This is a genomic window from Klebsiella sp. HMSC16A12 (genome assembly GCF_001808265.1).
Taxonomy (GTDB): Bacteria; Pseudomonadota; Gammaproteobacteria; order Enterobacterales; family Enterobacteriaceae; genus Klebsiella; species Klebsiella pneumoniae.
In genome coordinates this window covers 57,672-108,433 of record NZ_KV792604.1, presented here as the reverse complement: position 1 = coordinate 108,433, position 50,762 = coordinate 57,672, and the positions used below count along the sequence as shown (strand labels likewise).

Sequence of the window (50,762 nt, the reverse complement as noted above, 5' to 3'; positions counted from 1 at the left end):
GCGCGAGCGGAACCACCGTAGGTTTTAGCCAGAACGGTAGTGATGGCAGCAGTCAGGGTAGTTTTACCATGGTCAACGTGGCCGATAGTACCAACGTTGACGTGCGGTTTTGTACGTTCAAATTTTTCTTTAGACACGGCTATATTCCTTACTATAGTGCTCTCCCCTTCGGAGAGAGCACGGGACTTAGGTTTTAATCCTGTGGATTATTTACCACGGGCTTCAATAACGGCCTGAGCAACGTTGTTCGGCGCATCATCATACTTCAGGAATTCCATGGTGTATGATGCACGACCTTTGGTCAGAGAACGCAGCTGAGTTGCATAACCGAACATTTCGGACAGCGGTACTTCAGCGTGGATCTTAACGCCGGTTACTTCGGATTCCTGACCGCGCAGCATACCGCGACGACGGCTCAAGTCACCGATAACGTCACCAGTGTTCTCTTCCGGAGTTTCTACTTCAACCTTCATGATCGGCTCAAGCAGAACTGGTTTTGCTTTCTTAAAGCCTTCTTTAAAGGCAATAGACGCAGCCAGTTTAAACGCCAGCTCAGAGGAGTCAACGTCGTGGTAAGAACCGAAGTGCAGACGGATACCCATATCAACTACCGGGTAACCTGCCAGCGGACCAGCTTTCAGCTGTTCCTGGATGCCTTTATCAACGGCCGGGATGTATTCGCCAGGAATTACACCACCTTTGATGTCGTTGATGAACTCGTAACCTTTCGGGTTAGAGCCCGGCTCCAGCGGGTACATGTCGATCACAACGTGACCGTACTGACCACGACCACCAGACTGCTTGGCGTGTTTACCTTCGATATCGGTAACTTTCGCGCGAATCGCTTCACGGTAAGCAACCTGAGGTTTACCGACGTTCGCTTCAACGTTGAATTCACGCTTCATACGGTCAACGATGATGTCGAGGTGCAGCTCACCCATACCGGCGATAATGGTCTGGTTAGACTCTTCGTCAGTCCATACGCGGAAAGACGGGTCTTCTTTAGCCAGACGACCCAGAGCCAGACCCATTTTTTCCTGGTCAGCTTTGGTTTTCGGCTCAACGGCGATGGAGATTACCGGCTCAGGGAATTCCATACGCTCCAGAATGATCGGCGCATCCGGGTCACACAGGGTGTCACCAGTGGTTACGTCTTTCAGACCGATAGCAGCAGCGATGTCGCCCGCGCGAACTTCTTTGATCTCTTCACGTTTGTTAGCGTGCATCTGAACGATACGACCGAAACGCTCACGTGCAGCTTTCACGGAGTTCAGTACGGTATCACCAGAGTTAACCACACCGGAGTACACGCGGAAGAAGGTCAGGTTACCCACGAACGGGTCAGTAGCGATTTTGAACGCCAGTGCAGAGAACGGCTCGTCGTCGCTTGCGTGACGCTCAGCCGGGGTATCTTTACCGTCGTCCAGGATACCGTTGATCGCAGGTACGTCAACCGGGGATGGCAGGTAATCAATTACCGCATCCAGCATCGCCTGAACGCCTTTGTTCTTGAACGCAGAACCACAGGTTACCAGGATGATTTCGTTGTTCAGAACGCGCTGACGCAGAGCTTTTTTGATCTCTTCTTCAGTCAGTTCTTCACCACCCAGGTATTTTTCCATCAGCTCTTCAGAAGCTTCAGCTGCGGATTCGATCAGGTTCTGGTGCCATTCATCAGCCAGGTCCTGCATGTCAGCCGGGATATCTTCGTATTCGAAGGTTACGCCCTGGTCTGCATCGTTCCAGTTGATGGCTTTCATTTTCACCAGGTCAACAACGCCGGTGAAACCTTCTTCAGCACCAATTGCCAGCTGCAGCGGAACCGGGTTCGCGCCCAGACGGGTTTTGATCTGACCAACAACTTTCAGGAAGTTAGCGCCCATGCGGTCCATTTTGTTAACGAACGCGATGCGCGGAACTTTATATTTGTTTGCCTGACGCCATACGGTTTCAGACTGCGGCTGAACACCACCAACTGCGCAGTAAACCATTACCGCACCATCAAGAACACGCATGGAACGTTCTACTTCGATAGTGAAGTCAACGTGCCCCGGGGTGTCGATGATGTTTACGCGGTGCGGTTCATACTGTTTGGCCATACCAGACCAGAATGCAGTAGTCGCAGCGGAAGTGATGGTGATACCACGTTCCTGCTCCTGCTCCATCCAGTCCATGGTAGCGGCGCCGTCATGAACTTCACCGATTTTGTGGTTTACACCGGTGTAGAACAGAATACGTTCGGTAGTAGTGGTTTTACCGGCGTCGATGTGCGCACTGATACCGATGTTACGGTAGCGTGCGATGGGTGTTGTACGAGCCATTTGATTCCTCGTTTATTTCTTTAGGCGTTCAGTTAAGTTATCCAGAGCGGGCGACTCATCTGAAGCGCCCGCCTGGTGACTATGACTCCGAAGGGATTACCAACGGTAGTGAGCGAACGCCTTGTTGGCTTCGGCCATACGGTGAACGTCTTCACGTTTCTTAACTGCAGTACCTTTGTTGTCTGCAGCATCAGTGAGTTCGTTCGCCAGGCGCAGAGCCATGGATTTATCACCGCGTTTACGAGCAGCTTCAACGATCCAACGCATTGCCAGGGCATTACGACGGACCGGACGAACTTCAACTGGAACCTGATAAGTAGAACCACCTACGCGGCGGGACTTAACTTCGACAGTCGGGCGCACGTTTTCGAGCGCAACTTCGAAGGCTTCCAGTTCAGATTTACCAGAACGCTGAGCCAGGGTCTCCAGCGCGCTGTATACGATAGTTTCTGCAGTAGATTTTTTACCATCTACCATCAGGATATTGACAAATTTAGCCAGCAGTTCTGATCCGAACTTCGGATCCGGCAGAATTTTACGCTGACCAATGACGCGACGACGTGGCATGGAAATACTCCGTTGTTAATTCAGGATTGTCCAAAACTCTAAGAGTTTAGTATGACATTAAGATAAATCAGTTTGGCCTTACTTAACGGAGAACCATTAAGCCTTAGGACGCTTCACGCCGTACTTGGAGCGAGCCTGCTTACGGTCTTTAACGCCGGAGCAGTCAAGCGCACCACGAACGGTGTGGTAACGAACACCCGGAAGGTCTTTAACACGACCGCCACGGATCAGGATCACGGAGTGCTCCTGCAGGTTGTGACCTTCACCACCGATGTAGGAGGTGACTTCGAAACCGTTAGTCAGACGCACACGGCAAACTTTACGCAGTGCGGAGTTCGGTTTCTTAGGAGTGGTGGTATATACGCGAGTACATACGCCACGTTTCTGCGGGCAGGCTTCCAGCGCTGGCACGTTGCTCTTTGCAACTTTGCGCGCGCGTGGTTTGCGTACCAGCTGGTTAATTGTTGCCATTAAATAGCTCCTGGTTTTAGCTTTTGCTTCGTAAACACGTAATAAATCGCCTCATATATTATGAGGACGCAGAATTTTAGGGCGGTGCCGAAAAGGTGTCAAGAAATATACAACGATCCCGCCATCACCAGGCCAACTGACCGGCATGTTTGACTGTGAGTCTGACGAAATCAGTATAGCTAACCCTGCCGACACTGTCCGCAATTTGACCAGCCAGCCCGCGGGCGTCAACGTCGTCTTGCAGCACGTATAGGGTTATGGGGGCGGATTGCAGGATCTCAAGGAAGCGACCATCGGCGATGGCCGCGGTGACGCCGTCAGACAGTAGTACCAGATCGTCGCCGTGCTCCATCAAACGAAGCATCGCTGCGATGTCGGCATGCCAGGGGGAAACACTGAGCGTATGGAGCATGGGGGCCTCAGAAACGCAAAATCACATCATATTCATGCAGACGGGCGCGCAGGGCATCCGGCGCCAGGCATTCGACATCCACCACCCACGGGGTCGCGGGATCCAGGCCGCGCTCTCGCGCTGAGTCGGCGCACAGCCAGCACTGGTCGATATCATATAGCGACAGCAATTTAAAGGTAGCGATGTAGTCGCGGGCCAGCACAGCGCCAGGCCGCTGTTCGGGTAAGAGCTGAAACACGCCGTCGCCCACAAAAAACACGCCAATATCGTCGGTGAGCGCGGAGGTTGCTAATAAGGCATCGAGGCCTTCCCTGCCGGCGGCGCTGCCGTGCGGCGCAGAGGAAAATACAAAAGCCACACGTTTCATCAGAACTGCACCATCCGATCGCAAGTAAGCGCCGCTTCCGCTAGCGCGCCGAGCCCGCTCAAGGTAAAACCCGGCTGCAAATTGTGGCCAGGCAGAGCGAGCTGTTGCGCTTCGCGTTCGTCCGTTACGCCACGACGCAGGGCGGCCGCCACGCAGATATGCAGCGCGACGCCGTGCTCATCGTGGAGGGATTGCCACCCGCGCACCAGATCGAACTCATCGCTGGCGGGCGCCGTCAACTGGTTAGCGTTAAGCACGCCTTCGCGATAGAAAAAAACGCACGCCAGCTCATGGCCTTCCTGCAGCACGGCCTGGGCAAATTGCCAGGCGCTGCTCGCCTGCTGCGTGCCATAGGCTGGGCCGGTCACCGTGAGGGCAAAACGCATTACTTATCCAGCCCCTGGAAATCGCCGCTTTTGAACTGGCGAATATAGAGGTAGACGGTGTGCTTGGAGATGTTCAGACGATCGGCTACCTGGTTAATGGCGTCTTTAATATCGAAGATCCCTTTCTCGTAGAGATTCAGCACGATTTGACGGTTTTTCGCATTGTTAGACACGCTGCGATCGGCATTCACCTCTTCAATGGTGAACTCCAGCGTCTGGGCGACCAGATCGTCTACCGAAGAAGCAAAGTTCACCGGCGAGTTCACTTCAGGCGTTTCTGGCGGAATAAAGGTGCTCATGATCTGGGAAAACGGCACATCCAGATTCATGTTGATACACAGCAGACCAATCACCCGGTGATCGCGGTTGCGAATGGCAATCGTCACCGACTTCATCAGTACGCCGCTTTTAGCACGGGTAAAGTAGCATTTGGAAACGCTGCTATCGGCGCCCGTCATATCGTGCAGCATGCGCAGCGCAAGATCGGTAATCGGTGAACCAATTTGGCGGCCGGTATGTTCACCATTGGCGATACGGATGGCAGAGCATTTCAGATCCTGCAAAGAATGCAGCACGATTTCACAGTGCGAACCGATGAGCATCGCCAACCCGTCCACTACCGCTTCATAAGATTTGAGAATATCGAAATCGGTCTGGTCAAAGGGACGTTGATCCAGCAGGTCAAGCTCGCTGGTTTCATTGGTTAAAAGCGACCTGGACATGAAAAAAAGCACTCCTTTTCAGGAGCCTGTCGTTATTGTCAGGGCAGGCTCATCATCATTATTAAGCTATCTAAAGTAATACAGCGCCTGAGGATCTTTCCAGTTTTAATTATATCTGCGCTCAATAAAAAAGCCGCCGCCTCTGACGAGACGGCGGCCTGAACCTGATTACTTCTTAGCGTCAGCTTTCGTGTCCGCGGCTTTCGCATCGCCTGCGGCTTCCGGCTGTGCATCTGCCTTCGGCGCCGGTTTGATATCCAGCAGTTCTACATCAAAGACCAGCGTAGAGTTGGCCGGGATGCCCGGGACGCCAGTTTTACCGTAGGCCAGGTCCGGCGGAATAACCAGCTTGATTTTGCCGCCTTTCTTGATGTTCTTCAGGCCTTCAGTCCAGCCCGGGATCACGCCGTCGAGACGGAAAGAGAGCGGCTCGCCGCGAGTATAAGAGTTATCAAACTCTTTACCGTCGATCAGGGTACCTTTGTAGTTTACCACCACGGTATCGCTGTCTTTCGGCGCATCGCCAGCGCCTTCTTTCTCGACTTTATACAGCAGGCCAGTTTTTGAGGTTTTCACGCCCTTCTCTTTGGCAAAGTTGTCACGGAAAGCTTTGCCTTTGGCTTCGTTCTCAGTGGCGTCTTTTTCCATTTTCTGCTGAGCCGCGGTCTTCACGCGCGTTTCAAAGGCCTGCAGAGTCTGTTCGATCTCCTGGTCGGACAGTTTGCTCTTATCGGCAAACGCGTCCTGTACGCCGGCGATCAGCTGGGCTTTATCCAGCTTAATGCCCAGCTTCTCTTGTTCTTTCAGGGAGTTTTCCATGTAACGCCCCAGGGACGCGCCCAGCGCATAGGCCGATTTCTGATCGTCATTTTTAAATGCCGATTTACTCTCAGCCGCCGGGGCTGCCTTCGTTGCCGTATCTGCAGCGAAGGTCAGCGGTGCATTCAGGGCGACGGCCATTGTGGTCGCCAGCAGCGTTACTTTAAACAGTGATTTCATCCATTTCTCCAGGGCCGGGGCCTCTCGCCCCAGGGTTATCGTAAAAAGCAAAAAACGTACTATAGAACGTTGCCGTTAAAATCTACATACGGACGTTCCTGAATATCGCCTCTTTTAGGACTATTTTTGTATGAATAAGTTTCCTGTACGGCGCAGCGATGCTGCGCGCCAGGGGAAACTTAAGTAGAATCCGCCCGCAGGATCAGACTAAAGAGGTTACCCATGCACGATAGCACATTAGAAACGCGCCTTGCGGAGCTGGAAAGCCGGCTGGCGTTTCAGGAAATCACCATCGAAGACCTCAACAAAACCGTGACCGCCCACGAGATCGAGATGGCGAAGATGCGGGAGCATATGCGTCTGATGATCGAGAAGCTGAAGGCGACCCAACCCTCCCATATCGCCTCCCAGGCGGAAGAAACGCCACCGCCGCACTATTGAGGCGTAAAAAAAGCGGGTTTCCCCGCTTTTTTGTCGTCTTCGTGCCGAAGCGCAAAGATTAGTGGCAGCCGCAGCCACCGTGGCCGCCGCAGCCGCCTTTACCATGGTCGTGACCATGATCGTGGCCGTGGCCGCCGCAGCAACCGTCATGACCATGGTCATGATCGTGATCGTGGCCATGCGCGCCATGCACGTGACCGTGCTCCAGCTCTTCCGCAGTCGCTTCGCGGATGGCGACGACTTCCACATTAAACTTCAGGTTCTGGCCAGCCAGCATGTGGTTGCCATCAACCACAACGTGGTCGTCTTCAACTTCAGTGATTTCTACTGGTACCGGACCCTGATCGGTTTCCGCCAGGAAGCGCATGCCAACCTGCAGTTCATCAACGCCCATGAAGACGTCTTTCGGTACACGCTGCACCAGGTTTTCGTCATACTGACCGTAAGCGTCGTTAGCGCCGACGGCAACGTCAAATTTGTCGCCCACTTCGTGGCCATCCAGCGCGTTTTCCAGGCCGGAAATCAGGGAGCCGTGACCGTGCAGGTAATCCAGCGGCGCGCTTACCGGAGACTCATCAACCAACACACCGTCTTCTGTACGTACCTGATAGGCCAGGCTGACCACCAGGTCTTTTGCTACTTTCATGATATCTCCTGAGATGGGAAGAATAGTGGCGCAGATTGTAGCGGAATTCTGCTGCCGTGTACCCTTTAGCTTAAAAAAAGCCGACGGATAACGCTAGTCGGGATGAAAAATGCCAATCACCTGCTCCTCTTTGCGTACATGCTCACGGGCCTCTTTATCTGCCTCACGCATCTGATGACCGCACTTAACGCACTCAACAACATCGACATTATTCTCACGCCACATTGCCAGCGAATCCTGCGCCTGGCACGCCGGACATTTCGCCCCGGCAATAAAACGTTTACGCACTGCCATAAGATTTACCTTTATTCAAACTCGTCCCAGCCGTCCAGCTGCCGGCTCTCTTTCTGCATTTCGCGCTGGAAAATCTCTTCCAGTTCGCGCCGGGCCTCCCGCACGCGTGATATCTGTACCGTATCAGTATGCACTGGCATTAGCTCGCGCAGCATTCGCATATCGAGGCGTCGGAAGTGCAGCTGCGCGCGCTGGGCCTGGTGAGGATGCATTCCGAGGGTGATGAGCGCTTTGCGCCCCAGCTCCAACGCACTGGAGAAAGTTTCACGAGAAAACTGCGTCACGCCGGCCTGCAGCAGCTCATGCGCCTCAACGCGCCCGCGAGCGCGGGCCAGAATATGCAGATGTGGAAAGTGTTGTTGACACATTTCCACCAGCCGCATGGTATCTTCTGGCTCATTACAGGTGATGACGATCGACTGCGCCTCTTCCGCTCCCGCCGAGCGCAGCAGCTCCAGCTGGGTGGCATCGCCAAAATAGACTTTATAGCCATAGTTGCGCATCAGATTTACCGCGCTGATGTCCCGCTCCAGTACCGTAATACGCATCTTATTGGCCATCAGCAGGCGACCAATGACCTGACCAAAGCGACCAAACCCGACAATAATCACCTGTGGCTTGTCATCTTCCACCCACGGCGCCTCACCGGTATCGTCCGCCGGGTTCAGCCGTCGCGACAATAGCTTATCTATCCCCTTCATCAGCAGCGGCGTCGTCATCATCGACAACGTTACCGCCACCAGCAGCAGCGCCATCTGGTCGTGCTGAAACAACCGCTGAGAGGCGGGCAGCGAAAAGAGGACAAACGCGAACTCGCCGCCCTGGCTTAATACGCCCGCGAACTGCATCCGCTCGGAACTTCGCAGGCCATAGAGACGGGCCAGCAGATAGAGCACCAGCATTTTTACCGCCACCAGCACCGCCACGCTCACCGCCACCCACAGCAGATGGGTATACAGTACGCCAAGGTTCAGCGCCATGCCGACGGAAATAAAGAACAACCCGAGCAGCAGCCCCTTGAACGGATCGATAGCGATCTCCAGTTCGTGGCGATACTCACTTTCCGCCAGCAGCACGCCGGCAATAAAGGTGCCCAGCGCCATCGACAGCCCCAGCGCCTCCATAAACAGGGCTGATCCGAGGACCAACAGCAGCGTGGCGGCAGTGAACACCTCCCTGACCCCCGAGCTGGCGATAAAACGGAACACCGGCCGCAGCAGATAGCGTCCGCCAATCAGCATCCCGGCAAAGGCCAGGACCTTCATGCCGACCGTCAACCAGTTCACATGCTCATCCGCTGAACCGGCCAGCAGGGGCACCAGCGCCAGCGCCGGGATCACCGCCAGATCCTGAAACAGCAGCACCGAAAAGCCTAGCTGTCCCGCTTCGCTGCGGCTCATTCCCTTCTCACGCATCAGCTGCAGCGCCATGGCGGTGGAAGACATCGCCAGGCCGATCCCGCCGACCACCGCCGCCTGCCATGAAAACCCGGTCGTCATCAGCAACCCACCGAGGATCGCCGCGCTGAGCATCACCTGCGCCGCGCCAACGCCGAAGATGGAGCTCCGCAGTCGCCATAGCTTGGCGGGATTGAGCTCCAGGCCGATGATAAACATCAGAAACACTACGCCGAGCTCAGAGAAATGGAGAATTTCATCCACATCGCTGATAAACCCGAGCCCCCACGGACCAATGGCGATCCCGGCCAGCAGATAGCCCAGCACCGCGCCAATCCCCAGTCTTGAAGCCAGAGGGACGGCGATGACGGCCGCGAACAAAAACAACACCCCCGCCAGCAGCAAATCAGATCCCGCCATGGACACCTCCGGCGGCGATGGGGTTGGCCAACCAGTCCCGGTAGGCCAGGGCGCGGCTGCGCAGCTCCTCTGGCTGCTGCCTCCGGGCCCAGTAGACGATAATGGGGCTCATCCAGTGCATACGGCACATGCCGGCGGTCAGTTCAAAAGGACGTAAAATATCGTTCATCGGATAGCGATTAGCATCGCGACGGTAGGCGCTCTCAGGCTCGCCGGTAGTGATCACGCTGCGCCAGTACTTTCCCGCCAGTTCGTTCCCTCCGGCGCCGCTGGCGAAGCCGCGGCTTAACACACGATCCAGCCACTCCTTAAGCAGCGCCGGACAGCTCCAGGTATATAAAGGGTGCTGGAAAACAATCACCTCATGCTGGCGCAGCAGGTCCTGTTCGTAAGCAATATCGATAAAAAAATCCGGATAGTGCGCGTAGAGATCGTGCACGGTGACGTTCGGCAACTGTAAGGCCGGCTCTAATAAAACCCGGTTGGCCACGGAATCCTGAGATTCTGGGTGGGCATACAGCAGCAACACTTTCGCTGTCTGAGACATCATTCCCCTCCCGTAGGTCTTCTGGCGGCCTGCACAGCCCCGGCGTTTTGACACAGCCAGAATGACTTTGTGTATCGTCTTCGTTTTGGGCTACCATGGCGGCCCGGTGAAGCGATTCGCTTCCACACTACATTATCATAATGACAAATTAACATAGTCTGAACATACGGCGCCTTATGATTGTTTTCTCCTCGTTACAAATTCGTCGCGGCGTACGCGTCCTGCTGGACAACGCCACCGCTACCATCAATCCTGGCCAAAAGGTCGGTCTGGTGGGGAAAAACGGCTGCGGGAAATCGACGCTGCTATCGCTTTTGAAAAACGAGATAAGCGCTGACGGCGGCAGTATGACCTATCCCGGCAACTGGCAGCTGGCCTGGGTGAATCAGGAAACCCCGGCGCTACCGCAGCCGGCAATCGATTATGTCATTGACGGCGATCGAGAGTATCGCCAGCTGGAGGCCGCGCTCCAGCAGGCTAACGAACGCAACGACGGTCATGCTATCGCCACCGTCCACAGTAAGCTGGACGCCATCGACGCCTGGACGATCCGTTCGCGCGCCGCCAGCCTGCTGCACGGTCTGGGTTTCAGCAATGAACAGCTTGAGCGGCCGGTCAGCGATTTTTCCGGCGGCTGGCGTATGCGCCTTAACCTCGCCCAGGCGCTGATCTGCCGCTCCGATCTGCTGCTGCTCGATGAACCGACTAACCACCTCGATCTCGATGCGGTGATCTGGCTGGAGAAGTGGCTGAAGGGCTATACGGGAACGCTGATCCTCATCTCCCACGATCGCGATTTTCTCGATCCTATCGTCGACAAAATTATCCATATCGAACAGCAGACAATGTTTGAGTACACCGGCAACTACAGTTCGTTTGAAGTGCAGCGCGCCACCCGCCTCGCTCAGCAGCAGGCGATGTACGAAAGCCAGCAGCAGCGCGTCGCGCACCTGCAAAGCTATATCGATCGCTTCCGTGCCAAAGCCACCAAGGCCAAGCAGGCGCAAAGCCGGATCAAAATGCTGGAGAGGATGGAGCTTATCGCTCCGGCGCACGTGGATAACCCGTTCCACTTCAGCTTCCGCCAGCCGGAGAGCTTGCCTAACCCGCTGCTGAAGATGGAGAAAGTCAGCGCCGGCTACGGCGAGCGTATTATTCTCGACTCCATCAAGCTTAACCTGGTGCCGGGCTCGCGTATCGGCCTGCTGGGCCGCAACGGCGCCGGGAAGTCGACGCTGATTAAGCTCCTGGCAGGCGAGCTCCAGCCCGTAAGCGGCGAGATCGGCCTCGCGAAAGGCATCAAGCTCGGCTACTTCGCCCAGCATCAGCTGGAATTCCTGCGCGCCGATGAGTCGCCGCTGCAGCACCTGGCGCGTCTGGCGCCGCAGGAGCTGGAGCAGAAGCTGCGTGATTATCTCGGCGGCTTTGGTTTCCAGGGCGATAAGGTGAGCGAAGAAACCCGCCGCTTCTCCGGTGGAGAAAAGGCGCGCCTGGTACTGGCCCTGATCGTCTGGCAGCGCCCTAACCTGCTGCTGCTCGATGAACCGACCAACCACCTTGACCTCGATATGCGTCAGGCCTTAACCGAAGCGCTGATCGACTTTGAAGGGGCGCTGGTGGTCGTATCGCACGATCGGCACCTGATCCGTTCCACCACTGACGATCTGTACCTCGTCCACGATGGTAAAGTCGAGCCGTTCGACGGCGATCTGGAAGATTATCAGCAGTGGCTCAGCGACTCGCAAAAACAGGAGTCCCAGAGCGGCGAGGCGCCAAAAGAGAGCGGCAATAGCGCCCAGGCGCGCAAAGACCAGAAGCGTCGGGAAGCGGAGCTGCGCAGCCAGACCCAACCGCTGCGCAAAGAGATCGCCCGTCTGGAAAAAGAGATGGACAAGCTCAACGCGCAGTTGGCCAGTGCGGAAGAAAAACTTGGCGACAGTGAGCTTTATGACGCCTCACGTAAAGCCGAGCTGACCGAATGCCTGCAGCAACAGGCCAGCGCGAAGTCCGGGCTGGAGGAGTGCGAGATGGCCTGGCTGGAGGCCCAGGAGCAGCTGGAGCGCATGCTTCAGGAAGGCTAAACTCTTCCTCTTCATCCTGCCTGCGCGTACGCTGCCGCTGGCAGGGTGGGTTTCTGCCCTCTTCATGGCCTGGCCATCAGCGACATCAATGATTTGTTTTTGCTGTAAGCTGGCGTCACTGGCCGCAAGACCACATATTGGCTAACCCCCTGCATGCCCTGCGCGGTATAGTCATCATCACGTTTATTAATTGTTCTGGTGCTATGGTTGAAATCATCCCCACAGACATGACGCCCCCCGAAAACGATTCGCGTGAGTTCCATCCGATGCGCGGCGTGGGCAATCGTCATCTGCAAACCATGCTGCCGCGGCTGATTCGCCGTAAATTGCGCTTTACCCCGCACTGGCAGCGCCTCGAGCTGCCGGACGGCGATTTTGTCGATCTGGCCTGGAGCGAAGACCCGCACCAGGCGCGCCATAAGCCGCGCCTCGTCGTTTTTCACGGCCTGGAAGGCAGTCTGCACAGCCCGTACGCCCATGGTCTGATCCACGCGGCGATGCAGCGCGGCTGGCTGGGCGTGGTGATGCATTTCCGCGGCTGCAGCGGCGAACCTAACCGCAATCACCGCATCTATCACTCCGGCGAAACGGAAGATGGCACCTGGTTTTTGCACTGGCTGAAGCGCGAGTTTGGTCCCGCGCCGACCGCGGCCGTCGGCTATTCGCTGGGCGGCAATATGCTGGGCTGCCTGCTGGCAGAAGAAGGCGACCGCTGCCCGCTGGATGCGGCGGTGATCGTCTCCGCGCCTTTCATGCTCGAAGCCTGCAGCTATCATATGGATAAGGGCTTCTCGCGGGTTTATCAGCGCTATCTGCTCAATCTGTTAAAAGCCAACGCTTCACGCAAGCTGAAAGCGTACCCGGGCTCGCTGCCCGTCGATTTACGCCAGCTCAAAGGGATGCGCCGCATCCGGGAATTTGACGATATGATCACCGCCAAAATCCATGGCTTTGCCGATGCGCTGGATTATTACCGGCAATGCAGCGCCATGCCGCGGCTCAGCGATATCACTAAGCCGACGCTCATCATTCACGCGAAAGACGATCCGTTTATGGATCACCACTCTATTCCGCCGCAGGAGCAACTGCCCGCGAACGTAGAGTATCAATTGACCGAGCAAGGCGGCCACGTTGGTTTTGTCAGCGGCACTCTGCGTAAACCGGAGATGTGGCTGGAAAGACGCATTCCCGACTGGTTAAACCGCTGGCTGGAGGTTCCCGCATGATTATTCCCTGGCAGGATCTGGATCCCGAAACGCTGGATAACCTGATTGAAAGCTTTGTGTTACGTGAAGGCACCGATTATGGTGAACATGAACGTTCACTTGCCGATAAAGTCGCCGATGTAAAACAGCAGCTGAAACGCGGAGAGGCGGTCCTTGTGTGGTCGGAACTGCATGAGACAGTCAATATTATGCCGCGCGCGCTGTTTAACGGCTAAGGCGACGCCACTACATCGTTTAACCAGGGAGTTGTTATGTCTGCCAAACATCCGGTGATCGCCGTCACGGGCTCCAGCGGCGCGGGCACTACCACCACCAGCCTTGCCTTTCGCAAAATCTTCGCGCAGCTAAACCTGCACGCCGCGGAGGTGGAAGGCGATAGCTTTCATCGCTACACCCGCCCGGAAATGGACATGGCGATCCGTAAGGCGCGGGATCAGGGCAAACATATCAGCTACTTTGGCCCGGAGGCGAACGACTTCGGCCTGCTGGAGCAGACCTTTGTCGACTATGGTCGCCACGGCAAAGGTCAGTCGCGGAAATACCTCCACACCTATGACGAAGCCGTGCCGTGGAATCAGGTGCCGGGGACCTTTACCCCCTGGCAGCCGCTGCCGGAGCCGACAGACGTGCTGTTCTATGAGGGGCTGCACGGCGGGGTTGTCACGCCGCAGCATGATGTCGCCAGCCATGTCGACCTGCTGGTCGGGGTGGTGCCTATCGTTAACCTCGAGTGGATCCAAAAGCTTATTCGCGACACCAGCGAACGCGGCCACTCCCGGGAGGCGGTGATGGACTCGGTCGTCCGCTCGATGGAAGATTACATCAACTTCATTACGCCGCAATTTTCCCGCACCCATATCAACTTTCAGCGCGTGCCGACGGTGGACACCTCCAACCCGTTTGCCGCCAAAGCGATCCCCTCGCTGGACGAGAGCTTTGTGGTGATCCATTTCCGCAATCTGCAGAATATCGATTTCCCCTGGCTGTTGGCGATGCTGCAGGGCTCGTTTATCTCGCACATGAACACCCTGGTGGTGCCGGGCGGTAAAATGGGGCTGGCGATGGAGCTTATCATGACGCCGCTGGTCGAGCGCCTGATGGAAGGCCGTAAGATAGGCTAACCAAAAAACCCCGGCCTGGCCGGGGTTGAGATTCGATACAACGGCAGGCGAAGACTACGCCTCGATCACTTCATAGGAGTGAGTGATGTTCACCGCTTTTTCCAGCATCAGCGCCACCGAGCAGTATTTCTCTGCCGACAGGTCCACCGCCCGGGAGACCGCGGCATCTTTCAGCGCCTTGCCGGTGACGATAAAATGCAGATTAATATGCGTGAACAGACGCGGAGCCTCTTCGCGACGCTCGGAGGTCAGCTTCACTTCGCAATTGGTCACGTCGTGACGACCTTTTTGCAGAATGGAGACCACATCGATCGCACTGCAACCGCCCGCCGCCATCAGCACCATCTCCATCGGGCTGGGAGCCTTATCCCCGGAGTTGCCATCCATCAGAATCTGGTGTCCCGATGCGGACTCCCCGATAAAGGTTAACCCTTCTACCCATTTCACACGCGCTTGCATAAAATTTAACTCCAGTATCGCAATATTCCTGTCAGATTACGCGCACATAACAATTCTCGCAACGGAAGGCGACCTGCGTCATGCTGAAGCGAGACACCAGGAGACATGCGGCGAAAGCTATGCTAAAACAGTCTGGATGCTACAGTAATACATTGATGTACTGCATGTATGCAGAGGAGTTCACATTACGGGCTGTCGAAAAATCATCAGCCAGCTTCCCAGGTATAGGGAAACAATACGATTGCATGCCCGGACGCCGTGTAGTGTCGGCGCCCGGAGATAGCTTATAACAGAGGATAACCGCGCATGGTGCTTGGCAAACCGCAAACAGACCCTACCCTTGAATGGTTCTTGTCTCATTGCCACATTCATAAGTACCCATCAAAGAGCACGCTGATCCACCAGGGTGAAAAAGCAGAAACGCTGTACTACATCGTTAAAGGCTCCGTGGCTGTACTCATCAAGGATGAAGAAGGTAAAGAGATGATCCTCTCCTACCTCAACCAGGGCGATTTCATCGGTGAATTAGGCCTGTTTGAAGAGGGTCAGGAGCGTAGCGCCTGGGTACGGGCGAAAACCGCATGTGAAGTGGCCGAAATCTCTTATAAGAAATTCCGTCAGCTGATCCAGGTGAACCCGGACATTCTGATGCGTCTCTCTTCGCAAATGGCTCGCCGTCTGCAGGTCACGTCTGAGAAAGTGGGCAACCTGGCCTTCCTCGACGTGACGGGCCGTATCGCCCAGACGCTGCTGAACCTGGCGAAGCAACCGGATGCCATGACCCACCCGGACGGTATGCAAATTAAAATTACCCGCCAGGAAATTGGTCAGATCGTCGGCTGCTCTCGTGAAACCGTTGGTCGTATTTTGAAAATGCTGGAAGATCAGAACCTGATTTCCGCGCACGGTAAAACCATCGTCGTCTACGGCACCCGTTAAGTTGCTAAGCGGCGTATTGCTCCCGCAGTACGCCGTTTTTGTTTTTCCCTCATGTGGCGCAGGCTGATTTACCACCCGGAAGTCAACTATGCACTGCGGCAAACGCTGGTGCTGTGTCTGCCCGTGGCCATCGGTCTTCTGCTCGGCCATCTCCAGCAGGGGCTGTTATTTTCCTTAGTCCCCGCCTGCTGCAACATTGCCGGTCTTGATACCCCGCATAAGCGCTTTTTCAAACGCCTGATTATCGGCGGCTGCCTGTTTGCCGGATGCAGTCTGGTGGTGCAGTTGCTGCTTGCCCAGTCGATACCCCTGCCGTTTATTCTCAGCGGCCTGGCGCTCTTGCTCGGCGTTACCGCGGAGATCAGTTCGCTGCACGCGCGGCTGCTGCCCGCGTCGCTGATCGCCGCCATCTTTACCCTGAGCCTGGCGGGCAATATGCCCATCTGGGAGCCGCTGCTGATCTACGCCTTCGGCACGCTGTGGTACGGCGTGTTTAACTGGTTCTGGTTCTGGCTGTGGCGCGAACAGCCGCTACGGGAGTCGCTTAGCCTGCTTTACCGGGAGCTGGCGGACTACTGTGAAGCCAAATACAGCCTGCTGACCCAGCATACCGATCCCTCGACCGCCCTGCCGCCGCTGCTCACCCGCCAGCAGAAAGTGGTCGATCTGATTACCCAGTGCTATCAGCAGATGCATATGCTGGCCGCTAACCAACGCAACGATCATAAGCGCCTGCTGCGGGCGTTTCAGATGGGGCTGGATCTGCAGGAGCATATTTCGGTCAGCCTGCATCAGCCGGAAGAGGTGCAAAAGCTGGTGGAACGCAGCCATGCCGAAGCGGTGATCCGCTGGAACGCGCAGACCGTCGCCGCCCGCCTGCGCGTGCTGGCGGATGACATGCTCTATCATCGCTTTCCAAAGCGCTTTCAGATGGATAAACAGATCGAGGCTCTGGAAAAGATCGCCAGACAACATCCGGATAACCCGGTCGGCCACTTCTGCGCCTGGCACTTCAGCCGCATCGCCCGGGTGCTGCATACCCAGCGCCCGCTGTATGCCCGGGACCTGATGGCCGACAAAGAGCGTCGTTTACCGCTATTGCCCGCGCTAAAGAACTACCTGTCGCTAAAATCGCCCGCGCTGCGCAATGCCGCCCGCATCAGCGTGATGCTGAGCGTCGCCAGCCTGATGGGCAACGCCCTGCACTTGCCTAAGCCCTACTGGATCCTGATGACGGTGCTTTTCGTCACCCAGAACGGCTATGGCGCCACCCGGGTGCGTATTGTTCACCGGGCGGCAGGGACGCTCGCCGGCCTGACGATCGCCGGGCTGACCTTGCATTTTCACGTTCCGGAGAGCTACACCCTGAGCGGGATGCTGCTGATTACCCTGCTCAGCTATCTGATCATTCGCAAACACTATGGCTGGGCGATGGTTGGGTTTACGGTGACGGCGGTATATACCCTGCAGCTGCTGACGCTTAACGGCGAACAGTTTATTATCGCCCGGCTGATCGACACCCTTATCGGCTGCCTGATCGCCTTCGGCGGGATGGTCTGGCTGTGGCCGCAGTGGCAGAGCGGCCTGCTGAAAAAAAACGCCCACGATGCGCTGGAGGCCGACCAGCAGGCAATTCGCCTGATCCTCAGCGCCGATCCAAAAGCCCCCGCGCTGGCCTATCAACGCATGCGCGTCAACCAGGCGCACAACGCGCTCTACAACTCCCTGAATCAGGCGATGCAGGAACCCGGGTTTAATACCCACTATCTGGAAGATATGAAGCTGTGGGTGACGCACAGCCAGTTTATCGTCGAACACATCAACGCTATGACCACCCTGGCCCGGGAGCATACGATGCTGACCCCGGATCTTGCCCAGCGCTATCTCGAATCCTGTGAGATTGCGCTGCAGCGCTGCCAGCAGCGGCTGGACAGCGATGGTCCCGGCAGCGCAGGGGATGCCAATATTATGGAGTCGCCGGAAAGCGAGGCGCCGATCGGTCCGTTAAGCACCATGGAGCAGCATCTGCAACGCATTCTGGGCCATCTGAACACCATGCACACCATTTCGTCAGTGGCATGGCGTCAGCGGCCGCACCATGGCATCTGGCTGCGGAAGATCAACCGTTAATCACCTTTGCCACCGCCTGGGCAAAGCGCGCCATCCCTTCAGTAATATCCTGCTCGTCGATGATCAGCGAGGGAACAAAACGCATCACGTCCGGCCCGGCGTTGAGCACCATGACGCCGGCGTCGGCCGCGGCATAGAGGAAATCACGCGCGCGGCCTTTGTGCTGCGGCTTGAGTTCCGCGCCGATCAGCAGGCCCATCCCGCGTATATCACTGAACAGATCAAACTCGGCATCCAGCCGCTGCAGGTGTTTGACGAATAGTTCGCGCTTCGCGCTCACGCCATCCAGCACCGCCGGGGTATTGATCAGATCGAAGGCGGCGTTGGCGACCGCGCAGGCCAGCGGGTTGCCGCCGTAGGTTGAGCCATGGGAGCCCGCATGGAAGGCGCTGGCGATCTCGTGGGTGGTCAGCATGGCGCTGACCGGGAAGCCGCCGCCCAGCGCTTTGGCGCTGGTCAGAATATCCGGGGTCACGCCGTAGTGCATATAGGCGAACAGCGATCCGGTACGCCCCATACCACACTGTACTTCATCAAAGACGAGCAGCGCCTGGTGCTGATCGCACAGCTCGCGCAGTCCCTGCAGAAAAGCCGGCGTGGCCGCCGTCACGCCGCCTTCGCCCTGAATCGGCTCCACCACCACCGCGCAGGTGTGGTCATCCATCACCGCTTTTACCGCCTGCAGATCGTTGAAGGGAACATGGACAATATCCGCCGGTTTTGGGCCGAAACCATCGGAATACTTCGGCTGACCGCCGACGGAAACGGTAAACAGGGAGCGGCCATGAAAGGCATTATGGAAGGCGATGATTTTGGTTTTATACGGGCTATGGCGGGTCACCGCATAGTGACGCGCCAGCTTAAAGGCCGTTTCATTGGCTTCGGTGCCGGAGTTCATAAACACCGCGCGCTCGGCGAAGGTAGCCTCGACAAGTTTACGTCCCAGACGCAGCGCCGGCTCATTGGTAAAGACGTTGCTGGTGTGCCACAGCATTTCGCCCTGCTGATGCAGCGCCGCCACCAGCGCCGGATGGCAATGGCCAAGCGCCGTCACCGCGATACCGCCGGCGAAATCGATATACTCTTTCCCCTGCTGATCCCAGACGCGGCTGCCTTTCCCCTTCACCGGGATGAATTCTGCCGGTGCATAAATTGGCAAAATAACTTCATCGAATGTGGCGCGGGTGATTGCCGGTTGTTCAGTTGCCATGTCTTGCCCATCCCTCTTCGTTACGCAGATGCGATTATGATAATCTAATCACAAAATATGCATAAAAAATCAGTCAATAGCAACTGAAAATCACCGTTTCAAAAAGTTGGCCAGCAATTGATGGCCCTGCTCGCTGAGGATACTTTCCGGATGAAACTGCACGCCCTCGAGATCCCATTCGCGGTGACGGATCCCCATAATCTCACCGCTGGCGCTGCGGGCAGTGACGTTAAACTCGGACGGGAGCGTCGGCGGGTCAATCACCAGCGAGTGATAGCGGGTCACCGTCAGGGGATTATTCAGCCCCTGAAACACCCCTTCGCCGTTATGCTCGATAAGCGAGGTTTTGCCATGCATGACCTGGGCCGCCCGCACGATAGTCGCGCCAAACGCCTGGGCGATCGCCTGATGCCCGAGACAGACGCCCAGCAGCGGCGTTTTTCCGGCATAGTGGCGGATAACCGCGAGGGAAATCCCCGCCTCATCCGGCGTGCAGGGGCCTGGCGAGATCACGATTTTCTCCGGCGCCAGCGCCGCTATCTCCTCCAGCGTCAACGCATCGTTGCGTCTGACCAGTACTTCCGCCCCCAGTTCGCAGAAGTACTGATACAGATTCCAGGTGAAAGAGTCATAGTTATCGATAAGCAGGATCATAGCGGCTCCGGAACAATCAAAACCGGGCTATTCTACTCAGATTCCCGCGCTTCGCTTACCACTTTGCGAAAGATCGCCACCAGCGGGGCCAGATCGCCCATCGCGCTCTGCTGGCAGGCCGCACTCCAGCCGGCGGGGTCAACGTCACGCCAGTTAAGAAGGTAGCCGGCATGTATCGCCAGCTGTTCAAAGAAAATGCGCTGGGTCAGGCCATTGCCAAGACGAAAAGGGTGCAGCACATTAATTTCACCATAGAACCAGCTCAGGCGTTCGATGAAGGTATCGCGCGGCAGGCCATTGAGATAATCCTCCTGCTCAAGGGCCTGCATCAGGGCATTCCCCTCCTCCTCGATCCGGGCAAAGTGGCAGAACGGCGTATCGCCCAGGTAGAGGTTCACTTCACGCAAGCGGCCCGCCCAGTCAAACAGATCCTGATACAACTGGTGATGAATAGCGCACAGATAGGGTAAGCCGCGCACCCGCGGGCCCAGCGGCAGAGTGGCCGCCCGCAGCGCTGTCATCTCAAAGGCGGCCTGCTGCAGATTTTTAGCCTGGCGGATGCCGAGACGGTTGCGCAGCACGTTCAGCGCCGGATAGAGATAAGGATCGCGTTCATCGCCGAATTTATCGCTCATACTCCCTCCGCAACGTCGCCAGACGCGCCAGCGCCTCTTCGGCAGTCAGCGTAACCAGCGGCACCGTCACGCCTTCAAGGCGACGGCTGGCCTGAAAATTGGTATTGCGTGTCTGTTCCCAGAGTCGGGATTTTTGCTTATCGGTGAGTGGACGCATCGTCGCCCCCCTTATCGTCCCCTGTGTGCCACAAGTATAAGCAGCAATTTCAGGTTATGCCGGGAGGCGACCGGGCGCGGCGATAGACCACCGCGCCGCGGGAGGATTAGGGCAGCACTTTCGCAGAGAGGATAACGACCGGTTTGGTCGGCACATTCTGGTACGGACCAACGTTATGGGTCTGGACCTGGGAGATCTTATCCGCAACATCCATCCCCTTCACCACTTTGCCGAATACCGCATAGCCAAAGTCGCGCTGGCCATGGTCGAGGAAGGCGTTATCCGCCACGTTGATGAAGAACTGACTGGTGGCGCTATCCTGATCGGCGGTACGCGCCATCGCGATGGTGCCGCGGGTGTTGCGCAGGCCGTTGTCTGCTTCATTCTTGATCGGCGGGTTAGGCTGCTTCTGCTGCATCTGTTCGTTAAAGCCGCCGCCCTGCACCATGAATCCCGGGATCACGCGGTGAAAGGTGGTGTTGTTGTAGAAGCCGCTGTTGACGTACTTCAGGAAGTTATCCACGGAAATCGGGGCTTTCTGGCTGTTTAACTCAAGCTCAATGTTACCTGCCGAAGTGGTCAGCAGCACATGCGGATCGCCCTTTGCCGCCATGGCCGGGGAGAACGCTGAAATAGCGAAAACGGCAGCCATCGCCGCCAGTGTTGATTTGAGCATGGAAATTCCTTAACGGAGCAGAATAAAAGCGAGTGCCTTGATTCTAAAGAGCCTTTGCATCCTGGGCCAGCCTTTTACCAAATTTTACTTAGCTGTAATAATTGTAACCGCGCAAACGATCTCCTTTGCAGCGAACAAGCGTGATGCAGATCACATTAAAACATGCAAAAGATAACCCATTTCACAATAAACATTTAATTACATCACCTGAACGAATAAAATCTGTCCGCCCGGCGCAGCGTCAACGCGCTTTACCTTTCTATTCACAGGCCAGTCATGACTAACAGCAACCGTATTAAGCTCACATGGATCAGCTTCTTCTCCTACGCCCTGACCGGCGCGTTGGTGATCGTCACCGGGATGGTGATGGGTAACATTGCGGATTATTTCCATCTGCCCGTTTCCAGTATGAGCAACACCTTTACCTTTCTGAACGCCGGTATTCTTATCTCCATCTTCCTCAATGCCTGGCTGATGGAAATCGTGCCGCTGAAAACTCAGCTGCGCTTTGGCTTTATTTTGATGGTGCTGGCGGTGGCCGGCCTGATGCTCAGCCACAGCCTGGCGCTGTTCTCCGCGTCAATGTTCGTTCTTGGCCTGGTGAGCGGGATCACCATGTCGATCGGGACCTTCCTGATCACCCATATGTATGAAGGCCGTCAGCGCGGGGCGCGTCTGCTGTTTACCGACTCCTTCTTTAGCATGGCGGGCATGATTTTCCCGATGGTCGCCGCCGTCCTGCTGGCGCGCAGCATCGAGTGGTACTGGGTCTACGCCTGTATTGGTCTGGTGTATGTCGCTATTTTCGTCCTGACTTTCGGCTGTGATTTCCCGGTGCTGGGCAAAAAAGCCCAGAGTGAAAACAGCCAGCCGGTGGTGAAAGAGAAGTGGGGCATTGGCGTACTGTTCCTCTCCGTTGCGGCGCTGTGCTACATCCTCGGTCAGCTGGGCTTTATCTCCTGGGTACCGGAATATGCGAAGAGCCTGGGCATGAGCCTCGGCGACGCCGGTAAACTGGTGAGCGATTTCTGGATGTCCTACATGATCGGCATGTGGTCATTCAGCTTCATCCTGCGCTTCTTCGACCTGCAGCGTATCTTAACCGTCCTCGCCGGGCTCGCGACGGTGCTGATGTACCTGTTTATCAATGGTTCGCCGGAGCATATGCCGTGGTTTATTCTGACCCTGGGCTTCTTCTCCAGCGCCATTTACACCTCGATCATTACGCTCGGTTCGCAGCAGACGCGGGTCGCTTCGCCGAAGCTGGTGAACTTTATCCTCACCTGCGGCACCATCGGCACTATGCTCACTTTCGTGGTCACCGGCCCGATTGTGGCGGCCAGCGGTCCCCTGGCCGCGCTGCACACCGCTAACGGCCTCTACGCCGTGGTATTCGTAATGTGCTTTATCCTCGGCTTCGTCTCCCGTCATCGCCAGAACAACGCTCAGGCGGCGTCTCACTAAGCCTTCGGCCCCTTTGCATCCGCAAGGGGGCTGTTCCTCATAAAAGAAAGCTCCTCGCCACCGCGGTCAGTTTGGATCCAGCTTTGCGCCGGCTGGGTGGTCGCGATCACCCTTCCCTGGCGAATTGACCAGCGCACCGGCACCTGGCAGCGGACGGCCTCAAAGCCATTCTCCGCCGGGAGAATGATCAGGTTAGCCGGGTTGCCGCTGACAATGCCGTAATCCTCGAGGCCAAACGTGCGGGCGCTGTTGTCGGTGATAAGCTGCAGGCCGTCGTTGATCTGCTGGTAGCCCATCAGCTGGCAAACATGGAGCCCCATATGCAGGACCTGCAGCATATTGCCGGTCCCCAGCGGGTACCACGGGTCAAAGACGTCATCATGACCAAAGCAAACGTTGATCCCCGCCGCCAACAGCTCCTTCACCCGGGTAATGCCCCGTCGCTTCGGGTAGTCGTCAAACCGGCCCTGCAGATGAATATTCACCAGCGGATTGGCGACAAAGTTGATGCCGGAGAGCTTAAGCAAGCGGAACAGACGCGAGGTATAAGCGCCATTATAGGAGTGCATAGCGGTGGTATGGCTGGCCGTTACCCGCGGCCCTATCCCCGCTTTCAGCGCCAGCGCGGCAACGGTTTCAACAAAGCGCGACTGCTCATCGTCAATTTCATCGCAGTGAATATCCAGTGGGCGGTCATATTGCTGCGCCAGACGGAAGGCGATATGCAGCGATTCCACACCATATTCACGGGTGAACTCAAAATGCGGGATCGCCCCGACGACGTCCGCCCCCAGCTTGAGGGCCTCCTCCAGCAGCGCCTCGCCGTTGGGGTAAGAGAGGATCCCCTCCTGTGGAAAAGCGACAATCTGTAACTCGACCCATGGCGCCACCTCCTGTTTGACCTCCAGCATCGCCTTCAGCGCCGTTAACGTGGGATCGGAAACATCGACATGAGTGCGGACAAACTGCACGCCATTGGCGATCTGCCACTTCAGGGTTTTCCACGCCCGGGCTTTGACGTCCTCATGGCTGAGCAGCGCTTTCCGCTCCGCCCAGCGCTCAATCCCCTCGAACAGAGTACCGGACTGATTCCAGTTCGGCTCGCCGGCCGTCTGGGTGGTATCCAGATGGATATGCGGCTCGATAAAAGGCGGGACCGCTAGCCCGCCGCGAGCGTTCAATACCTCGTAGCTTTCATCGTGCGCCTCCCCCATCGGCGTGATCTCGCCAAAGCGGCCCTTATCAATGGCTATTTGCCACAGGCCGTCGCGGTCTGCCAGGCGTACGTTCTGAATCAACCAAAGCGGCGCTGCTGTCATATCACCCTCTCTATTCAATACGGCTTGTTTTCTGTCTAACCCCAATCGCGGCTTACCCAATTCTTGTACACAAAATCAGCAAAAAGGAAAAGTCAGCGTTTTCCATGACTTATAAAAATACTGACAAATCAAACGCATACCCATTAAGTGGTAGGTGAAGTTGTCATTGATTTGCATCAATAAGCCTGATGGCTGAATCGTTAAGGTAGGCGGTAATAGAAAAGAAATCGAGGCAAAAATGAGCAAAGTCAGAATCGCTATTATCGGTAACGGCATGGTTGGCCATCGCTTTATCGAAGAGCTTCTCGATAAGGCGCCTGCCGGACAGTTCGACATTACCGTGTTCTGTGAAGAACCGCGTATCGCCTACGACCGCGTCCACCTGTCGTCTTATTTCTCCCATCACACTGCGGAAGAACTGTCGCTGGTACGCGAAGGTTTCTATGAGAAACACGGCGTCAAGGTGCTGGTCGGCGAACGGGCGATCACCATCAACCGCCAGGAGAAAGTGATCCACTCCAGCGCCGGGCGTACCGTGTTCTACGACAAGCTGATTATGGCGACCGGCTCATACCCGTGGATCCCGCCGATTAAAGGCGCGGAAACCCAGGATTGCTTCGTCTATCGCACTATTGAAGATCTTAACGCCATCGAATCCTGCGCCCGCCGCAGCAAACGCGGCGCGGTAGTCGGCGGCGGCCTGCTCGGCCTGGAAGCGGCCGGCGCGTTGAAAAACCTCGGTGTGGAAACCCATGTTATCGAATTCGCGCCGATGCTGATGGCCGAACAGCTCGACCAGATGGGCGGCGAGCAGTTGCGGCGCAAAATCGAAAGCATGGGCGTGAAAGTTCACACCAGCAAAAACACCAAAGAGATTGTTCAGCAGGGCACCGAGGCGCGCAAAACCATGCACTTCGCCGACGGTAGCGAGCTGCAGGTCGATTTCATCGTCTTCTCAACCGGGATCCGCCCGCGCGATAAGCTGGCCACCCAGTGCGGGCTGGCGGTCGCCCAGCGCGGCGGCATCATGGTCAACGATAGCTGCCAGACCTCCGATCCGGATATCTATGCCATCGGGGAATGCGCCAGCTGGAACAACCGCGTCTACGGTCTGGTCGCCCCCGGCTATAAAATGGCCCAGGTGGCCGTCGACCATCTCCTCGGCAGTGAAAATAGCTTCACCGGCGCCGACCTCAGCGCCAAGCTGAAGCTGTTGGGTGTGGACGTGGGCGGGATCGGCGATGCCCACGGCCGCACGCCGGGCGCCCGTAGCTACGTCTATCTCGACGAAAGCAAAGAAGTTTATAAGCGCCTGATCGTCAGCGCCGACAACAAAACGCTGCTCGGCGCGGTACTGGTCGGCGATACCAGCGACTACGGCAATCTGCTGCAGCTGGTGCTCAACGCCATCGAGCTGCCGGAAAACCCGGATTCGCTGATCCTCCCGGCCCACGCCGGCAGCGGCAAGCCGTCCATCGGCGTGGATAAACTGCCGGACAGCGCGCAGATCTGCTCCTGCTTTGACGTCAGCAAAGGCGACCTGATCGCCGCTATCAACAAAGGCTGCCACACCGTGGCGGCGCTGAAAGCGGAAACCAAAGCCGGGACCGGCTGCGGGGGCTGTATTCCGCTGGTCACTCAGGTGCTCAACGCCGAGCTGGCGAAACAGGGCATCGAGGTCAACAACAATCTGTGCGAACACTTCGCTTACTCCCGTCAGGAGCTGTTCCACCTGATCCGCGTGGAAGGCATTAAAACCTTCGACGAACTGCTGGAAAAACACGGTCAGGGCTACGGCTGTGAAGTCTGTAAGCCGACCGTCGGTTCCCTGCTGGCCTCCTGCTGGAATGAGTACATCCTCAAGCCGCAGCACACGCCGCTGCAGGACAGCAACGACAACTTCCTCGCCAACATTCAGAAAGATGGTACCTATTCGGTGATCCCGCGCTCAGCTGGCGGCGAAATCACGCCGGAAGGGCTGGTCGCCGTGGGCCGTATCGCGCGTGAATTCAATCTGTACACCAAAATCACCGGCTCTCAGCGCATCGGCCTGTTTGGCGCGCAGAAAGACGACCTGCCGGAGATCTGGCGGCAGCTGATTGAAGCGGGATTCGAAACCGGCCACGCCTACGCCAAAGCGCTGCGAATGGCGAAAACCTGCGTCGGCAGCACCTGGTGCCGCTACGGCGTTGGCGACAGCGTCGGCTTCGGCGTGGAACTGGAAAACCGCTACAAAGGCATCCGCACCCCGCACAAAATGAAGTTCGGCGTCTCCGGCTGCACCCGCGAATGTGCCGAGGCTCAGGGCAAAGACGTCGGGATCATCGCCACCGAGAAAGGCTGGAACCTGTACGTGTGCGGTAATGGCGGGATGAAGCCGCGTCACGCCGATCTACTGGCCGCGGACCTCGATCGCGATACGCTCATCAAATATCTCGACCGCTTTATGATGTTCTACATCCGCACCGCCGATAAGCTGACCCGCACTGCCCCGTGGCTGGACAATATGGAAGGCGGTATCGACTATCTGCGCAGCGTCATCATCGATGACAAGCTCGGTCTGAACGACCATCTGGAAGAAGAACTGGCTCGCCTGCGCGCCGCCTTCGCCTGCGAGTGGACCGAGACCGTCAACAACCCGGCGGCGCAGACCCGCTTCAAACACTTTATCAACAGCGACCAGCGCGACCCGAACGTTCAGGTGGTGCCGGAACGTGACCAGCACCGCCCGGCCACGCCGTATGAGCGTATCCCGGTTACTCTGGTGGAGGAAAAAGCATGAGCCAGTGGGTAAATATCTGCAGCATCGACGACATCCTGCCGGCCACCGGCGTCTGCGCCCTGCTCGGTCAGCAGCAGGTGGCGATCTTCCGTCCCTACCATGACGACAGAGTATTCGCCATCAGCAACATTGATCCGTTCTTCAACGCCAGCGTACTGTCTCGCGGGATTATCGCCGAGCATGACGGCGCGCTATGGGTCGCCAGCCCGCTGAAAAAACAGCGCTTCCGCCTGAGCGACGGCCTGTGCATGGAAGATGCCAGCCACTCTATCGCCCGCTTCGACGCCCGCGTGAAAGACGGACACGTTCAGCTTAAAGCGTAAGTCCTTCTCCCTCCCCCCGGCCACGGGGGGAGATATAAGTAACAGTTCTGACCGACAGCGCATGAGTGCGGGATATGTCGCATGTTTTGTATTACCTTTGCTGCTATTCTACGACCACTCGTTTTCTACCCCTTATTTTTATGAGGTTATTCTGTGGATCACTTACCCATATTCTGCCAGTTGCGCCAGCGCGATTGTTTACTGGTTGGCGGCGGGGATGTCGCCGAACGCAAAGCCCGTCTGCTGCTGGATGCTGGCGCTAACGTCACGGTCAATGCGCTCGACTTCACGCCCCAGTTTCAGGTGTGGGCTGATTCACAGATGCTAACTCTGGTGCAGGGGGAGTTTATCCCCTCGCTGCTGGATAACTGCTGGCTGGCCATCGCCGCTACTGATGATGAGACGGTCAACCAGCAGGTTAGCGAGGCGGCCGAAGCGCGGCGTATCTTCTGTAACGTGGTGGATGCCCCGCGCCAGGCCAGCTTTATCATGCCGTCGATCATCGATCGCTCGCCGCTGATGGTCGCCGTCTCCTCGGGCGGGACATCACCGGTTCTGGCGCGCCTGCTGCGCGAGAAACTGGAGTCAATTCTGCCCCTGCATCTCGGCCAGCTGGCCCGCTATGCCGGCCATCTGCGCGCGCGGGTTAAGCAGCAGTTTGCCACCGTAGGCGAGCGTCGCCGCTTCTGGGAGAAGCTGTTTGTTAACGACCGTCTGGCGCAGTCGCTGGCTAATGACGATCGGCAGGCAGTCGCGGATACCACTGAGCAGTTGCTGACGGAGCCGTTGGAGCATCGCGGCGAGGTGGTGCTGGTTGGCGCCGGCCCCGGTGACGCCGGGCTGCTCACGCTCAAAGGCCTGCAGCAGATCCAGCAGGCTGACGTGGTGGTCTATGATCGGCTGGTCTCCGATGACATCATGAATCTGGTGCGCCGCGATGCCGATCGGGTGTTCGTCGGCAAGCGCTCAGGCTACCACTGCGTCCCGCAGGAGGAGATCAACCAGATCCTGCTGCGCGAAGCGCAAAAAGGAAGACGCGTGGTCCGGCTGAAAGGCGGCGATCCCTTTATCTTTGGCCGCGGAGGGGAAGAGCTGGAGACGCTTTGCGAGGCGGGCATCCCCTTCTCCGTTGTGCCTGGCATTACCGCCGCCTCCGGCTGCTCCGCTTATTCGGGGATCCCCTTGACCCACCGCGATTTCGCGCAGGGCGTCCGCCTGGTCACTGGCCACCTGAAAACCGGCGGCGAGCTGGACTGGGCGAACCTGGCGGTGGAGAAGCAAACCCTGGTGTTCTACATGGGTCTGAACCAGGCGCCGGCGATCCGCGAGAAGCTTATCGCTCACGGCATGGCTGAAGATATGCCCGCCGCCATCGTCGAGAACGGCACCGCTGTGACGCAAAAAGTGGTCAGCGGCACCTTAGGACAACTGGATATTCTGGCGCAGCAGATGGCCAGCCCGGCGCTGATCATCGTCGGCCGTGTGGTCGGTCTGCGGGATAAACTGAACTGGTTTTCGAACCATTAACCTTGCCTCCCATAAAGCGACAGACATAAAAAAGGGCGGGATATCATCCCGCCCTTTTAGCTGTTGCGTCGCTTACGGCTTGGCGACAAAGCCAATCGCTTCGTATACCGCTTTCAGGGTTTGAGAAGCCCGCGCGCTGGCCTTTTCCGCGCCGTCTTTCATCACCTGATTGAGAAACGCTTCGTCGTTACGGAAACGGTGATAGCGCTCCTGCAGATCAATCAGCATGCCCGATACCGCTTCGGCGACTTCGCCTTTCAGGTGGCCATACATTTTGCCTTCAAAATGCTGTTCCAGCTCAGGAATAGTTTTCCCGGTAACCGCGGAGAGGATATCCAGCAGGTTGGAGACGCCCGCTTTCTCTTTCAGATCGTAACGCACTACCGGCGGCTCGTCGGAGTCGGTGACCGCACGTTTAATCTTCTTGACCACCGATTTCGGATCTTCCAGCAGGCCGATGACGTTGTTGCGGTTGTCGTCGGACTTGGACATCTTTTTCGTCGGCTCCAGCAGCGACATCACGCGCGCGCCGGATTTAGGGATAAACGGCTCAGGCACTTTAAAAATATCGCCGTAGATGGCGTTAAAACGCTGGGCGATATCGCGGCTTAGCTCAAGGTGCTGTTTCTGATCTTCGCCCACCGGAACCTGGTTGGTCTGGTACAGCAGAATGTCAGCGGCCATCAGTACCGGATAATCAAACAGACCGGCGTTGATGTTCTCCGCGTAGCGCGCTGACTTGTCTTTAAACTGAGTCATGCGGCTCAGTTCGCCGAAATAGGTGTAGCAGTTCAGCGCCCAGCCTAGCTGGGCATGTTCCGGCACGTGCGACTGCACGAAGATAGTGCTTTTCTGCGGGTCGATGCCGCAGGCCAGATACAGCGCCAGGGTGTCCAGCGTCGCCTTGCGCAGCTGCTGCGGATCCTGGCGCACGGTGATGGCGTGCTGGTCCACGATGCAATAGATGCAGTGGTAATCGTCCTGCATGTTTACCCACTGACGCAGCGCACCCATATAGTTGCCAATGGTCAGTTCACCTGAGGGCTGTGCGCCACTAAAAACGATGGGCTTAGTCATGTTTCAATTCCTGAGTTTCACTGTGCGGTAACCCGAGAGCGGGTAAGAGTTCGTTAAACTGGTCGAAGAGATAGTCCGGCTCGCTCAGCGCAAGCGGTTCACCATAGTTATAACCGTAGGTCAGACCAACAGAGCAGCAGCCTGCCGCTTTGGCCGCCTGAATATCATTGCGCGAATCGCCGACAAACAGCAGCTCGGCTGGAGCCAGAGAGAGCTTTTCCGCCACCAGCAGCAGCGGTTCCGGATGCGGCTTTTTATTCTGCACGTCATCGCCGCCAATCACCACGGTAAAATATTTCGCAATATCGAGCGCGTCCAACAGCGGGGCGACAAACGGCGTCGGCTTATTGGTAACCAGCGCCAGCGGCAGGCCTTTGGCATGCAGCGCGCCGAGCGTATCGGCCACCGCCGGGAACAGGAAACTGCCCTCTTCCGCCGCTTCGGCGTAATAGCGGTCAAACAGTTTACGCAAAATGCGCAGCTGCTCGTCTTGCGGAATATCATGATCGTCGACGGAAGGCTTGCCCATCGCCGCACGTAACGTTGCTCGCTCCTGACGAGCCCAGGTCAGCGCCCGCTCCATCAGGACATCGGCGCCGTTACCGATCCAGGTGATAACGCGTTCTTCTCCCGCCACCGGCAGCTCCAGGGCGTACAGGGCGTTATCAACCGCCGAGGTTAGACCCGGCGCGCTGTCCACCAGCGTGCCGTCGAGATCAAATGCGATGCCGCGGATCGCCTGTAATTTATCCATGACTCACCTTCGCTAATTCACTACGCATTTGATCAATGACTTGCTTGTAGTCCGGCTGACCGAAGATCGCCGAACCGGCAACAAACATATCCGCACCCGCCGCGGCGATTTCGCCGATATTGCTGGCTTTCACGCCGCCATCCACTTCGAGGCGGATGTCGTAGCCGGACGCATCGATGCGCTGGCGCACTTCACGCAGTTTATCCAGCGTCTGGGGAATAAAGGACTGGCCGCCAAAGCCCGGGTTAACCGACATCAGCAGGATCACGTCCAGCTTATCCATCACGTAATCGAGGTAGCTCAGCGGCGTCGCCGGGTTAAACACCAGGCCCGCTTTACAGCCGTGCTCTTTGATAAGCTGCAGGCTGCGCTCGACGTGTTCGGAGGCTTCCGGATGGAAGGTGATAATGCTGGCGCCGGCTTCGGCAAAATCAGGAATGATGCGGTCGACCGGCTTCACCATCAGGTGAACGTCGATTGGCGCGGTAATACCGTAATTACGCAGTGACTTCAGCACCATCGGGCCAATCGTCAGGTTTGGCACGTAGTGGTTGTCCATAACGTCGAAGTGCACGACATCCGCACCCGCCGCCAGCGCCTTCGCGGTATCCTCACCCAGACGGGCAAAATCAGCCGACAGAATCGAAGGGGCAATCAAATACTGCTTCATCCGCATCTCCTTGAAATTTATTTGGTCTTAGGCGGACGGTAGAGCGCTAATAGCTCGTCCACCTTTTTACGCGTACCACCGTTGCTGCTGATGCTGCGCCGAACCTTCACAATATGCGTTTCTGCCGCGTTTTTATACCATTCCTGCGTCAGCGGCGTGCGGTGGTTGGAAATCAGCACCGGGATGCGCTTTTTCATCAGCGATTCCGCCTTTTGCGCCAGCAGTACCTGTTGTTCCAGGTTGAAACTGTTGGTGTGGTAGGCGGTAAAGTTCGCCGTCGCCGTTAGCGGCGCATAGGGCGGATCGCAATACACCACTGTGCGGCTATCCGCACGTTGCATGCACTCTTCGTAAGATTCGCAGTAAAACTCGGCGTTTTGCGCCTTCTCGGCGAAATGATAGAGCTCAGCTTCGGGGAAATAGGGCTTTTTATAACGGCCAAACGGCACATTGAACTCGCCGCGCAGATTGTAGCGGCACAGGCCATTGTAGCCGTGACGGTTCAAATACAGGAACAGCACCGCGCGACGCAGCGGATCCTGGCTTTGGTTAAATTCATCACGATACAGGTAGTAGCGCTCAGCGACGTTATTTTCCGGGGTAAACATCTCACGGGCGGCGGCGACGTATTCGTCGGTGCGCAGTTTGACGATGTTGTACAGGCCGATTAAGTCACTGTTGATATCCGCGAGGATATAACGAGAAAAGTCGGTATTAAGAAATACCGACCCGGCGCCCACAAAGGGCTCGATCAAGCACTCGCCTTCCGGCAAATGCTTTTTAATATCGTCAAGCAGGGGGAACTTTCCCCCTGCCCACTTCAGAAAAGCGCGATTCTTTTTCATGCTGCCTAACTAATTACACGTTCTCCGGCTGTGGAGAAAGCTCCGACAGCATCCTGCGCTTAAGACTACCCCACGGCATTATTTCAGGTCAGCCTGAACCTGATGCAGCGGTTTTGCCCATGGATTTTTCGCCTGCACGTCCGCCGGCAGCGAGGTGACAGCACGTTTCGCTTCATCTTTCGATGCATAGATACCGCTCACCAGCACGTACCATGGTTGGCCGTTACGCGACGTTTCATAGACAACATATTTATCCAGCTTCTCTTTCTTCGCCCAGTTGTTGAGGTTGTCGTAGTTAGAGGAGCTGCTGAGCTGCAGAGTATAGTGACCCGACGGCGCAGTTTTCATTGAGCTGACGTCACCTGCCGTCTTCCCGGTCTTCGCTGCCGGCGCTGCCGCAGCTGCCGTTGCCGCTGGCGCTGCGGTCGTCGTGGTCGGTTTGCTCTGAGCGGTGGCCACCGGTTTGCTTTCGCTGACGGACGTTTTCGCCGGAGCGGTGGTCGCCGTGCTTTCAACATGCTTCGGCTGGACCGGCTTCGATTCTACCGGCGTTTTCGCCACGGCCTGTGGCTTCGACTGCGGCTTCGCTTCGATAACGGTATGCTTACGTTCAGCCGGACGCGGGGTCGCTGCTGTCTGACGCTCGGTCGCCTGGCGCGGCGCCGCGGTGCCATTGGCGCCATTCCGGATTGGCGCGACGGTAGCCGGTTCAGTCGGCAGCGTCGAGTTAGCCACGGCGCCGTCCAGTTGGCCCTGCTGCTGGGTCAACGCATTGTTCAGATCGCCCTGAACTTCGATACGCTGCTGGCCCTGCGGCGCAACCGCTGCCTGGCCCTGCGTCGGGTTCGCGGCAATAGGCGGTACCGTTACGTCCTGCTGTGAGGTGCTGTTAGCGGCGGCAGTCTGGTCCTGGCCGGCAGCAGGCATGCTGGCGGACTGGTCGTCAGACAGATTAATGCTCTTCTCGCCGGAAGCGGTCTGCTGGCTGGAAGATGATGGCGATTTCAGTGCGGAACCGATACCCACGATCAACAGCAGCAGCACCAGAATCCCCACACCCATCATGATGTACTGGCGGGAGGCCGGTTTGGCCGGCGCTTTTTTACGCTTGCGCGGACGACGCTCTACAGGCTGCTCTTCGAGCATCTCCTCGTCTTGCGCATCCAGTTCTTCTTCGAACTCTTCCTCTTCACGCTCGCGACGGGCCTTACCAGCGCGCGTCGGACGGCCTTCATCGGCATCAAGATCAACATCGTCAAAATTGATCTGCGGATCGGCATCACGCTCGGAAGACTGACGGGAACGACCAGCACGACGATCGTTGCGATCGGCTTTCATATCGTCTTCTGGTTTGAAATCATCCATTTAACACCCCACTAAAAGGCTTATGCTCACGATTATTGCACATCACCCGAAATGATAACGCCGCGCGAACGCGGCCAGACCTTCTTATTGTTGCGCCTGCTGAGTATTAGCAATCGCGCCAAGAACCACATCGTGCGGCACTCCGCCGCGCAGCTCGCTGCTTCCTATTGCGAGCGGGAGCACCAGCCGCATTTCGCCAGCCAGTACCTTTTTATCGCGCATCATATGGGGCAAATACGCCTGCGCACTCATTTCCTGCGGGCCGCGTACCGGTAAGCCTGCACGCTTGAGCAGCTCGATAATGCGCTGAGTATCCTGCGCGCGGAACTGCCCCAGCCGTTCGGACGTGCGTGCCGCCATCACCATACCTGCCGCCACCGCTTCGCCATGCAGCCAGTTACCGTAGCCCATTTCCGCTTCGATAGCATGGCCGAAGGTATGTCCAAGATTGAGTAAAGCACGTAACCCGGTTTCACGCTCGTCGGCTGCCACAACCTCCGCTTTCAGTTCACAGCAGCGGCGAATGCAGTACGCCATGGCGGTATCGTCCAGCGCCAGCAGCGCATCAATGTTGTTTTCCAGCCAGCTGAAGAATTCACCATCCAGGATCACCCCGTACTTGATGACCTCAGCCAGTCCGGAAGCGAGCTCGCGCTTCGGCAGAGTTTTCAGACAGTTAAGATCAACTACCACGGAAACCGGCTGCCAGAAGGCGCCAATCATGTTTTTGCCGAGAGGGTGGTTCACTGCGGTTTTGCCGCCGACCGACGAGTCGACCTGCGACAACAGGGTGGTAGGGACCTGGATGAAACGCACGCCGCGCTGATAGCTTGCCGCGGCGAAACCGGTTAAATCACCGATCACCCCCCCGCCAAGCGCCACCAGAGTGGTGTCGCGGCCATGTGGTTTTTGCAACAGCGCAGTAAACACGGTATCCATCACCGCCAGGCTTTTGTATTGCTCGCCGTCTGGCAGAATGACGCTGTCAACGTTGACCCCTGACTGCTCCAGCGCAGAGCGGACGGTATCCAGATAAAGCGGCGCCAGCGTTTCGTTGGTGACCAGCATAGCCTGGTCGCCCGACTTGAGTGGCAGGAAGGAAGCTGGATCGTTAAACAAACCAGCCGCGATGGTAATCGGGTAACTACGTTCCCCGAGGGTAACAGTAAGCCTCTCCATAACGCGACATCCACCTCAATGACTATTACTCTGACGCACTTTTATTAAGCCAGAATCAGTTGCTTTCCAGCATATGAATAATCTGGTTCGCGACGACTTTCGCACTCTGATCGTCTGTGCGGATAGTCACATCGGCGATCTCTTCATACAGCGGGTTACGCTCGTCAGCCAGCGCTTCCAGCACTTCACGAGGCGGCGCATCGACTTGTAGCAAAGGACGCTTTTTATCGCGCTGCGTACGGGCCAACTGCTTCTCGATCGTAGTTTCCAGGTAGACCACCACGCCGCGGGCGGAGAGACGGTTACGCGTTTCACGGGATTTTACAGAGCCGCCGCCAGTCGCCAGCACAATCCCCTGTTTTTCCGTCAACTCATTGATAATTTTCTCTTCACGGTCGCGGAAGCCTTCTTCGCCTTCAACATCGAAGACCCAGCCCACATCAGCGCCAGTGCGTTTCTCAATCTCTTGATCAGAATCGTAAAATTCCATGTTGAGCTGTTGGGCTAACTGGCGCCCAATAGTGCTTTTGCCGGCACCCATAGGCCCAACCAGAAAGATATTGCGTTTCTCTGCCATTTTTTCGGTACTACTAAGACTATTCGTTAATGATAAACCCGCTTCGCAGACACCCAGCGCCGCAGGGCATGAACTGAAACCTCATATGCAATAGAGCGAGAGTCAGACTAAAAATTATCTCAATACTCCGGCTGGTTTGGCAACTGAATAAAATCGCCGGACAATAAAGGGAGGATTGATGTCGTACCCGACTCTCAAATCGGTACCCCTTGTATGCTAAATCCGTCCTCACGTCAAACACCTGAAACGTGTTTAGCATGAAAAACCTGCTTAACGTACTGCCAGAATCCGTGGCGTAATAAAGACAACCAGTTCGCGACGTTCATTATCTTTCCCGTCACGACGGAACAGACGTCCCAGTACCGGGATATCGCCAAGCAGCGGGACGCTGTCGCGGGCGGTTTTGTTTTTCTGCGAAAAGATGCCGCCCAACGCTAAAGTCTCGCCGCTGCGAACTTCCACCAGGGTCTCTATCTCCTGCTTATCGATGGCCAGCGCTTCGCCGTTTTCCTGCTTCAGCACCTGGCCTGGCGTATTCTCGCTTATTCGCAGCTTAAGCCGCACTCTTCCCTGCTGCAGCACCGTCGGCGTGACCTCCATGCCCAGCACCGCCTCTTTGAACTCCACCGAAGTGGCGCCGCTTTCGCCACTGGAAACCTGATAGGGGATCTCGCTTCCCTGCTTGATGCTGGCAGGCTGCATGTGGGAGGCCAATAAACGCGGGCTGGCAATAATTTCGACCTGCTGCTTGCGCTCCAGCGCGGATAGCTCCAGCTCAAGCAAGCGACCGTTGATCTTGCCGATGTTAAACCCTGCGCGGGTGCTGGCATCGTTTACCGATACATCGCTGCTTAGGGTGGTGATTTGCCCGGAGCCTGGCGGGCTTCCGGCTTCCGCAAGCCGCCACTTCACCCCCAGCTCACGAAGGCTGGTTTCGCTCATCGACACGATATGGGCGGCCAGCTCCACCTGGCCGACCGGCAGATCCATCTCCTGCGCCCAGGCCTTCAACGCCGGCAGGTGCCGGGCATCATCGCGGATCAGCAGCCGATTAGTCCGCTTGTCCGCCATCAGGTGTCCCCTGGCGCTGAGCAGCTTTCCGCCGCTTTTAGCCAGCTCTTCAGCGTCGGCAAAGTGCAGGGTCACGCTCTCCGCCTGCAGGGGCAGGTTCTGCAGGCGTTTCTCCTGTTCGGCTTCACGCTGCGCCTGATTTGCCTTTTGCCAGGCCTGAGTGTGCGCGTAGATGACCGTCCCCTGCTGTTGCAAAGAGAGACCCGCGCTATCCGCTACCGCCCGCAGCGCCTGGCTCCAGGGAACCTTCTGCAGACGCAGGGAGAGCGTGCCGCTGACGTCCGGCGCGACGACGAGGTTCTTATGGTTCATTTCGGCCAGGGCTTGCAGCACCTGGGCCACTGGCGCATCGTCAATCACCAGCGAAACCGGTTTATCATTGCGGGCGGCGGGGGCCACCGCCAGCGGCAGCAGCAGAAGCAGCAGGCTTATCCATCGCATCATGTTGTTTCCCTTCACGTTGCCAGCGCCACGCTGGCGGTTCACATCCCGAAGACGTGACGATGTCCAGCTCACCGGCCGTCAGCCGGCTCACCCGCCAGCCCGTGGGCAATTGCTCATCCATGCGTACCCGTCGCCACTTTCCGTTCCCATCCTGCAGAAACCCCGTCCAGCCAGCCTCATCCCCAACCGCCCCGCCATAGCGCCATTGCGAAAGCTGCGCCGTGCGGCAGGGATCCTCAACCGGCTGGAAAGGGTCACGCTCGGCCGCCAGCAGCGACAGCGGTAGCCACAGGAAGATCCAGCGTTTACCGCTCATCTTCCGCCTCCAGCAGCAGTCGCAGGCGGAGCGTCGGCGCCTCACGGCCCAGCGAAAACGAACGCGGATTCATCCCGCAGCGCGCCAGCCAGGAAAAAAGCGCGGGTACCGTTGACCAGGACAGGGTCAGCTCCATCTCGCCGCCGCTTCCCTGCGGACGCCAGGCGATAAGCTTCGCTCCGGAGAGCGGAATGGCTATGGGCGAAAATGACTGCGTGTCGATGCGCGCCCCGGGATTTTCCTCGCCGGGGATGCGCAGCGCCATGATCCGCCGCCACTGCGTTTGCAACGCCGCATCACGGGTTACCGCCGCCTGCGGCGGGCGCAGATCGCGCCAGAGCGCCACGCCGCCTCCCGACAGCCCCATTGCGAGCAGGATCGGCAGCCCCGTCCAGGCGCCCCGAAGGTTAATCCGCATCAGCGCGCGCTCCCGTCAGGGTAAAACTGAACTGCCAACGCCCCTCGGCGTCGCGCTGGGTCCCGCCGGCTTTTGCCGGCGCGAATCCCGCGACGCGAGTCAGCGCAGCCTCCACGCTGGTTAGCGCCTGCAGGTTAAGGGCCAGGCCGTCCAGCGTGAGGAGTACGCCCTGGTACTCCAGCCGCGTCAGCCACGCCTGCGCGGGCAGATCTGCCGCCAGCGCCTGCAGCCTGGGTTGCCAGGCGGCGATCGCCGATCTGCGCTGGTACTGCTGGCGCTGCCGTTGATGCTGCTGCCACGCCTCACGCATCGCCTGCTCGCGCTGCTTAAGCGAGGCGAGCAGCTGCGCGTCGGCCGTCGTGTGAAGCGTCGCCAGGAAGTCGCGCTGCAGACGCGCCGTTCGGCTCACCAGCAGGCCCATCCCGCCCAGCAGCACAATGCCGATGGTTAACAACAGGACGTAGCGCAGGCGCTGGCGGCGACGCAGGTCGCGCCAGGGAAGAAGATTAACGACATGCGTCATGCCGCCCGCCTCCCAGCGCCAGCCCAAGGGCAATGGCGTAACGATCGCCATCGGCTGGCAGCGGGGGCTGCCGACGGTGAATCACTTGCCAGACATCAAAGCGACTGGCCTCATCGCCCGCGTCAATACACAGGCGCAGCGGAACCTGAAGCTGCCCCGCCAGCTGGCTTAAGGACCCGACATCAGCGCAGGCGTCACTGCCCCAGGCCTCACGGGTCGCCCACAGCCAGCGCTTTTCATCCCGCCACGCCAGGCCCTGGTCTGCCGCAGTCATCCAGGGGAAAAAGGCGCCGAGCGCACTGGCATCCGGTACGATGGCCGCCACCCGCAGCCGCAGCCGCCCTGCCAGCTCCCGCAGAACATTGATATCCAGCCGCTGCGCCGCCGTAACCTGCCAGCCGTCATCCCGCGAGGTGGGCGCATAATCAATACATAGCGCGGAGGCAGGCATTGCCAGCTGCTGGCTCATGGCGCTGGCTACCCACGTCGCCTGTTCCCGCTCCCGCAGGGCGAACTGGGGATACGGAAGACGCTTTTGCAGTGTGCGCACCGCGGGAAAGGCGATACTAACCTGATGCTGCGCCGGTAGCTCCCGCCGCCAGGCGGCCAGCCGCGAACCGAGTGCGCTGACGTCCGCCACCATTCCCTGACGTACCAGCCCCGGCGGCAATGGGATACGCCACCAGCGGCGCAGCGCCCAGTGTGAACGTTCATGCAATAGCGCGACAATGGCAATGCTATCCTGTTGGATATGCATTCCAAGCCGCCAGTTTCTGAAAGCCATGCTTACGATCTCCTTATCCGGCAAAACTGCCCGGCTATATCAATGCACCTGGCTTGCCTTTATACTACCGCGCGTTTGTTTATAAACTGCCCAAATAAAACTAAATGGGAAAACACCGGTGAAGTTCGTAAAGTATCTATTGATCCTTGCAGTCTGTTGCGTACTGCTGGGAGCAGGCTCGATTTTTGGCCTCTACAAATACATAGAGCCGCAACTCCCCGACGTCGCAACCCTGAAGGATGTGCGTTTGCAGATCCCGATGCAGGTCTATAGCGCCGACGGTGAGCTTATTGCGCAGTACGGCGAAAAGCGCCGTATCCCTGTGACGTTGCAGCAAATTCCCCCCGAGCTGGTGAAAGCGTTTATCGCCACCGAAGACAGCCGCTTCTATGAGCACCATGGCGTCGATCCGGTAGGTATTTTCCGCGCCGCCAGCGTGGCGATGTTTTCAGGCCACGCCTCCCAGGGCGCCAGCACCATCACCCAGCAGTTAGCGCGTAACTTCTTTCTCAGCCCCGAGAAGACGTTGATGCGTAAGATTAAAGAGGCCTTTCTGGCCATCCGCATCGAGCAGTTGCTGAATAAAGATGAAATCCTTGAGCTGTATCTGAACAAGATCTACCTCGGCTACCGCGCCTATGGCGTCGGCGCCGCGGCGCAGGTCTATTTTGGCAAACCTATCGACCAACTGACCCTGAGTGAGATGGCGGTGATTGCCGGTCTGCCGAAAGCGCCTTCCACTTTTAACCCGCTCTATTCGATGGATCGCGCGACCGCCCGTCGCAACGTGGTGCTGTCGCGTATGCTGAGCGAAGGATACATCACCCAGGCGCAATACGATGAGGCGCGCAGCGAACCCATCGACGCCAGCTATCACGCGCCGAAAATCGCCTTCTCCGCCCCTTACCTGAGTGAAATGGTGCGCCAGGAGATGGTGAATCGCTACGGCGAGCAGGCCTACGAAGATGGTTATCGGGTCTACACCACCATTACCCGTAAAAACCAGCAGGCGGCCCAGCAGGCGGTACGCAATAACGTGCTGGATTACGATATGCGTCACGGCTACCGCGGCCCGGCCAGCGTACTGTGGAAAGTCGGCGAAACGCCGTGGGAGACGAAGAAGATCGTCGATTCGCTGAAGCGTCAGTCTGGCTACGGTCCGCTTTTCCCGGCGGTGGTCACCTCCGCGAATGCCCAGGAGGCTGTCGCGTTGTTGGCTAACGGCGACTCCGTTTCGCTGACGATGGAGGGCGTGCGCTGGGCCCGTCGCTTTATCTCAGATACGCAGCAAGGGGCGACCCCGCGTAAAGTCAACGACGTTGTGCAGGCCGGGCAGCAGATCTGGGTACGCAAGGTGGGTGACAGCTGGTGGCTGTCCCAGCTCCCGGACGTCAACTCAGCGCTGGTCTCCATTAACCCGCAAAACGGCGCGATTATTGCCCTTGTCGGCGGGTTTGACTTTAACCAGAGCAAATTCAACCGCGCCACCCAGGCGCTGCGCCAGGTCGGCTCCAACATTAAACCGTTCCTCTATACCGCCGCGATGGATAAAGGCTTAACGCTGGCAAGTATGCTCAACGATGTGCCGATCTCGCGCTGGGATGCGGGCGCAGGTTCCGACTGGCGGCCGAAGAACTCGCCGCCGCAGTATGCCGGTCCGATTCGTTTACGCCAGGGCCTGGGGCAGTCGAAAAACGTGGTGATGGTGCGCGCTATGCGCGCCATGGGCGTAGACTACGCCGCCGAGTATCTGCAGCGCTTTGGCTTCCCGGCGCAGAACATTGTCCACACGGAATCGTTGGCGCTGGGCTCAGCCTCCTTTACGCCCCTGCAGGTCGCTCGCGGTTATTCGGTGATGGCCAACGGCGGCTTCCTGGTCAATCCTTTCTTTATCAGTAAGATTGAGAACGATCAGGGCGGGGTCCTCTTCGAGGAGCGTCCGAAAATTGCCTGTCCGCAGTGTGATTTACCGGTAATTTACGGCGATACGCCAAAATCCAACGTGCTGGAAAACAAGGATGTGGAAGATGTCGCCACCTCCGCGGAACCGCAGAATGGCAACGTGCCGCCGCAGCCGCACCTGGAGCAGGCCAACCAGTCGCTGGTCGCGCAGAGCGGCGCGCAGGAATACGCGCCGCATGTGATTAACACACCGCTGGCCTTCCTGATCAAGAGCGCGCTGAACAGCAACATCTTTGGCGAGCCGGGCTGGATGGGCACCGGCTGGCGCGCCGGACGCGATCTGCAGCGGCATGACATCGGTGGGAAAACCGGGACCACCAACAGCTCGAAGGACGCCTGGTTCTCAGGCTACGGACCGGGCGTGGTGACCTCGGTTTGGATCGGCTTTGACGATCATCGTCGCGATCTTGGCCGGACCACCGCCTCCGGAGCGATTAAAGATCAGATCTCTGGCTATGAAGGCGGTGCCAAAAGCGCCCAGCCGGCCTGGGACAGCTTTATGAAGAGCGTGCTGGAAGGCGTTCCGGAAGAACCGTTAACTCCGCCGCCGGGTATCGTCACGGTGAATATCGACCGCAGCACTGGTCAGTTGGCGAACGGGGGCAATAGCCGGGCGGAGTACTTTATTGAAGGAACCCAGCCCACCCAGCAGGCAGTCCGTGAGGTGGGCACCACCCTGACTGACGGCGGCGGTGAAACCCACGAATTGTTCTGACAAAAAAAGCGCCTGCGGGCGCTTTTTTATTGCTGCTTAGCGTGGACGCTCGTTCAGAGTCGGCCCTGGGCCTGCAGCCATTCCCGCACTAAAAACAGCGCGCTGACGTTACGGGCCTCGTTAAAATCTTCTTCATCCAGCAGCGACATCAGCTGCGCCAGCGGCCAGCGCACCTGCGGTAGCGGCTCAGGTTCATCGCCCGGCAGTGACTCCGGATAGAGATCTTCCGCCACCATGATATTCATTTTGCTGGAGAAGTAGGAGGGGGCCATACTGAGCTTCTTCAAAAACGTCAGCTTATTGGCGCCATAGCCAACCTCTTCTTTCAGCTCGCGATTGGCCGCTTCATCCACGGTTTCACCTGGATCAATCAGCCCTTTGGAGAAGCCCAGCTCGTAGGACTCCGTCCCCACGGCATACTCACGAATCAAAATAATGTGATCATCCACAATCGGCACAATCATCACCGCTTCACGGGTGGAAGGCCGCATACGTTCATAAACGCGACGCACACCGTTGCTGAACTCCAGATCGACGCTTTCGACATTAAAGAGGCGCGAACGGGCGACAGTTTCAACATTGAGAATGGTGGGTTTTTGTAATGATTTGCTCATTGTCATCGGTCTATGCTGTGATTAAGCAGTCATTGTGCGATACGCAACACACTTTCGGCAATCCAAATTGCTACTTATTTACAGAGTTGTAACCTTTTCCCTGCAGGGGGAAAAGTAATAAAGATAAAAAAGTCAATAGCTTGAATTCGCTTTGAGAATTTACCGATTTCTGCGCTTTAACGTTTTTGGTAAGCTTGTGCGCTGCTGCATGACATATTCACTACCCTGTAAGCAGGTGCGCCGCTAACACTGCAGCTTGACGTTAGTCTTCACGTTCACCGACGATTTCGTAAGAAAAAAATAACTTTGATGGGATGGGCATGGGCACCTTTCTGATATTCCTTACAGCTCTGCTAATCTGCGTATTGCTCATCGGATGGTGGTATCGCGCTCACGCCAGACGCCGCCGACTCCCCCTACTGCACGCCTTTAGCGACGCTACCACGCGGCAGCTTCCTGCGGATGAGCGCCAGGCTATTGAGAAGTATGTTGCCGAGTTGAGCCACGCCCAGCAGGTGCCGGCGTCCGGTGCGACCAGCGCGCCTGTCGCTCTGGCGCTGAACGAACAGAGTGATACCGTCTATGCGGTGACACGCGCCATCACCCGCTACGGGATCACCACCGACGCGCCGAATAAATGGCGCTATTTCCTCGATTCGGTTGAAGTTCATCTGCCGCCGTTCTGGGAACAGCATATCAACGATGAAAACAGCGTCGAGCTGATCCCCACCGACAGCCTGCCGCTGGTTATCACCCTTAACGGTCATAGCCTGAGCGACTATCGCCAGGAAGCGCAAAGCTACGCCCTGGAACGCGCTTCGGCCACCCAGGCCTCCATTCGCGGCGAAGAGAGCGAGCAGGTAGAGTTGCGGCAGATCCGTCGGGAAACGCCTGAAGAACACGCTCTGAATCGCCCGGACGGGCTGCGCGAAGCGATCCTGATCGTCGCCTCCTTTCTGTTCTTTTATTTCAGCCTGATTGGGCCAGCTGTCTTTACCCCCTGGCTGGTCGCCGCAGGTTTGTTGCTGCTCGCCGCCGGACTGTGGGGGATTTATGCCCCGCCGCGTCGCGCCGCGCTGCGCGAAATCCATTGCCTGCGGGGCGTCCCTAAGCGCTGGGGATTGTTTGGCGAAAACGATCAGGAGCAGATCAATAACATCTCGCTGGGCATTATCGATCTCATCTATCCGCGCCACTGGCAACCCTGGATTGCCCAGGACCTGGGGCAGCAGACCGATATTGATATCTATCTCAACCGCCACGTGGCCCGTCAGGGACGCTACCTGTCGCTTCATGATGAAGTGAAAAACTTCCCGCTGCAGTACTGGCTACGCAGCGCGATTATCGCCGCCGGCGCCCTGGTGGTGGTGATTATGCTGTGGGCCAGCGTACCGTTGAATATGCCGTTTAAGTTCACCCTGTCGTGGCTGAAGGGCGCGCAAACGATTGAAGCCACTACCGTCAGCCAGCTGGAAAAAGCCCATGTGCGCATTGGCGATACGCTGCGCCTGACCGGTACCGGGATGTGTAATATCCGCACGCCGGGCAGTTGGTCCGCCAAAGAGGATTCGCCGTTCCTGCCTTTCGATTGTTCACAGATTGTGTGGAACGACGCCCCTCCTCTGCCGCTGCCGGAGTCTGACATTGTCAGCAAAGCGACCGCCCTGATGCAGTCCGTCCAGCGCCAGCTGCACCCGGAAACCGACGATGATTCCCGCGTCAGCCCTGCCCTACGCTCCGCCATTCAGAAATCAGGCATGGTGCTACTGGATGATTTCGGCGATATCGTGCAGAAAACTAACGATCTCTGCTCGGCAAAGGATGATTGCCTGCGGCTGAAGAATGCGTTGGTCAATCTTGGCAATACCCGTAACTGGGAAACGTTAACCAAGCGCGCCACCGCCGGCAAGCTGGATGGCGTGAACGTGCTGCTGCGGCCGGTCAGCGCCGAGTCGCTGGAGAATCTGGTGACCACCTCAACCGCGCCCTTTGTGATACGCGAAACCTCGCGGGCCGCGCAGGCGCTGAACAGCCCGGCTCCCGGCGGTTTTCTTATCGCCAGCGATGAGGGCAGCGTACTGGTCAATCAGCCGTGGCCGGCGGTGAGTCTGTATGATTATCCGGCCCATGAGCAGTGGGGCGAACTGCGGCGGCTGGCCGGTATGCTCATGCATACCCCCTTCCATGCCGAAGGTATCGTTACCAACCTGTTTACTGACGCCAACGGCACGCAGCATATCAACCTGCATCGCATCCCCGACCGCAGCGGCCTGTGGCGTTATCTGGGCATCACCCTGCTGCTGCTGTCAATGGTGGGGTGCATGGCTTACCACGCCGTGCAGGCCCTGCGTCGTTATCAACGCCATCGTCAGCGTATGGAAGAGATTCAGAAATATTACGAAAGCTGCCTTAATCCGGTTTTGCTCCCCTCATCTGACTCGCAAGATTAATTTTCCCGGCGACAGGGTGTGATACCCTGTCGCCCATTTTCCGCTCGCTGGAGAGTCATCATGCACTTTGATATCGCCTGGCAGGAGGTCGATACCGTTCTGCTGGATATGGACGGCACGCTCCTGGACCTCGCCTTCGACAACTACTTCTGGCAAACGCTGGTGCCTGAAACCTGGGGGGCCGCCCGCGGCCTCAATTTGCAGGAGGCGAAAGACGCCATGCGCCAGGAGTATCACGCCGTGCAGCATACGCTAAACTGGTACTGTCTGGATTACTGGAGCGAGCGCCTGGGTTTGGATATTTGTGCGATGACCAGCGAACAAGGTCCGCGCGCCACGCTGCGCGAGGATACCGTGCCGTTCCTTGATGCGCTCAAGGCCTGCGGTAAGCGACGCATTCTGTTGACCAATGCCCATCCCCACAATCTGGCGGTGAAGCTCAAACACACCGGCCTGGACGCGCACCTTGATTTATTACTTTCCACCCACACATTTGGTTATCCGAAAGAGGATCAGCGTCTGTGGCGCGCCGTGGCGGAGGAAACTGGCCTTGAGGCGCACAAAACGCTGTTTGTCGACGACAGCGAGGCGATACTGGATGCCGCGAGGGAGTTTGGCATTCGTTACTGCCTGGGTATTACCAATCCTGACTCCGGACTGGCGGAAAAGCAGTATCTGCGCCATCCGGGGCTGAATGATTACCGACGACTGATCCCTTCGCTTACCCCGAAGGAGAGGCGATGAAAGAGAAGCCCACCGAAACCGTCAGACTGGACAAATGGCTTTGGGCCGCCCGCTTTTACAAAACCCGCGCGCTGGCGCGGGAAATGATTGAAGGCGGCAAGGTTCATTACAACGGACAACGTAGCAAACCCGGAAAAATCGTCGAACTCGACGCCATGCTGACGCTGCGCCAGGGCAACGACGAGCGGACGGTGCGCATTATCGGTATTACCGAACAGCGCCGCCCGGCAAGCGAAGCCGTCAACCTGTATGAAGAGACGGCGGAGAGTATCGAGAAGCGTGAAAAAATGGCCCTGGCGCGCAAAATGAACGCCCTGACCATGCCGCACCCTGACAGACGTCCGGACAAGAAAGAGCGCCGCGACCTGATGAGATTTAAACACGGCGAGAGTGAATAACTCGCGCCAGAAAGAGAGATGATTATGACTCAACACGATCAATTACATCGTTATCTGTTTGAAAACTATGCCGTGCGCGGCGAGCTGGTGACGGTGTCGGAAACCCTGGAACAGATTCTGGCGAATCACACCTATCCCCAACCGGTCAAAACGGTGCTGGCGGAGCTGTTGGTCGCCACCAGTCTGCTGACCGCGACGCTGAAGTTTGCCGGCGACATTACCGTACAGCTGCAGGGGGATGGCCCTTTACAGCTGGCGGTGATCAACGGCAATAACCAGCAGCAGCTGCGCGGCGTCGCGCGCGTGCAAGGCGAGATTGCGGACGATGCGGATCTGAAAACGATGGTCGGCAACGGCTACCTGGTCATTACCATCTCTCCGGAAGAAGGTGAGCGCTATCAGGGCGTGGTCGGTCTGGAAGGCGATACGCTGGCCGCCTGCCTGGAAGATTATTTCCAGCGTTCAGAGCAGCTGCCGACGCGCCTTATCATCCGCACCGGCGATCATGAAGGCCAGCCGATGGCGGGCGGGATGCTGCTGCAGGTGATGCCGGCGCAGGATGCCCAGACTGCCGACTTCGAGCACCTGGCGACGCTTACCGAGACCATTAAGGCGGAAGAGCTGTTCACCCTGCCGGCAAATGATGTGCTGTGGCGTCTGTACCATGAAGAAGAAGTCACGGTCTACGACCCGCAGAGCGTGGAGTTCAAGTGCACCTGCTCCCGCGAACGCTGCGCCGGCGCGCTGAAGACGCTGCCGGATGAAGAGATTGATAGCATCCTCGCCGACGAAGGCGAAATTGATATGCACTGCGACTACTGCGGTAACCACTATATCTTCAATGCCATGGATATTGCCGAGATCCGTAATAACGCCTCTCCGGCCGATCCGCAGGTTCATTAATCCCCGCATCTTTCTCAGGCACAGGGCGGCAATGTTGTTTGTCGCGTTGTGCCTGACTTTTAATTTATTCGCGAGTTGAATCGATTTTCCCTGAAAGAGTTACGTAATTTAATTTCAGGAAAGCGATTACATTCACATTTCAGCAGTTTTTTTAATTACTTTTTAACCATTGAGAAACATATAACCCCACCATCCGTCCATTTCCTGAGATAATCCACTCCACTTCGTGACAGGAGTCACCGTTTTTATCGTCATTCTGAGGAATGTCGAGATACGTAAATCTATGAGCCTGGTCGCGGTCAATACCCGGCAATTAACCCTACAATTTACAGCAGTACATCTTGGCTAAGGAGCAGTGACATGCGCGTTAATCATGGTTTAACCCCGCAGGATCTCAAGGCTTATGGTATCAATGACGTCCAGGATATCGTCCACAACCCCAGCTACGACATGTTGTTTCAGGAAGAGCTCGACCCGAACCTGGAAGGCTACGAACGTGGCGTATTAACCACTCTGGGTGCTATCGCCGTCGACACGGGCATTTTTACCGGTCGTTCTCCGAAAGATAAGTATCTCGTGCGCGACGACACCACCCGCGACACCGTCTGGTGGTCCGATAAAGGCAAAGGTAAAAACGACAACAAGCCGCTTTCGCAGGAAACCTGGCAGCATCTGAAAGGGCTGGTGACCCAGCAACTGTCCGGTAAACGCCTGTTTATCGTCGACGCTTTCTGCGGCGCCAACGCCGATACCCGTCTCAGCGTACGTTTCATTACCGAAGTGGCCTGGCAGGCGCACTTCGTTAAAAACATGTTCATCCGTCCGAGCGATGAAGAGCTGGCTGAATTCGAGCCCGACTTCATCGTGATGAACGGCGCGAAATGCACCAATCCGCAGTGGAAAGAGCAGGGCCTCAATTCGGAAAACTTCGTCGCCTTCAACCTCACCGAGCGCATTCAGCTGATCGGCGGCACCTGGTACGGCGGCGAGATGAAGAAAGGGATGTTCTCGATCATGAACTACCTGCTGCCGCTGAAGGGCATCGCCTCCATGCACTGCTCAGCCAACGTCGGCGAGAAAGGCGATGTCGCCATTTTCTTCGGCCTCTCAGGCACCGGCAAAACCACCCTCTCCACCGACCCGAAACGCCGCCTGATTGGCGATGACGAACATGGCTGGGATGACGACGGCGTGTTTAACTTCGAAGGGGGCTGCTACGCCAAGACCATCAAGCTCTCTGAAGCGGCCGAGCCAGATATCTATCACGCCATCCGCCGCAACGCCCTGCTGGAAAACGTGGTGGTACGCGCCGACGGCACGGTCGATTTCGATGACGGTTCAAAGACCGAAAATACCCGCGTCTCCTACCCCATCGACCACATCGACAACATTGTTAAGCCGGTGTCTAAAGCGGGTCACGCCACCAAAGTGATCTTCCTGACGGCCGATGCGTTCGGCGTCCTGCCGCCGGTCTCCCGCCTGACCGCCGACCAGACGCAGTACCATTTCCTGTCCGGGTTTACCGCCAAACTGGCCGGCACCGAGCGCGGCGTAACCGAACCCACGCCAACCTTCTCCGCCTGCTTCGGCGCCGCCTTCCTGTCGCTGCACCCGACGCAGTACGCCGAAGTGCTGGTCAAACGCATGCAGGCGGCTGGCGCGCAGGCTTATCTGGTCAATACCGGCTGGAACGGCACCGGCAAGCGCATCTCGATTAAAGATACCCGCGCGATCATCGACGCCATCCTCAATGGCTCGCTGGACAACGCGGAGACCTTTACCCTACCGATGTTTAACCTGCAGATCCCGACGGCGCTCCCGGGCGTGGATACCCACATCCTCGATCCGCGCAGCACCTATGGTTCCCCGGAGCAGTGGCAGGAAAAAGCCGACCAGCTGGCGAAGCTGTTTATTGAGAATTTTGAGAAGTATACCGATACGCCAGCGGGCGCCGCGCTGGTGGCGGCAGGACCGCAGCGCTAACGGGCGCAAAGGTGAAAAAGCCGGGCTTGCCCGGCTTTTTATTGTGCAACATCCTGAGTAGCTAACCGCGGGCGCGATCAGCTCTCCCTGGCGGGTTTCATCGGCGTCAGCATCCGGTGCACCGGCAGCCAGGCGCGGATCAGTAACCCGCCGCGTTCGCTGGAGCCAATCTCCAGCCGGCCGTTGTGATTGTCGATAATACGCTGAACAATCGCCAACCCCAGCCCGGTGCCGCTGGTGCTGCGGGCGCTGTCGCCGCGTACAAACGGCTGAAACAGGTGCTCCCTCTGCTCAGGTTTAATCCCCGGTCCATCATCTTCTACCTGGAACCAGGCCCGGCTCGCTTCGCTGCCGCTGCTGACCTTGATCCAGCCATTGCCATAGCGGGCCGCGTTGACCACCATATTCGCCAGCGCGCGCTTGATAGACAGCGGGTGCATACGTACCGGAATTTCGCCGGCCTGCAGGGCGGTGGCGATTTCCCGCTCATAGCCGCTCTCCGCAGCGATCACTTCCCCCAGCACCGCATTCAGATCCGCCAGCTCCATCGGCATCTCCTGCCCGGTGCGCAGATAGTCGATAAACTGCTCGATGATGGCGTTGCACTCTTCGATATCTTTGTTGATCGACTCCGCGAGATAGCCGTCCTGCTCGCCCATCATCTCGGTGGCCAGACGAATGCGGGTCAGCGGGGTTCGTAAATCATGACTGACCCCGGCCATCAGCAGCGTACGGTCATCAGCCAACTGCTTCACGCCCGCCGCCATATGGTTAAAGGCGCGCGTCACCGAACGCACTTCGGAGGCGCCATACTCGCGCAGCGGCGGCGGAATAATGCCGCGCCCGACCTGCAGCGCCGCGTGCTCCAGATCCACCAACGGGCGGTTCTGAATACGAATAAACAGCCAGGCGCCGCCTATCGCCAGCAGCATGATCGCCAGGGTATAGCGGAACAGCGGCGAGAAGTCGCCCTGATGGATCTCGGTCAGCGGCACCCGCACCCAGATATTGGGCGACAGCCAGGTCTTCAGCCACACCACAGGGGAGCTTTTATTGACCTCTACCCGCACCTCTGTGGGGCCACCAAGCTGATGGGCCATCTGCTGACTTAAGAATTCATAATGCTGCGCCCAGCGCAGGCCTGCGTCTTCCGCCGCTTCATTGGAATAGAGCGAAATCCCCAGCTCGCGATAAATTTCACGACGAAACGCCGGGGGCACCACCAGCTGGGTGCCATCCTCCAGCTGCAGTTTGTCGGTCATCAGCATACGCACTTCGTAGGCTAACACTTTATTAAACTGCTGGAGACTCGGCAGGATCGCGAAATTCAGTACCACCAGATAGGTCGTCACCAGGCTGACGAACAGCAAGGTGACGATCAGGAGCAGTGTGCGAGCAAAGGAGCTGCGCGGCGAAAAGCGCACGCGTTTCATGCCTTAGAACCGTCCGGGACGAAGACGTAGCCCAGACCCCAGACGGTCTGGATGTAGCGCGGATGCGCCGGGTCCTCTTCCACCATGCGGCGCAGGCGGGAGATCTGTACGTCGATGGAGCGCTCCATCGCAGAGTATTCGCGGCCGCGGGCGAGGTTCATCAGCTTATCGCGCGACAGCGGCTCACGGGGATGGCTCACCAGCGCCTTCAGGACCGCGAATTCGCCGCTGGTCAACGGCATCGGCTCGTCTTCACGGAACATCTCGCGGGTGCCTAAATTCAGTTTGAATTTACCAAAGGCGATAACCGCCTCTTCCTGCGACGGCGCGCCCGGCAGCTCGTTCGCCTGGCGGCGCAGCACCGCCCGGATGCGGGCCAGCAGTTCGCGCGGGTTAAACGGCTTCGGAATATAGTCGTCAGCCCCGATCTCCAGACCCACGATCCGATCGACCTCTTCGCCTTTCGCCGTCACCATAATGATCGGCATCGGGTTACTCTGGCTGCGCAGACGACGGCAGATAGAGAGACCATCTTCGCCCGGCAGCATCAGATCCAGCACCATCAGGTGGAAGGATTCACGGGTTAACAGACGATCCATCTGTTCGGCGTTCGCCACGCTACGAACCTGGAAGCCCTGCTCGGTCAGATAACGCTCGAGCAGCGCACGCAGGCGCATGTCGTCATCCACAACCAGAATCTTATAATTCTCTTGCATTGTTTGTACTCCCAAAGGTTCACTGCAATAGTCAGTGCGTATTCTCAAAAAAGCCCGGCGCGCTCACCAGCTAAATCTGGTATATATTCCAGGCTAAATTGTTACAAAGCATATTTAACAGCAGGTTA

The 50,762-nt window shown here is 57.5% G+C and carries 52 protein-coding genes; 17 read left to right on the top strand and 35 right to left on the bottom strand.

What is annotated here, in order from left to right; genetic code table 11:
• The 9 genes from HMPREF3140_RS27305 to fkpA form a co-directional block, all read right to left on the bottom strand.
• Positions 1–137, bottom strand: a 137-nt coding sequence (locus HMPREF3140_RS27305; protein WP_072198062.1) for a GTP-binding protein, incomplete at its 3' end; no start/stop codon positions are given.
• 69 nt (positions 138–206) lie between these two features.
• Positions 207–2,321, bottom strand: coding sequence for an elongation factor G (gene fusA / locus HMPREF3140_RS11365; RefSeq protein WP_002920103.1), 2,115 nt, complete (start codon positions 2,319–2,321; stop codon positions 207–209).
• Between the two features lie 96 nt (positions 2,322–2,417).
• Positions 2,418–2,888: a 30S ribosomal protein S7 gene (rpsG, locus tag HMPREF3140_RS11360; protein WP_002920113.1), complete on the bottom strand. Its 471-nt coding sequence runs from the start codon at positions 2,886–2,888 to the stop codon at positions 2,418–2,420.
• A gap of 96 nt (positions 2,889–2,984) precedes the next feature.
• Positions 2,985–3,359, bottom strand: coding sequence for a 30S ribosomal protein S12 (gene rpsL, locus HMPREF3140_RS11355; RefSeq protein ID WP_002920115.1), 375 nt, complete (start codon positions 3,357–3,359; stop codon positions 2,985–2,987).
• Positions 3,360–3,483: 124 nt separating this feature from the next.
• Complete coding sequence (gene tusB, locus HMPREF3140_RS11350; protein ID WP_002920119.1) at positions 3,484–3,771, bottom strand: sulfurtransferase complex subunit TusB; 288 nt, start codon at positions 3,769–3,771, stop codon at positions 3,484–3,486.
• Between the two features lie 7 nt (positions 3,772–3,778).
• Positions 3,779–4,138 (bottom strand): sulfurtransferase complex subunit TusC, encoded by a 360-nt coding sequence (tusC, locus tag HMPREF3140_RS11345; RefSeq protein ID WP_004889490.1) that lies wholly within the window; start codon positions 4,136–4,138, stop codon positions 3,779–3,781.
• Positions 4,138–4,524, bottom strand: coding sequence for a sulfurtransferase complex subunit TusD (gene tusD, locus HMPREF3140_RS11340; RefSeq protein ID WP_002920128.1), 387 nt, complete (start codon positions 4,522–4,524; stop codon positions 4,138–4,140). The genes tusC and tusD overlap by 1 nt, the downstream gene beginning before the upstream one ends.
• A complete protein-coding gene (locus HMPREF3140_RS11335) occupies positions 4,524–5,246 on the bottom strand; it encodes a helix-turn-helix transcriptional regulator (protein ID WP_002920130.1) in 723 nt (240 codons plus the stop codon). The genes tusD and HMPREF3140_RS11335 overlap by 1 nt, the downstream gene beginning before the upstream one ends.
• Before the next feature lie 168 nt (positions 5,247–5,414).
• Positions 5,415–6,245: an FKBP-type peptidyl-prolyl cis-trans isomerase gene (gene fkpA, locus HMPREF3140_RS11330; RefSeq protein WP_032412497.1), complete on the bottom strand. Its 831-nt coding sequence runs from the start codon at positions 6,243–6,245 to the stop codon at positions 5,415–5,417.
• 222 nt (positions 6,246–6,467) lie between these two features.
• On the opposite strand from fkpA, the gene HMPREF3140_RS11325 reads away from it, so the two are divergent.
• Positions 6,468–6,686, top strand: a complete 219-nt coding sequence (locus HMPREF3140_RS11325; protein WP_002920136.1) for a protein SlyX — start codon at positions 6,468–6,470, stop codon at positions 6,684–6,686.
• Positions 6,687–6,744: 58 nt separating this feature from the next.
• Here HMPREF3140_RS11325 and slyD read toward each other — a convergent pair whose 3' ends face one another.
• From slyD to kefG, 4 genes are all read right to left on the bottom strand, one after another.
• Positions 6,745–7,332, bottom strand: a complete 588-nt coding sequence (gene slyD, locus HMPREF3140_RS11320; protein ID WP_002920140.1) for a peptidylprolyl isomerase — start codon at positions 7,330–7,332, stop codon at positions 6,745–6,747.
• A gap of 93 nt (positions 7,333–7,425) precedes the next feature.
• Positions 7,426–7,626 (bottom strand): YheV family putative zinc ribbon protein, encoded by a 201-nt coding sequence (locus HMPREF3140_RS11315; protein WP_002920143.1) that lies wholly within the window; start codon positions 7,624–7,626, stop codon positions 7,426–7,428.
• An 11-nt stretch (positions 7,627–7,637) separates the two neighbouring features.
• Positions 7,638–9,443, bottom strand: coding sequence for a glutathione-regulated potassium-efflux system protein KefB (kefB, locus tag HMPREF3140_RS11310; RefSeq protein WP_004150031.1), 1,806 nt, complete (start codon positions 9,441–9,443; stop codon positions 7,638–7,640).
• The gene (kefG, locus tag HMPREF3140_RS11305; RefSeq protein ID WP_004151401.1) at positions 9,430–9,993 is read right to left on the bottom strand and encodes a glutathione-regulated potassium-efflux system ancillary protein KefG; all 564 of its coding nucleotides are present in this window, start codon (positions 9,991–9,993) and stop codon (positions 9,430–9,432) included. Before kefG ends, kefB begins: the two co-directional genes overlap by 14 nt.
• 173 nt (positions 9,994–10,166) lie before the next feature.
• Here kefG and HMPREF3140_RS11300 point away from each other — a divergent pair, with 173 nt between their 5' ends.
• From HMPREF3140_RS11300 to HMPREF3140_RS11280, 4 genes are all read left to right on the top strand, one after another.
• A complete protein-coding gene (locus HMPREF3140_RS11300; RefSeq protein ID WP_004188360.1) occupies positions 10,167–12,071 on the top strand; it encodes an ABC transporter ATP-binding protein in 1,905 nt (634 codons plus the stop codon).
• Positions 12,072–12,298: 227 nt separating this feature from the next.
• Positions 12,299–13,297, top strand: a complete 999-nt coding sequence (locus HMPREF3140_RS11290; protein ID WP_021468514.1) for a hydrolase — start codon at positions 12,299–12,301, stop codon at positions 13,295–13,297.
• Positions 13,294–13,512, top strand: a complete 219-nt coding sequence (locus tag HMPREF3140_RS11285; RefSeq protein ID WP_002920151.1) for a YheU family protein — start codon at positions 13,294–13,296, stop codon at positions 13,510–13,512. Before HMPREF3140_RS11290 ends, HMPREF3140_RS11285 begins: the two co-directional genes overlap by 4 nt.
• Before the next feature lie 36 nt (positions 13,513–13,548).
• The gene (locus HMPREF3140_RS11280) at positions 13,549–14,418 is read left to right on the top strand and encodes a phosphoribulokinase (RefSeq protein WP_002920153.1); all 870 of its coding nucleotides are present in this window, start codon (positions 13,549–13,551) and stop codon (positions 14,416–14,418) included.
• A 54-nt stretch (positions 14,419–14,472) separates the two neighbouring features.
• On the opposite strand, the gene HMPREF3140_RS11275 is transcribed toward HMPREF3140_RS11280, so the two are convergent.
• Positions 14,473–14,877: an OsmC family protein gene (locus HMPREF3140_RS11275; RefSeq protein ID WP_002920158.1), complete on the bottom strand. Its 405-nt coding sequence runs from the start codon at positions 14,875–14,877 to the stop codon at positions 14,473–14,475.
• 306 nt (positions 14,878–15,183) lie between these two features.
• Here HMPREF3140_RS11275 and crp point away from each other — a divergent pair, with 306 nt between their 5' ends.
• Positions 15,184–15,816 carry a cAMP-activated global transcriptional regulator CRP gene (gene crp, locus HMPREF3140_RS11270; protein ID WP_000242758.1) on the top strand — a complete coding sequence of 211 codons (633 nt, stop codon included), beginning with the start codon at positions 15,184–15,186 and terminating at the stop codon, positions 15,814–15,816.
• Positions 15,817–15,867: 51 nt separating this feature from the next.
• A complete protein-coding gene (locus HMPREF3140_RS11265) occupies positions 15,868–17,946 on the top strand; it encodes a YccS/YhfK family putative transporter (protein ID WP_004150035.1) in 2,079 nt (692 codons plus the stop codon).
• Here HMPREF3140_RS11265 and argD read toward each other — a convergent pair.
• The 5 genes from argD to ppiA all read right to left on the bottom strand — a co-directional run bounded on the left by argD (position 17,936) and on the right by ppiA (position 21,278).
• Positions 17,936–19,156: a bifunctional acetylornithine/succinyldiaminopimelate transaminase gene (argD, locus tag HMPREF3140_RS11260; RefSeq protein WP_021440813.1), complete on the bottom strand. Its 1,221-nt coding sequence runs from the start codon at positions 19,154–19,156 to the stop codon at positions 17,936–17,938. The two genes, HMPREF3140_RS11265 and argD, sit on opposite strands and share 11 nt — an antisense overlap.
• Positions 19,157–19,246: 90 nt before the next feature.
• Positions 19,247–19,810 (bottom strand): aminodeoxychorismate synthase component 2, encoded by a 564-nt coding sequence (gene pabA, locus HMPREF3140_RS11255; RefSeq protein ID WP_002920229.1) that lies wholly within the window; start codon positions 19,808–19,810, stop codon positions 19,247–19,249.
• A 32-nt stretch (positions 19,811–19,842) separates the two neighbouring features.
• Entirely contained in the window at positions 19,843–20,445 is a 603-nt protein-coding gene (locus tag HMPREF3140_RS11250; RefSeq protein WP_004181446.1) for a putative adenosine monophosphate-protein transferase Fic, read from the bottom strand.
• Positions 20,435–20,602 carry a YhfG family protein gene (locus tag HMPREF3140_RS11245; protein ID WP_002920231.1) on the bottom strand — a complete coding sequence of 56 codons (168 nt, stop codon included), beginning with the start codon at positions 20,600–20,602 and terminating at the stop codon, positions 20,435–20,437. The genes HMPREF3140_RS11250 and HMPREF3140_RS11245 overlap by 11 nt, the downstream gene beginning before the upstream one ends.
• Before the next feature lie 106 nt (positions 20,603–20,708).
• Positions 20,709–21,278 (bottom strand): peptidylprolyl isomerase A, encoded by a 570-nt coding sequence (gene ppiA, locus HMPREF3140_RS11240; protein WP_002920238.1) that lies wholly within the window; start codon positions 21,276–21,278, stop codon positions 20,709–20,711.
• A 276-nt stretch (positions 21,279–21,554) separates the two neighbouring features.
• Between ppiA and tsgA the strand changes: the two genes are divergently transcribed.
• The gene (gene tsgA, locus HMPREF3140_RS11235) at positions 21,555–22,742 is read left to right on the top strand and encodes an MFS transporter TsgA (RefSeq protein ID WP_002920240.1); all 1,188 of its coding nucleotides are present in this window, start codon (positions 21,555–21,557) and stop codon (positions 22,740–22,742) included.
• Here the strand turns inward: tsgA and HMPREF3140_RS11230 are convergent.
• Positions 22,739–24,061, bottom strand: coding sequence for a cytosine deaminase (locus tag HMPREF3140_RS11230; protein ID WP_032412502.1), 1,323 nt, complete (start codon positions 24,059–24,061; stop codon positions 22,739–22,741). The two genes, tsgA and HMPREF3140_RS11230, sit on opposite strands and share 4 nt — an antisense overlap.
• A gap of 238 nt (positions 24,062–24,299) precedes the next feature.
• Here HMPREF3140_RS11230 and nirB point away from each other — a divergent pair, with 238 nt between their 5' ends.
• The 3 genes from nirB (at position 24,300) to cysG (ending at position 28,693) form a co-directional block, all read left to right on the top strand.
• Entirely contained in the window at positions 24,300–26,843 is a 2,544-nt protein-coding gene (gene nirB, locus HMPREF3140_RS11220; protein WP_002920243.1) for a nitrite reductase large subunit NirB, read from the top strand.
• The gene (gene nirD / locus HMPREF3140_RS11215) at positions 26,840–27,166 is read left to right on the top strand and encodes a nitrite reductase small subunit NirD (protein WP_002920249.1); all 327 of its coding nucleotides are present in this window, start codon (positions 26,840–26,842) and stop codon (positions 27,164–27,166) included. The genes nirB and nirD overlap by 4 nt, the downstream gene beginning before the upstream one ends.
• 153 nt (positions 27,167–27,319) lie before the next feature.
• The gene (gene cysG / locus HMPREF3140_RS11210) at positions 27,320–28,693 is read left to right on the top strand and encodes a siroheme synthase CysG (RefSeq protein WP_002920252.1); all 1,374 of its coding nucleotides are present in this window, start codon (positions 27,320–27,322) and stop codon (positions 28,691–28,693) included.
• Positions 28,694–28,765: 72 nt separating this feature from the next.
• On the opposite strand, the gene trpS is transcribed toward cysG, so the two are convergent.
• From trpS to HMPREF3140_RS11150, 12 genes are all read right to left on the bottom strand, one after another.
• Positions 28,766–29,770, bottom strand: coding sequence for a tryptophan--tRNA ligase (gene trpS / locus HMPREF3140_RS11205; protein ID WP_002920253.1), 1,005 nt, complete (start codon positions 29,768–29,770; stop codon positions 28,766–28,768).
• A complete protein-coding gene (gene gph / locus HMPREF3140_RS11200) occupies positions 29,763–30,524 on the bottom strand; it encodes a phosphoglycolate phosphatase (protein WP_004188345.1) in 762 nt (253 codons plus the stop codon). Before gph ends, trpS begins: the two co-directional genes overlap by 8 nt.
• On the bottom strand, positions 30,517–31,194 hold the full coding sequence (gene rpe / locus HMPREF3140_RS11195) for a ribulose-phosphate 3-epimerase (RefSeq protein WP_032412504.1): 678 nt from the start codon (positions 31,192–31,194) through the stop codon (positions 30,517–30,519). Before rpe ends, gph begins: the two co-directional genes overlap by 8 nt.
• A gap of 17 nt (positions 31,195–31,211) precedes the next feature.
• The gene (dam, locus tag HMPREF3140_RS11190) at positions 31,212–32,039 is read right to left on the bottom strand and encodes an adenine-specific DNA-methyltransferase (protein ID WP_002920260.1); all 828 of its coding nucleotides are present in this window, start codon (positions 32,037–32,039) and stop codon (positions 31,212–31,214) included.
• Positions 32,040–32,117: 78 nt separating this feature from the next.
• Positions 32,118–33,404: a cell division protein DamX gene (gene damX, locus HMPREF3140_RS11185; protein WP_015875204.1), complete on the bottom strand. Its 1,287-nt coding sequence runs from the start codon at positions 33,402–33,404 to the stop codon at positions 32,118–32,120.
• Between the two features lie 84 nt (positions 33,405–33,488).
• Positions 33,489–34,583, bottom strand: coding sequence for a 3-dehydroquinate synthase (aroB, locus tag HMPREF3140_RS11180; protein ID WP_032412506.1), 1,095 nt, complete (start codon positions 34,581–34,583; stop codon positions 33,489–33,491).
• Positions 34,584–34,638: 55 nt separating this feature from the next.
• Positions 34,639–35,160 (bottom strand): shikimate kinase AroK, encoded by a 522-nt coding sequence (gene aroK / locus HMPREF3140_RS11175; protein WP_002920267.1) that lies wholly within the window; start codon positions 35,158–35,160, stop codon positions 34,639–34,641.
• Between the two features lie 270 nt (positions 35,161–35,430).
• A complete protein-coding gene (gene hofQ, locus HMPREF3140_RS11170; RefSeq protein WP_004174030.1) occupies positions 35,431–36,675 on the bottom strand; it encodes a DNA uptake porin HofQ in 1,245 nt (414 codons plus the stop codon).
• Entirely contained in the window at positions 36,608–36,991 is a 384-nt protein-coding gene (locus HMPREF3140_RS11165; protein WP_002920279.1) for a HofP DNA utilization family protein, read from the bottom strand. Before HMPREF3140_RS11165 ends, hofQ begins: the two co-directional genes overlap by 68 nt.
• Positions 36,981–37,409 (bottom strand): HofO family protein, encoded by a 429-nt coding sequence (locus tag HMPREF3140_RS11160; RefSeq protein WP_032412508.1) that lies wholly within the window; start codon positions 37,407–37,409, stop codon positions 36,981–36,983. The genes HMPREF3140_RS11165 and HMPREF3140_RS11160 overlap by 11 nt, the downstream gene beginning before the upstream one ends.
• A complete protein-coding gene (locus HMPREF3140_RS11155) occupies positions 37,399–37,932 on the bottom strand; it encodes a PilN domain-containing protein (protein ID WP_004174028.1) in 534 nt (177 codons plus the stop codon). Before HMPREF3140_RS11155 ends, HMPREF3140_RS11160 begins: the two co-directional genes overlap by 11 nt.
• Positions 37,916–38,716: a type IV pilus biogenesis protein PilM gene (locus tag HMPREF3140_RS11150; RefSeq protein ID WP_020323926.1), complete on the bottom strand. Its 801-nt coding sequence runs from the start codon at positions 38,714–38,716 to the stop codon at positions 37,916–37,918. The genes HMPREF3140_RS11155 and HMPREF3140_RS11150 overlap by 17 nt, the downstream gene beginning before the upstream one ends.
• 118 nt (positions 38,717–38,834) lie before the next feature.
• Between HMPREF3140_RS11150 and mrcA the strand changes: the two genes are divergently transcribed.
• On the top strand, positions 38,835–41,393 hold the full coding sequence (gene mrcA / locus HMPREF3140_RS11145; protein WP_032412513.1) for a peptidoglycan glycosyltransferase/peptidoglycan DD-transpeptidase MrcA: 2,559 nt from the start codon (positions 38,835–38,837) through the stop codon (positions 41,391–41,393).
• Between the two features lie 53 nt (positions 41,394–41,446).
• On the opposite strand, the gene nudE is transcribed toward mrcA, so the two are convergent.
• Positions 41,447–42,007 (bottom strand): ADP compounds hydrolase NudE, encoded by a 561-nt coding sequence (nudE, locus tag HMPREF3140_RS11140; protein ID WP_002920321.1) that lies wholly within the window; start codon positions 42,005–42,007, stop codon positions 41,447–41,449.
• A gap of 320 nt (positions 42,008–42,327) precedes the next feature.
• Between nudE and HMPREF3140_RS11135 the strand changes: the two genes are divergently transcribed.
• The 5 genes from HMPREF3140_RS11135 (at position 42,328) to pckA (ending at position 48,485) form a co-directional block, all read left to right on the top strand.
• The gene (locus tag HMPREF3140_RS11135) at positions 42,328–44,457 is read left to right on the top strand and encodes an intracellular growth attenuator family protein (RefSeq protein WP_004174025.1); all 2,130 of its coding nucleotides are present in this window, start codon (positions 42,328–42,330) and stop codon (positions 44,455–44,457) included.
• Between the two features lie 60 nt (positions 44,458–44,517).
• Complete coding sequence (yrfG, locus tag HMPREF3140_RS11130) at positions 44,518–45,201, top strand: GMP/IMP nucleotidase (protein ID WP_004181456.1); 684 nt, start codon at positions 44,518–44,520, stop codon at positions 45,199–45,201.
• Complete coding sequence (gene hslR / locus HMPREF3140_RS11125) at positions 45,198–45,599, top strand: ribosome-associated heat shock protein Hsp15 (RefSeq protein WP_002920326.1); 402 nt, start codon at positions 45,198–45,200, stop codon at positions 45,597–45,599. The genes yrfG and hslR overlap by 4 nt, the downstream gene beginning before the upstream one ends.
• An 18-nt stretch (positions 45,600–45,617) precedes the next feature.
• Positions 45,618–46,502 carry an Hsp33 family molecular chaperone HslO gene (gene hslO, locus HMPREF3140_RS11120; RefSeq protein WP_004188324.1) on the top strand — a complete coding sequence of 295 codons (885 nt, stop codon included), beginning with the start codon at positions 45,618–45,620 and terminating at the stop codon, positions 46,500–46,502.
• Positions 46,503–46,862: 360 nt separating this feature from the next.
• Positions 46,863–48,485 (top strand): phosphoenolpyruvate carboxykinase (ATP), encoded by a 1,623-nt coding sequence (pckA, locus tag HMPREF3140_RS11110; protein WP_002920331.1) that lies wholly within the window; start codon positions 46,863–46,865, stop codon positions 48,483–48,485.
• Positions 48,486–48,562: 77 nt separating this feature from the next.
• Here the strand turns inward: pckA and envZ are convergent, their stop codons facing one another.
• Both envZ and ompR read right to left on the bottom strand, forming a co-directional pair.
• Positions 48,563–49,918, bottom strand: a complete 1,356-nt coding sequence (envZ, locus tag HMPREF3140_RS11105) for a two-component system sensor histidine kinase EnvZ (RefSeq protein ID WP_004901073.1) — start codon at positions 49,916–49,918, stop codon at positions 48,563–48,565.
• Entirely contained in the window at positions 49,915–50,634 is a 720-nt protein-coding gene (ompR, locus tag HMPREF3140_RS11100; protein ID WP_001157751.1) for an osmolarity response regulator transcription factor OmpR, read from the bottom strand. The genes envZ and ompR overlap by 4 nt, the downstream gene beginning before the upstream one ends.
• Between the last annotated feature and the right edge of the window lie 128 nt (positions 50,635–50,762).

Bases quoted from the DNA above. Each gene is read 5' to 3' on its own strand.
- tusC (WP_004889490.1), bottom strand. From the start codon at position 4,138: ATGAAACGTGTGGCTTTTGTATTTTCCTCTGCGCCGCACGGCAGCGCC.
- ompR (WP_001157751.1), bottom strand. From the start codon at position 50,634: ATGCAAGAGAATTATAAGATTCTGGTTGTGGATGACGACATGCGCCTG.
- HMPREF3140_RS11280 (WP_002920153.1), top strand. From the start codon at position 13,549: ATGTCTGCCAAACATCCGGTGATCGCCGTCACGGGCTCCAGCGGCGCG.
- nirD (WP_002920249.1), top strand. From the start codon at position 26,840: ATGAGCCAGTGGGTAAATATCTGCAGCATCGACGACATCCTGCCGGCC.
- tsgA (WP_002920240.1), top strand. From the start codon at position 21,555: ATGACTAACAGCAACCGTATTAAGCTCACATGGATCAGCTTCTTCTCC.
- HMPREF3140_RS11160 (WP_032412508.1), bottom strand. From the start codon at position 37,409: ATGCGGATTAACCTTCGGGGCGCCTGGACGGGGCTGCCGATCCTGCTC.
- gph (WP_004188345.1), bottom strand. From the start codon at position 30,524: ATGGATAAATTACAGGCGATCCGCGGCATCGCATTTGATCTCGACGGC.
- hslO (WP_004188324.1), top strand. From the start codon at position 45,618: ATGATTATGACTCAACACGATCAATTACATCGTTATCTGTTTGAAAAC.
- crp (WP_000242758.1), top strand. From the start codon at position 15,184: ATGGTGCTTGGCAAACCGCAAACAGACCCTACCCTTGAATGGTTCTTG.
- HMPREF3140_RS11245 (WP_002920231.1), bottom strand. From the start codon at position 20,602: ATGCGTCCACTCACCGATAAGCAAAAATCCCGACTCTGGGAACAGACA.
- nudE (WP_002920321.1), bottom strand. From the start codon at position 42,007: ATGAGCAAATCATTACAAAAACCCACCATTCTCAATGTTGAAACTGTC.
- fusA (WP_002920103.1), bottom strand. From the start codon at position 2,321: ATGGCTCGTACAACACCCATCGCACGCTACCGTAACATCGGTATCAGT.
- HMPREF3140_RS11275 (WP_002920158.1), bottom strand. From the start codon at position 14,877: ATGCAAGCGCGTGTGAAATGGGTAGAAGGGTTAACCTTTATCGGGGAG.
- kefG (WP_004151401.1), bottom strand. From the start codon at position 9,993: ATGATGTCTCAGACAGCGAAAGTGTTGCTGCTGTATGCCCACCCAGAA.
- kefB (WP_004150031.1), bottom strand. From the start codon at position 9,443: ATGGCGGGATCTGATTTGCTGCTGGCGGGGGTGTTGTTTTTGTTCGCG.
- slyD (WP_002920140.1), bottom strand. From the start codon at position 7,332: ATGAAAGTAGCAAAAGACCTGGTGGTCAGCCTGGCCTATCAGGTACGT.
- damX (WP_015875204.1), bottom strand. From the start codon at position 33,404: ATGGATGATTTCAAACCAGAAGACGATATGAAAGCCGATCGCAACGAT.
- HMPREF3140_RS11250 (WP_004181446.1), bottom strand. From the start codon at position 20,445: ATGAGCGATAAATTCGGCGATGAACGCGATCCTTATCTCTATCCGGCG.
- envZ (WP_004901073.1), bottom strand. From the start codon at position 49,918: ATGAAACGCGTGCGCTTTTCGCCGCGCAGCTCCTTTGCTCGCACACTG.
- pabA (WP_002920229.1), bottom strand. From the start codon at position 19,810: ATGATCCTGCTTATCGATAACTATGACTCTTTCACCTGGAATCTGTAT.
- HMPREF3140_RS11335 (WP_002920130.1), bottom strand. From the start codon at position 5,246: ATGTCCAGGTCGCTTTTAACCAATGAAACCAGCGAGCTTGACCTGCTG.
- tusD (WP_002920128.1), bottom strand. From the start codon at position 4,524: ATGCGTTTTGCCCTCACGGTGACCGGCCCAGCCTATGGCACGCAGCAG.
- HMPREF3140_RS11230 (WP_032412502.1), bottom strand. From the start codon at position 24,061: ATGACAGCAGCGCCGCTTTGGTTGATTCAGAACGTACGCCTGGCAGAC.
- HMPREF3140_RS11135 (WP_004174025.1), top strand. From the start codon at position 42,328: ATGGGCACCTTTCTGATATTCCTTACAGCTCTGCTAATCTGCGTATTG.
- tusB (WP_002920119.1), bottom strand. From the start codon at position 3,771: ATGCTCCATACGCTCAGTGTTTCCCCCTGGCATGCCGACATCGCAGCG.
- pckA (WP_002920331.1), top strand. From the start codon at position 46,863: ATGCGCGTTAATCATGGTTTAACCCCGCAGGATCTCAAGGCTTATGGT.
- aroK (WP_002920267.1), bottom strand. From the start codon at position 35,160: ATGGCAGAGAAACGCAATATCTTTCTGGTTGGGCCTATGGGTGCCGGC.
- HMPREF3140_RS11300 (WP_004188360.1), top strand. From the start codon at position 10,167: ATGATTGTTTTCTCCTCGTTACAAATTCGTCGCGGCGTACGCGTCCTG.
- nirB (WP_002920243.1), top strand. From the start codon at position 24,300: ATGAGCAAAGTCAGAATCGCTATTATCGGTAACGGCATGGTTGGCCAT.
- rpe (WP_032412504.1), bottom strand. From the start codon at position 31,194: ATGAAGCAGTATTTGATTGCCCCTTCGATTCTGTCGGCTGATTTTGCC.
- argD (WP_021440813.1), bottom strand. From the start codon at position 19,156: ATGGCAACTGAACAACCGGCAATCACCCGCGCCACATTCGATGAAGTT.
- HMPREF3140_RS11290 (WP_021468514.1), top strand. From the start codon at position 12,299: ATGACGCCCCCCGAAAACGATTCGCGTGAGTTCCATCCGATGCGCGGC.
- ppiA (WP_002920238.1), bottom strand. From the start codon at position 21,278: ATGCTCAAATCAACACTGGCGGCGATGGCTGCCGTTTTCGCTATTTCA.
- yrfG (WP_004181456.1), top strand. From the start codon at position 44,518: ATGCACTTTGATATCGCCTGGCAGGAGGTCGATACCGTTCTGCTGGAT.
- HMPREF3140_RS11285 (WP_002920151.1), top strand. From the start codon at position 13,294: ATGATTATTCCCTGGCAGGATCTGGATCCCGAAACGCTGGATAACCTG.
- HMPREF3140_RS11325 (WP_002920136.1), top strand. From the start codon at position 6,468: ATGCACGATAGCACATTAGAAACGCGCCTTGCGGAGCTGGAAAGCCGG.
- trpS (WP_002920253.1), bottom strand. From the start codon at position 29,770: ATGACTAAGCCCATCGTTTTTAGTGGCGCACAGCCCTCAGGTGAACTG.
- HMPREF3140_RS11155 (WP_004174028.1), bottom strand. From the start codon at position 37,932: ATGACGCATGTCGTTAATCTTCTTCCCTGGCGCGACCTGCGTCGCCGC.
- HMPREF3140_RS11165 (WP_002920279.1), bottom strand. From the start codon at position 36,991: ATGAGCGGTAAACGCTGGATCTTCCTGTGGCTACCGCTGTCGCTGCTG.
- fkpA (WP_032412497.1), bottom strand. From the start codon at position 6,245: ATGAAATCACTGTTTAAAGTAACGCTGCTGGCGACCACAATGGCCGTC.
- rpsL (WP_002920115.1), bottom strand. From the start codon at position 3,359: ATGGCAACAATTAACCAGCTGGTACGCAAACCACGCGCGCGCAAAGTT.
- HMPREF3140_RS11150 (WP_020323926.1), bottom strand. From the start codon at position 38,716: ATGGCTTTCAGAAACTGGCGGCTTGGAATGCATATCCAACAGGATAGC.
- rpsG (WP_002920113.1), bottom strand. From the start codon at position 2,888: ATGCCACGTCGTCGCGTCATTGGTCAGCGTAAAATTCTGCCGGATCCG.
- HMPREF3140_RS11315 (WP_002920143.1), bottom strand. From the start codon at position 7,626: ATGGCAGTGCGTAAACGTTTTATTGCCGGGGCGAAATGTCCGGCGTGC.
- aroB (WP_032412506.1), bottom strand. From the start codon at position 34,583: ATGGAGAGGCTTACTGTTACCCTCGGGGAACGTAGTTACCCGATTACC.
- dam (WP_002920260.1), bottom strand. From the start codon at position 32,039: ATGAAAAAGAATCGCGCTTTTCTGAAGTGGGCAGGGGGAAAGTTCCCC.
- hslR (WP_002920326.1), top strand. From the start codon at position 45,198: ATGAAAGAGAAGCCCACCGAAACCGTCAGACTGGACAAATGGCTTTGG.
- HMPREF3140_RS11265 (WP_004150035.1), top strand. From the start codon at position 15,868: ATGTGGCGCAGGCTGATTTACCACCCGGAAGTCAACTATGCACTGCGG.
- hofQ (WP_004174030.1), bottom strand. From the start codon at position 36,675: ATGATGCGATGGATAAGCCTGCTGCTTCTGCTGCTGCCGCTGGCGGTG.